The sequence below is a fragment of the Burkholderia sp. GW821-FHT14F03 genome, assembly GCF_058803765.1.
In genome coordinates, this window is sequence record NZ_JBXAPG010000025.1 from 1 (window position 1) to 40390 (window position 40390).

The 40390-nt window shown below is 68.3% G+C and carries 40 protein-coding genes, 1 tRNA gene and 1 riboswitch; of the genes, 16 read left to right on the plus strand and 25 right to left on the minus strand.

The window, feature by feature from the left end; genetic code table 11:
• Window positions 1-181 precede the first annotated feature (181 nt).
• Window positions 182-1831, minus strand: coding sequence for a DNA repair protein RecN (recN, locus tag AC1RQF_RS18100; RefSeq protein ID WP_492872641.1), 1650 nt, complete (start codon window positions 1829-1831; stop codon window positions 182-184).
• 23 nt (window positions 1832-1854) lie between these two features.
• On the minus strand, window positions 1855-2757 hold the full coding sequence (locus tag AC1RQF_RS18105; RefSeq protein ID WP_274001281.1) for an NAD kinase: 903 nt from the start codon (window positions 2755-2757) through the stop codon (window positions 1855-1857).
• A gap of 116 nt (window positions 2758-2873) precedes the next feature.
• Here AC1RQF_RS18105 and hrcA point away from each other — a divergent pair, with 116 nt between their 5' ends.
• The 3 genes from hrcA (at window position 2874) to AC1RQF_RS18120 (ending at window position 5434) form a co-directional block, all read left to right on the plus strand.
• Window positions 2874-3884, plus strand: coding sequence for a heat-inducible transcriptional repressor HrcA (gene hrcA / locus AC1RQF_RS18110; protein ID WP_274001284.1), 1011 nt, complete (start codon window positions 2874-2876; stop codon window positions 3882-3884).
• Between the two features lie 70 nt (window positions 3885-3954).
• Window positions 3955-5022, plus strand: coding sequence for a ferrochelatase (gene hemH, locus AC1RQF_RS18115; RefSeq protein ID WP_274001286.1), 1068 nt, complete (start codon window positions 3955-3957; stop codon window positions 5020-5022).
• A gap of 4 nt (window positions 5023-5026) precedes the next feature.
• A complete protein-coding gene (locus AC1RQF_RS18120) occupies window positions 5027-5434 on the plus strand; it encodes an RNA-binding S4 domain-containing protein (protein ID WP_274001288.1) in 408 nt (135 codons plus the stop codon).
• Here the strand turns inward: AC1RQF_RS18120 and AC1RQF_RS18125 are convergent.
• Window positions 5406-5567 carry a hypothetical protein gene (locus AC1RQF_RS18125; RefSeq protein WP_274001289.1) on the minus strand — a complete coding sequence of 54 codons (162 nt, stop codon included), beginning with the start codon at window positions 5565-5567 and terminating at the stop codon, window positions 5406-5408. The genes AC1RQF_RS18120 and AC1RQF_RS18125 overlap by 29 nt on opposite strands.
• 367 nt (window positions 5568-5934) lie before the next feature.
• Between AC1RQF_RS18125 and grpE the strand changes: the two genes are divergently transcribed.
• The 5 genes from grpE (at window position 5935) to pabB (ending at window position 12257) form a co-directional block, all read left to right on the plus strand.
• Complete coding sequence (gene grpE / locus AC1RQF_RS18130) at window positions 5935-6486, plus strand: nucleotide exchange factor GrpE (protein WP_274001291.1); 552 nt, start codon at window positions 5935-5937, stop codon at window positions 6484-6486.
• A gap of 11 nt (window positions 6487-6497) precedes the next feature.
• Window positions 6498-6890: a thioredoxin fold domain-containing protein gene (locus AC1RQF_RS18135; RefSeq protein ID WP_274001292.1), complete on the plus strand. Its 393-nt coding sequence runs from the start codon at window positions 6498-6500 to the stop codon at window positions 6888-6890.
• A gap of 143 nt (window positions 6891-7033) precedes the next feature.
• Entirely contained in the window at window positions 7034-8989 is a 1956-nt protein-coding gene (gene dnaK / locus AC1RQF_RS18140; RefSeq protein WP_274001295.1) for a molecular chaperone DnaK, read from the plus strand.
• A 243-nt stretch (window positions 8990-9232) separates the two neighbouring features.
• The gene (gene dnaJ / locus AC1RQF_RS18145; protein ID WP_274001298.1) at window positions 9233-10369 is read left to right on the plus strand and encodes a molecular chaperone DnaJ; all 1137 of its coding nucleotides are present in this window, start codon (window positions 9233-9235) and stop codon (window positions 10367-10369) included.
• Window positions 10370-10391: 22 nt separating this feature from the next.
• A complete protein-coding gene (gene pabB / locus AC1RQF_RS18150) occupies window positions 10392-12257 on the plus strand; it encodes an aminodeoxychorismate synthase component I (RefSeq protein ID WP_274001299.1) in 1866 nt (621 codons plus the stop codon).
• A 121-nt stretch (window positions 12258-12378) separates the two neighbouring features.
• On the opposite strand, the gene panB is transcribed toward pabB, so the two are convergent.
• The 6 genes from panB to hda are packed head-to-tail and all read right to left on the minus strand — an operon-like array spanning window position 12379 to window position 17435.
• Entirely contained in the window at window positions 12379-13197 is an 819-nt protein-coding gene (gene panB, locus AC1RQF_RS18155; RefSeq protein ID WP_274001302.1) for a 3-methyl-2-oxobutanoate hydroxymethyltransferase, read from the minus strand.
• Window positions 13198-13238: 41 nt separating this feature from the next.
• Complete coding sequence (locus AC1RQF_RS18160) at window positions 13239-13922, minus strand: deoxynucleoside kinase (protein WP_274001305.1); 684 nt, start codon at window positions 13920-13922, stop codon at window positions 13239-13241.
• On the minus strand, window positions 13919-14467 hold the full coding sequence (gene folK / locus AC1RQF_RS18165; protein WP_274001306.1) for a 2-amino-4-hydroxy-6-hydroxymethyldihydropteridine diphosphokinase: 549 nt from the start codon (window positions 14465-14467) through the stop codon (window positions 13919-13921). The genes AC1RQF_RS18160 and folK overlap by 4 nt, the downstream gene beginning before the upstream one ends.
• A gap of 35 nt (window positions 14468-14502) precedes the next feature.
• Window positions 14503-16005 (minus strand): polynucleotide adenylyltransferase PcnB, encoded by a 1503-nt coding sequence (gene pcnB, locus AC1RQF_RS18170; protein ID WP_274001308.1) that lies wholly within the window; start codon window positions 16003-16005, stop codon window positions 14503-14505.
• Window positions 16002-16688, minus strand: a complete 687-nt coding sequence (locus tag AC1RQF_RS18175; RefSeq protein ID WP_274001311.1) for a histidinol-phosphatase — start codon at window positions 16686-16688, stop codon at window positions 16002-16004. The genes pcnB and AC1RQF_RS18175 overlap by 4 nt, the downstream gene beginning before the upstream one ends.
• A 21-nt stretch (window positions 16689-16709) precedes the next feature.
• Window positions 16710-17435 (minus strand): DnaA regulatory inactivator Hda, encoded by a 726-nt coding sequence (hda, locus tag AC1RQF_RS18180; RefSeq protein WP_274001313.1) that lies wholly within the window; start codon window positions 17433-17435, stop codon window positions 16710-16712.
• 220 nt (window positions 17436-17655) lie between these two features.
• Between hda and purM the strand changes: the two genes are divergently transcribed.
• The gene (gene purM / locus AC1RQF_RS18185) at window positions 17656-18711 is read left to right on the plus strand and encodes a phosphoribosylformylglycinamidine cyclo-ligase (protein ID WP_274001314.1); all 1056 of its coding nucleotides are present in this window, start codon (window positions 17656-17658) and stop codon (window positions 18709-18711) included.
• 90 nt (window positions 18712-18801) lie between these two features.
• On the opposite strand, the gene miaA is transcribed toward purM, so the two are convergent.
• Together miaA and mutL are read right to left on the minus strand one after the other, a co-directional pair.
• Window positions 18802-19782, minus strand: a complete 981-nt coding sequence (gene miaA, locus AC1RQF_RS18190) for a tRNA (adenosine(37)-N6)-dimethylallyltransferase MiaA (RefSeq protein ID WP_274001317.1) — start codon at window positions 19780-19782, stop codon at window positions 18802-18804.
• Complete coding sequence (mutL, locus tag AC1RQF_RS18195) at window positions 19779-21779, minus strand: DNA mismatch repair endonuclease MutL (protein ID WP_274001319.1); 2001 nt, start codon at window positions 21777-21779, stop codon at window positions 19779-19781. Before mutL ends, miaA begins: the two co-directional genes overlap by 4 nt.
• 178 nt (window positions 21780-21957) lie before the next feature.
• Here mutL and AC1RQF_RS18200 point away from each other — a divergent pair, with 178 nt between their 5' ends.
• Entirely contained in the window at window positions 21958-22635 is a 678-nt protein-coding gene (locus tag AC1RQF_RS18200) for a DedA family protein (RefSeq protein ID WP_274001320.1), read from the plus strand.
• Between the two features lie 84 nt (window positions 22636-22719).
• Here AC1RQF_RS18200 and AC1RQF_RS18205 read toward each other — a convergent pair whose 3' ends face one another.
• Window positions 22720-23535, minus strand: a complete 816-nt coding sequence (locus AC1RQF_RS18205) for a mechanosensitive ion channel family protein (RefSeq protein ID WP_274004440.1) — start codon at window positions 23533-23535, stop codon at window positions 22720-22722.
• Window positions 23536-23661: 126 nt separating this feature from the next.
• Complete coding sequence (locus tag AC1RQF_RS18210) at window positions 23662-24498, minus strand: class II glutamine amidotransferase (RefSeq protein WP_492872642.1); 837 nt, start codon at window positions 24496-24498, stop codon at window positions 23662-23664.
• Window positions 24499-25166: 668 nt separating this feature from the next.
• Here AC1RQF_RS18210 and AC1RQF_RS18215 point away from each other — a divergent pair.
• Window positions 25167-25493 (plus strand): H-NS histone family protein, encoded by a 327-nt coding sequence (locus AC1RQF_RS18215; RefSeq protein WP_274001325.1) that lies wholly within the window; start codon window positions 25167-25169, stop codon window positions 25491-25493.
• A gap of 73 nt (window positions 25494-25566) precedes the next feature.
• Here the strand turns inward: AC1RQF_RS18215 and AC1RQF_RS18220 are convergent, their stop codons facing one another.
• The 12 genes from AC1RQF_RS18220 to AC1RQF_RS18275 form a co-directional block, all read right to left on the minus strand.
• Window positions 25567-25995: a hypothetical protein gene (locus AC1RQF_RS18220; RefSeq protein ID WP_274001326.1), complete on the minus strand. Its 429-nt coding sequence runs from the start codon at window positions 25993-25995 to the stop codon at window positions 25567-25569.
• A 513-nt stretch (window positions 25996-26508) separates the two neighbouring features.
• Complete coding sequence (locus AC1RQF_RS18225) at window positions 26509-27798, minus strand: MFS transporter (protein ID WP_274001329.1); 1290 nt, start codon at window positions 27796-27798, stop codon at window positions 26509-26511.
• Window positions 27799-27959: 161 nt separating this feature from the next.
• The gene (locus AC1RQF_RS18230; RefSeq protein WP_274001331.1) at window positions 27960-28850 is read right to left on the minus strand and encodes a LysR substrate-binding domain-containing protein; all 891 of its coding nucleotides are present in this window, start codon (window positions 28848-28850) and stop codon (window positions 27960-27962) included.
• Window positions 28851-29746: 896 nt separating this feature from the next.
• Window positions 29747-29822: transfer RNA gene (locus AC1RQF_RS18235), tRNA-Lys, on the minus strand.
• Between the two features lie 60 nt (window positions 29823-29882).
• A complete protein-coding gene (ybgF, locus tag AC1RQF_RS18240; RefSeq protein WP_274001333.1) occupies window positions 29883-30632 on the minus strand; it encodes a tol-pal system protein YbgF in 750 nt (249 codons plus the stop codon).
• 18 nt (window positions 30633-30650) lie between these two features.
• Window positions 30651-31163: a peptidoglycan-associated lipoprotein Pal gene (gene pal / locus AC1RQF_RS18245; RefSeq protein WP_252982950.1), complete on the minus strand. Its 513-nt coding sequence runs from the start codon at window positions 31161-31163 to the stop codon at window positions 30651-30653.
• Between the two features lie 17 nt (window positions 31164-31180).
• Window positions 31181-32476, minus strand: a complete 1296-nt coding sequence (gene tolB / locus AC1RQF_RS18250; RefSeq protein ID WP_274001336.1) for a Tol-Pal system beta propeller repeat protein TolB — start codon at window positions 32474-32476, stop codon at window positions 31181-31183.
• A 97-nt stretch (window positions 32477-32573) separates the two neighbouring features.
• Complete coding sequence (tolA, locus tag AC1RQF_RS18255) at window positions 32574-33587, minus strand: cell envelope integrity protein TolA (protein WP_274001338.1); 1014 nt, start codon at window positions 33585-33587, stop codon at window positions 32574-32576.
• Window positions 33584-34033 carry a protein TolR gene (gene tolR, locus AC1RQF_RS18260; protein WP_274001339.1) on the minus strand — a complete coding sequence of 150 codons (450 nt, stop codon included), beginning with the start codon at window positions 34031-34033 and terminating at the stop codon, window positions 33584-33586. Before tolR ends, tolA begins: the two co-directional genes overlap by 4 nt.
• Before the next feature lie 10 nt (window positions 34034-34043).
• Window positions 34044-34721, minus strand: coding sequence for a protein TolQ (gene tolQ, locus AC1RQF_RS18265; protein ID WP_274001342.1), 678 nt, complete (start codon window positions 34719-34721; stop codon window positions 34044-34046).
• A gap of 201 nt (window positions 34722-34922) precedes the next feature.
• The gene (ybgC, locus tag AC1RQF_RS18270; protein WP_492872643.1) at window positions 34923-35399 is read right to left on the minus strand and encodes a tol-pal system-associated acyl-CoA thioesterase; all 477 of its coding nucleotides are present in this window, start codon (window positions 35397-35399) and stop codon (window positions 34923-34925) included.
• Between the two features lie 78 nt (window positions 35400-35477).
• Window positions 35478-36224, minus strand: a complete 747-nt coding sequence (locus AC1RQF_RS18275; RefSeq protein ID WP_492872644.1) for an SDR family NAD(P)-dependent oxidoreductase — start codon at window positions 36222-36224, stop codon at window positions 35478-35480.
• A gap of 218 nt (window positions 36225-36442) precedes the next feature.
• Window positions 36443-36542, plus strand: a riboswitch (ZMP/ZTP riboswitch).
• 141 nt (window positions 36543-36683) lie between these two features.
• Here AC1RQF_RS18275 and glyA point away from each other — a divergent pair.
• From glyA to AC1RQF_RS18300, 5 genes are all read left to right on the plus strand, one after another.
• Window positions 36684-37931 carry a serine hydroxymethyltransferase gene (gene glyA / locus AC1RQF_RS18280; protein ID WP_274001346.1) on the plus strand — a complete coding sequence of 416 codons (1248 nt, stop codon included), beginning with the start codon at window positions 36684-36686 and terminating at the stop codon, window positions 37929-37931.
• Between the two features lie 12 nt (window positions 37932-37943).
• The gene (nrdR, locus tag AC1RQF_RS18285) at window positions 37944-38417 is read left to right on the plus strand and encodes a transcriptional regulator NrdR (RefSeq protein ID WP_274001349.1); all 474 of its coding nucleotides are present in this window, start codon (window positions 37944-37946) and stop codon (window positions 38415-38417) included.
• 167 nt (window positions 38418-38584) lie between these two features.
• The gene (locus AC1RQF_RS18290) at window positions 38585-39127 is read left to right on the plus strand and encodes a GspH/FimT family protein (RefSeq protein ID WP_274001351.1); all 543 of its coding nucleotides are present in this window, start codon (window positions 38585-38587) and stop codon (window positions 39125-39127) included.
• The gene (locus AC1RQF_RS18295) at window positions 39124-39495 is read left to right on the plus strand and encodes a type IV pilus modification PilV family protein (protein WP_274001353.1); all 372 of its coding nucleotides are present in this window, start codon (window positions 39124-39126) and stop codon (window positions 39493-39495) included. The genes AC1RQF_RS18290 and AC1RQF_RS18295 overlap by 4 nt, the downstream gene beginning before the upstream one ends.
• Window positions 39492-40268, plus strand: a complete 777-nt coding sequence (locus AC1RQF_RS18300; protein WP_492872645.1) for a PilW family protein — start codon at window positions 39492-39494, stop codon at window positions 40266-40268. Before AC1RQF_RS18295 ends, AC1RQF_RS18300 begins: the two co-directional genes overlap by 4 nt.
• The last annotated feature ends 122 nt before the right edge of the window (window positions 40269-40390 follow it).

Consider the following 40390-nt stretch of genomic DNA (forward strand, 5'->3'; position numbering starts at 1 on the left):
GGGCGGGGCGGGGCGGGGCGGGGCGGGGCGGGGCGGGGCGGGGCGGGGCGGCCGGGCGCGCCGGCCGCGTCGCAGCGGGGCGCCTGGATTGGGTATGGCCGGTCGGTTGCGCGGGTAGTGGCGGTGCGGCTGGTCACAGGCACGGCCGGTCGGAAACACGGCCCGTGTCGCGGGCCCGTCCTCAGGCGGCGAGCATTTCCTTCGCGTGCTTGCGCGTGGTCGCGGTGATCTCCAGGCCGCCCAGCATCCGCGCGATTTCCTCGATCCGGTTCGCCTTGTCGAGCGGCACGACGGTCGACACGGTGCCGCCGTTCGCGTCCGCACCCTTCGCGACCTGATGGTGCTGGTCGCCGCGCGCGGCCACTTGCGGCAGGTGGGTCACGCACAGCACCTGGCGGATCTGGCCGAGCTGGTGCAGCAGGCGGCCGACCACTTCGGCGACGCCGCCGCCGATGCCGGTGTCCACTTCGTCGAAGATCAGGGTCGGCGTCGGGCTGGCCGCGCTCGCGATCACCGCGAGCGCGAGGCTGATCCGCGCCAGCTCCCCGCCCGAGGCGACCTTCGCGAGCGGCCGCAGCGGCACGCCCGAGTGGCCGGCGACGCGGAACTCGACCTGTTCGAGCCCGTGCGCGCCGCCGTCCGCGAGCGGCACGAGCGCGACCTCGAAGCTGCCGCCCGCCATCGACAACTCCTGCATGCCGGTGGTGACGGCCGCGCCGAGCGCCTTCGCGGCCTGCGCGCGCGCCTTCGACAGCCGTTTCGCATCGACCAGGTAGGCGTCGTGCGCTTTCGCGGCGACGGCCTCGAGCGCGCCGAGGTCGGCGGCCGCGTCGAGCGCGGCGAGCTGCGCGCGGCGCGCGGCGTGCTCGGCGTGCAGCGTGTCGGGCGGCAGGCGGAACTTGCGCGCCGTCGAATGCAGCGCGTCGAGGCGGGTCTCGACCTGGGCGAGCCGGTCGGGATCGAGGTCGAGCCGCTGCGCGTAGTGCGACAGCGAATACGCGGCTTCCTGCAGCTGGATCTCCGCCGGTTCGAGCGAGGCGAGCGCGTCGTGCAGCGCGGCGTCGTATTCGGCGAGCCCGCGCAGCTTCGAGACGATCGCGCCGAGCTGGGTCAGCATCGCGTCGTCCGACTCGGACAGCGCGCCGAGCGCCGCCTGCACGCCGTCGATCAGGTTCGCCGAGTGCGACAGGCGGCGATGCTCGGCGCCGATCTCCTCCCATTCGCCGGGCTGCGGCGCGAGCTTGTCGAGCTCGGCGAGCTGCCATGCGAGCTTCTCGCGTTCGAGCTGGCGCTCGCGCTCGTGCGCGCGCGCGGCGTCGATCGCCTGGGTCGCGTCGCGCCACACGCGCCAGCCGCGCGCGACGGCGGCCGCATCGGCGACGAGGCCCGCGTGCGTGTCGAACAGCTCGCGCTGCGCGTCCGGCCGCATCAGCAACTGGTGCGCGTGCTGGCCGTGGATGTCGACCAGCATCTCGCCGACCTCGCGCAGTTGGGCGAGGGTCGCGCTGGTGCCGTTGATGAAGGCGCGCGAGCGGCCGTTCGCGTCGACCACGCGGCGCAGCATCACGACGTCGTCGGCGACGAACGCATGCTCGTCGAGCCAGCGCACGACCCGGTCGTGCGGGGTGAATTCGGCGCTGATGTCGGCGCGCGTGCAGCCCGTGCGCACGACGCTCGCGTCGGCGCGTTCGCCGAGCGCGAGCGCGAGCGCGTCGATCAGGATCGATTTGCCCGCGCCGGTCTCGCCGGAGAAGACGGTGAAACCGCGCTCGAATTCGAGGTCGAGCGCGGCGACGATGACGAAGTCGCGGATCGAGAGATGACGAAGCATGAGGGGCTGTGCGGGAGAAGGCGTCAGGACGCCGGGTCGTCGTCGAGCGACGGATGTTCGTTCCAGTGCAGCTTCTTGCGCAGCGTCGCGTAGTAGCTGTAGCCGACCGGATGCAGGAACGGCACGGTGTGCTTCGAGCGGCGCACCTCGATCGAGTCGTTCAGCTCGAGCGCGGTGAACGACTGCATGTCGAAGTTCACGTTCACGTCGCGCCCGCCGATGATCTGGATCCGCACCCGGGAGTCGTCGGGCAGCACGATCGGCCGGTTCGACAGCGCGTGGGGCGCGATCGGCACGAGCACGATGCCCTGCAGCTGCGGATGCAGGATCGGGCCGGACGAGGACAGCGCGTAGGCGGTCGAGCCGGTCGGCGTGGCGACGATCAGGCCGTCGGAGCGCTGGTTGTACATGAAGCGGCCGTCGACCGACACGCGCAGCTCCGCCATCCCGGAGAAGCCGCTGCGGTTGACGACCACGTCGTTGAAGGCGAGCGCGTGGTAGATCGGCTCGCCGTCGCGCATGATGCGGGCCTCCAGCAGCGTGCGCTCCTCGCGCTCGAAGCTGCCGGTCAGCATCATCGGCACCAGCTCCTGCATGTCCGACGCGGAAATGTCGGTGATGAAGCCCAGCCGGCCGTGGTTGATGCCGATCAACGGGGTCTTGTAGGGGGCGAGCTGGCGGCAGATGCCGAGCATCGTGCCGTCGCCGCCCAGCACCACCGCCACGTCGGCGCGCGCGCCGATCTCGGCCGGGGTGAGGGCCGGGTAGCCGGTGATACCGGTTCCGTGCGCGGTGTCGGCCTCGAACACGACCTCGAAGCCGCGCTTCGCGATGCAGGCGGCGAGCGCGGCGAGCGGCTCGACGATGCCGGGCGTGTTGCTGCGCCCCACGAGCGCGACGGTATGGAACTGATTGCCGGTTTTCATGCCGGCATTACACCATAGCTCGATGACGAAAAGAACCGCTCGGCGCGCCGGCGCGCCGTTCGGCCGGGTTGCGCCGCGCTCGCGGCCGAGGCCGGGTTGCGCTAGAATTTTTCCCCATGCTAGATCCCCGCGCACGAACTCTCCTCAAGACGCTGATCGAACGGTATATCGCCGACGGTCAGCCGGTCGGCTCGCGCACGCTGTCGCGGCATTCAGGGCTGGAACTGAGCCCGGCCACGATCCGCAACGTGATGTCGGACCTGGAGGAGCTGGGGCTGGTCTCGAGCCCGCATACGTCGGCCGGCCGCGTGCCGACGCCGCGCGGCTACCGGCTGTTCGTCGACACCATGCTGACGGTCGAGGCGCCGGACGCGGTCACCCGGCTCGTGCAGGCCACGCTGCAGGCGGGCGAGCCGCAGAAGGTGGTGGCGGCCGCGGCGGGCGTGCTGTCGAGCCTGTCGCAGTTCGCCGGGGTCGTGCTGACCCCGCGCCGCAGCCACGTGTTCAAGCAGGTCGAGTTCATGCGGCTGTCGGACAAGCGGATCCTGCTCATCATCGTCACGCCGGAAGGCGACGTGCAGAACCGCATGATGGCGACCCAGCGCGACTACTCGCCGGCCCAGCTGACCGAGGCGTCGAACTACATCAACGCGCATTTCGCGGGTTTGTCGTTCGACGAGGTGCGGCGCCGGCTGCGCGAGGAGATCGACCAGCTGCGCGGCGACATGACCGCGCTGATGCACGCGGCCGTCACCGCGAGCACCGAGGTGCCGGACGAAGAGGATACGGTGCTGATTTCCGGCGAGCGCAACCTGCTGGAAGTGGCCGACCTGTCGTCCGACATGGCGCGGCTGCGCAAGCTGTTCGACGTGTTCGACCAGAAGACGAGCCTCCTGCAACTGCTCGACGTGTCGAGCCACGCGCAGGGGGTGCAGATCTTCATCGGCGGCGAATCGACGCTGGTGCCGATCGAGGAGATGAGCGTCGTGACGGCGCCGTACGAGGTCAACGGCACGATCGTCGGCACGCTCGGCGTGATCGGGCCGACCCGGATGGCCTACAACCGGGTGATTCCGATCGTCGACATCACCGCGCGGCTCCTGTCGCTGACCCTGAGCCAGCAGTAGCCGGGCGCCCGCCCGAGCCGGCCCGCTATAATGTGTTTCGTTCGATTTGGTGCTCCGGCACGTCCTGCCCATGCGTTTTGATCTCGAACCGCCGTCGCACGCCGCGGCGGCCCATCGCGTCGCGGTGCTGCTGATCAACCTCGGTACGCCCGACGAGCCGACGCCCCGCGCGGTGCGCCGCTACCTCGCCCAGTTCCTGTCCGACCCGCGCGTGGTCGAGATTCCCCGGGCCGTCTGGCAGGTGATCCTGCGCACGCTGGTGCTGCCGCTGCGCGGCCGCGCGTCGGCGAAGAAATATGCGTCCGTCTGGCTGCCCGAGGGCTCGCCGCTGCGCGTCCATACCGAGCGCCAGGTCGAGGGCCTGCGGCCGCTGTTCGCCGCGAACGGCTATCAGGTGCTGGTCGACTACGCGATGCGCTACGGCACCCCCTCGATCGGCACGGTGCTGTCGCAGCTGCGCCGCGCGGGCGCCGAGCGCGTGCTGCTGCTGCCCCTGTACCCGCAGTATTCGGCCTCGACCACCGCCACCGCGTTCGACGACGCGTTCGTCGCGCTGCGCCGCATGCGCAACCAGCCCGAGGTGCGCACGGTGCGCCACTACGCGGACCATCCGGCCTATATCCACGCGCTGGCCGAGCAGGTGCGCCACTACTGGGACGCGCACGGCCGCCCCGATTTCGCCGCCGGCGACAAGCTCGTGCTGAGCTTCCACGGCGTGCCGAAGCGCACGCTCGACCTCGGCGATCCCTATCACGACCAGTGCCAGCAGACGGCCGCGCTGCTGATCACGGCGCTCGGGCTCACCACGCTCGAATGCCGGGTCACGTTCCAGTCGCGCTTCGGCAAGGCGGAATGGCTGCAGCCCTATACGGAGCCGACGCTGCGCGAGCTGGGCGAGGCCGGGGTGCGCCGCGCGGACGTGTTCTGCCCGGGCTTCACCGCCGATTGCCTGGAGACGATCGAGGAGATCGGCATGGAGGTGCGCGACGCGTTCCTCGGCGCGGGCGGCAAGGCGTTCCACCGGATCCCGTGCCTGAACGCGTCGCCCGCGTGGATCGCGGCGCTCGGCGAGATCGCGGCGGAAAACCTGCAAGGCTGGCCGGTGCGGCCGGTCGCGCACACCGAGGCGATGGCCTGACGCGATGAACTACCGGATCTCGACCGAACCCGGCGCGCGGCTGCGCATCGACAAGTGGCTGTGGGCCGCGCGTTTCTTCAAGACCCGCTCGCTCGCGGCCGACGCGGTCGACAAGGGGCGGGTGCGGATCGGCGGGGCGGCCGTCAAGCCGTCGAAGGAAGTGCGGGTCGGCGACCAGGTGGAGATCGCGATCGAAAGCGTGGTCTGGCAGGTCGACGTGCTCGGGGTGTGCGACACGCGCGGGCCGGCGAGCGTCGCCCAGCAGCTCTACGCGGAAACCGCGGCGGGCCGCGAGCGCAGGCTCGCCGAGCAGGAGCGCCGCCGGAACTTCCGGGAACCCGCGGCGGAACTGCACGGGCGGCCGACCAAGCGCGACCGGCGGATCATCGACAAACTTTCGGGTGAGCGCTGAACATCTGGTCGAAGGTGGCGCGCGCGCTGCCGTATTCGGTGGTGCGCTCGGTCACGGCGCCGGACAGGCAGATGGTCGTGGTGCCCGCAATGAGTACCAGGGCGACCATCGAGATGGCAAAGGTCAGTTTCACGGTACTCCCCTCGAGAAGACGGGTGAAAACGCGGCCACGGGATCGATGTCAGGCATTCGTCAGGGCAGGGCATCCCTGCTCTTCAGGCTGCCTGACTGGAGTGTAGTGCAGGGGCCCGCCCGGCTGCTAGAGGCGGCCGCGTAAGGGTTGTTACCGCGGGTTTCCGCCCGCCGCACGGGCGTTCGGTCGCGCACCGGCGCGGTGACGGGCTGCCGGGAAACGGTGCGTCGCGCGGACAAAGACCCTCTTGAAATTGTTGTCTTGGGCCCCATTTGCACTATCGTTGTGCGGCCTCCGGCCGGCGTGGCTCGAACCGCGCGGCGGGACGCCGTTTTGGCTTTAACCTCTAACACGACTTTTCAGCGACATGGAAAACACGCAAGAGAACCCGGCTGGCCAGACGGCCGACGAAACCGGCCGCGACCCGGCCGCCGCCGAGGCCGCCCAGGCCGCCGACGCCGCGCCCGCTGCCGAAGCCGCGCTCGCCGAGGCCCAAGCCAAGATCGTCGAGCTGCAGGAAGGCTTCCTGCGCGCGAAGGCCGAGACCGAGAACGTGCGCCGCCGTGCGCAGGACGACGTGTCGAAGGCGCACAAGTTCGCGATCGAGAGCTTCGCGGAGAACCTGTTGCCCGTGCTCGACAGCCTCGAAGCCGCGCTCGGCGACACCTCGGGCGACCTCACGAAGGTGCGCGAGGGCGTCGACCTGACGCTGCGCCAGCTCCAGAGCGCGCTCGAGAAGGGCCGCGTGACGGCGATCAACCCGGTCGGCGCGAAGTTCGATCCGCACCAGCACCAGGCGATCTCGATGGTGCCGGCCGAGCAGGAGCCGAATACCGTCGTCGCAGTGTTGCAAAAAGGCTACACGATTGCCGACCGCGTACTGCGTCCGGCACTCGTGACCGTCGCCCAGCCGAAGTAAGCGCGGACGCAATGGCGGGCGTGGACGTCGACGCGACGGCATTTGCGGTGTTCGGCATGGCGCCGCTCGACGCCGCGAACTTCGACGCCGGCCTCGCCGCCGCGGGCGATGCGCTCGCGGTCGTGTTTTTCTGGGGCGTCGACTGCTTCAACTGCGAGATCGCCAAGAAAGCGATGCTCGCGCAGCCCGACGCGATCCGCGCGCTCGACCTTAAATGGTTCCAGAGCAATGTCTACGAACACCGCGAGCTGGCGCGCCGCTTCGTGCTGCACGGCGTGCCGACCTGGTTCTTCTTCCATCGCGGCAAGCGGCTCGGGCGGGCCACCGGCTGGCACGGGCTCGCGCAGTTCGAGGCCGCGACGGCCGCGGCGCGGGCGAAGGTCGCGGCCGCGGGCGGCGATTGAAAAAATAAATAGCCGCATCGGTTTCAGGGTCTTGAAAACGGCGCGGCAGCACTTATTTCGAGTGCAGAGTTGAATTTGGCGTGGGGAATCGGGTAAAAAGGCCGGTTTTCCGCAGCGATCAAGATTTCTGGAGATTGAAGAAAATGGGAAAGATCATCGGTATTGACCTCGGCACCACGAATTCGTGCGTGGCCGTGATGGAAGGCAACCAAGTCAAGGTCATCGAGAACTCGGAAGGCGCGCGCACCACGCCGTCGATCATCGCCTACATGGACGACAACGAAGTCCTGGTCGGCGCGCCCGCCAAGCGTCAGTCGGTGACCAACCCGCGCAACACGCTGTTCGCGGTCAAGCGCCTGATCGGCCGCCGCTTCGAAGAGAAGGAAGTGCAGAAGGACATCGGCCTGATGCCCTACGCGATCATCAAGGCCGACAACGGCGACGCATGGGTCGAGGCGCACGGCGACAAGCTCGCGCCGCCGCAGGTGTCGGCCGAAGTGCTGCGCAAGATGAAGAAGACGGCCGAGGACTACCTCGGCGAGCCGGTCACGGAAGCCGTGATCACGGTGCCCGCGTACTTCAACGACAGCCAGCGCCAGGCGACCAAGGACGCCGGCCGCATCGCGGGCCTCGAAGTGAAGCGGATCATCAACGAGCCGACCGCGGCCGCGCTCGCGTTCGGCCTCGACAAGGCCGAGAAGGGCGACCGCAAGATCGCCGTGTATGACCTCGGCGGCGGCACCTTCGACGTGTCGATCATCGAGATCGCGGACGTCGACGGTGAAATGCAGTTCGAAGTGCTGTCGACCAACGGCGACACCTTCCTCGGCGGCGAAGACTTCGACCAGCGCATCATCGATTACATCATCGGCGAGTTCAAGAAGGAGCAGGGCGTCGACCTGTCGAAGGACGTGCTCGCGCTGCAACGCCTGAAGGAAGCGGCCGAGAAGGCGAAGATCGAGCTGTCGTCGGGCCAGCAGACCGAAATCAACCTGCCGTACATCACGGCCGACGCATCGGGTCCGAAGCACTTGAACCTGAAGATCACGCGCGCCAAGCTGGAAGCGCTGGTCGAGGAGCTGGTCGAGCGCACCATCGAGCCGTGCCGCATCGCGATCAAGGACGCGGGCGTCAAGGTCTCGGACATCGACGACGTGATCCTGGTCGGCGGCCAGACCCGCATGCCGAAGGTCCTGGAGAAGGTGAAGGAGTTCTTCGGCAAGGATCCGCGCCGTGACGTGAACCCGGACGAGGCCGTCGCCGTCGGCGCGGCGATCCAGGGCCAGGTGCTGTCGGGCGACCGCAAGGACGTGCTGCTGCTCGACGTGACCCCGCTGTCGCTCGGCATCGAGACGCTCGGCGGCGTGATGACGAAGATGATCAACAAGAACACCACGATCCCGACCAAGCACGCGCAGGTGTACTCGACCGCGGACGACAACCAGGGCGCGGTGACGATCAAGGTGTTCCAGGGCGAGCGCGAGATGGCGGCGGGCAACAAGCTGCTCGGCGAATTCAACCTGGAAGGCATCCCGCCGGCGCCGCGCGGCGTGCCGCAGATCGAAGTGACCTTCGACATCGACGCGAACGGCATCCTGCACGTCGGCGCGAAGGACAAGGCGACCGGCAAGGAAAACAAGATCACGATCAAGGCGAACTCGGGCCTGTCCGAAGCCGAGATCGACCAGATGATCAAGGACGCGGAAGCGAACGCGGCGGAAGACCACAAGCTGCGTGAGCTGGCCGATTCGCGCAACCAGGGCGACGCGCTCGTCCACAGCACGAAGAAGGCGGTCGCCGAGTACGGCGACAAGCTGGACGCGGGCGAGAAGGACAAGATCGAGGCCGCGCTGAAGGAGCTGGAGGACGTGCTGAAGAACACGTCGGCCGACAAGGCGGCGATCGATGCGAAGATCGAGGCGCTCTCGACGGCGTCGCAGAAGCTCGGCGAGAAGATGTACGCCGACATGCAGGCGCAGCAGGCCGGCGCGGCGGGTGCGGCCGGTGCGGCCGGCGCGGCGGAAGGCGCGGCGCACGGCGGCGCGCAGCAGGCCGACGACGTGGTCGACGCGGACTTCAAGGAAGTGAAGAAGGACTAAGCCGGGTTGCAGTTGAACCGCGAGCCGCGCGCGGCGACGCGCGCGGCGCGGCTGACTCGGATCCGTCTCCGTCGCCGGAAGCACGGATCACCCCTAGCCTGGCGGGCCTCGCGGCCCTCCGGGCGCATTTGTTTTATGGCGGGCGGCGCCGGCACGACGTGTCGGCGCCGCTCAACAAGTCGCAAGACTTTACTGGAAGCGAGAGGAGCCGCCGCGCGCGTTGAGCGGCGGTATTGAACCGATATGGCGAAACGGGATTACTACGAGGTTCTGGGCGTCGCGAAGAATGCGAGCGACGACGAAATCAAGAAGGCATATCGCAAGCTCGCGATGAAGTACCACCCCGACCGCAATCCGGACAGCAAGGATGCGGAAGAGCATTTCAAGGAAGTGAAGGAAGCCTATGAAATGCTGTCGGACGGCCAGAAGCGCGCGGCGTACGATCAGTACGGCCACGCCGGCGTCGATCCGAACGTGGGCGGCGCGGGCGCGCAGGGCTTCGGTGGTTTCGCCGATGCGTTCGGCGACATCTTCGGCGACATCTTCGGCCAGGCCGCGGGCGGCGCCGCGCGCGGCGGCCGCGGCGGCCCGCAGGTGTATCGCGGCGCGGACCTGCGCTACAGCATGGAAATCACGCTGGAGCAGGCGGCGCACGGCTACGACACGCAGATCCGCGTGCCGAGCTGGGCGTCGTGCGACATCTGCCACGGCTCCGGCGCGAAGCCGGGCACCAAGCCCGAAACCTGCCCGACCTGTCACGGCCAGGGCACGGTGCGGATGTCGCAGGGTTTCTTCAGCATCCAGCAGACCTGTCCGAAGTGCCACGGCACCGGCACCTACATCCCGGAACCGTGCGTGCATTGCCACGGCTCGGGCAAGGTGAAGGAAAACAAGACGCTCGAGGTGAAGATCCCGGCGGGCATCGACGACGGCATGCGGATCCGCTCGGCCGGCAACGGCGAGCCGGGGATCAACGGCGGGCCGTCGGGCGACCTGTATGTCGAGATCCACATCAAGCCGCACGCGGTGTTCGAGCGCGACGGCGACGACCTGCACTGCCAGATGCCGATTCCGTTCACGACGGCGGCGCTCGGCGGCGAGATCGAGGTGCCGACGCTGGCGGGCCGCGCGAGCTTCACGGTGTCGGAAGGCACGCAGTCGGGCAAGACGTTCCGGCTGCGCGGCAAGGGCATCAAGGGCCTGCGTTCGAGCATCGCCGGGGACCTCTACGTGCATGTGCAGGTGGAAACGCCCGTGAAGCTCACCGAGCAGCAGCGCGACCTGCTCAAGCAGTTCGAGAAGTCGCTGGCGGAAGGCGGCGGGCGCCACAGCCCGCAGAGCAAGAGCTGGTTCGATCGCGTGAAGAGCTTCTTCGAGTGACGGGCCGATAAGGTGAAGCGGGATGGCTGAGCTTGACGGGAGCGCGGTCTTCGCGCTCCTCGACGATTGCGACTCGACCGCGGCGACGCGGTCGAGTCGCTTGTATACCGGGTTCTCGCACGAACGCATGTGCACCGATCCGGCGACGCTCGATGCGGTCTGCGACGCGGTCGCGGCCGATGCGCGGCGCGGGCTGCACGCGATCGTGCTCGGCGACTACGGGTTCGGGCGGAATCTGCAACTGGCGCAGCCAGGCGATGCGCCGCTGCGTTTTCTGTTGTTCGACCGGGTCGAGCGCTTGTCGCGCGAGGAGGCCGACGGCTGGCTCGCGCAGCGCGACGGCGGCGCGGCGACGCCGTCGGTCGCGGGCGTCGCGCGGGTGCGCAAGAGCGTCACGCGCGCGGCATTCGACGCGGCGCTCGCGGCGGTGCAGCGCGCGCTGCGCGACGGCGATTCGTATCAGGTCAACTACACCTACCGGCTCGATTTCGATGCGTTCGGCGCGCCGCTCGCGCTGTATCGGCGGCTGCGCGCGCGTCAGCCGGTGCGCTACGGCGCGCTGATCGCGCTGCCGGACGACGGCTGGATCGTGTCCTGCTCGCCCGAGCTGTTCATCGAGAAGGCGGGCGCCCGGCTGCGCGCGCGGCCGATGAAGGGCACCGCGCCGCGCGCGGCCGAGCCCGCGGCCGATGCGGCCATGGCGCGGCTCCTCGCGAACGATCCGAAGAATCGCGCGGAAAACGTGATGATCGTCGATCTGCTGCGCAACGACGTGTCGCGCGTCGCGCGCACCGGCAGCGTCCGGGTGCCCGCGTTGTTCTCGGTGGAGCCGTATGCATCGGTATGGCAGATGACCTCGACGGTCGAGGCCGAGCTGCGCGACGGCGTGCGCTTCGCGGACGTGCTGCGCGCGCTGTTCCCGTGCGGCTCGATCACGGGCGCGCCGAAGCACGAGACCCTGAAGCTGATCGACGCGCTCGAGAGCACGCCGCGCGGGCTGTATACGGGCGCGCTCGGCTGGCTCGACGCCGCGTCGGACGACGGCGCGCATCCGTGCGGCGACTTCTGCCTGTCGGTCGCGATCCGCACGCTGACGCTTGCCCCGGCCGACGCCCAGGGGCGACGGCGCGGCGTGATGGGCGTGGGCGCGGGGATCGTGCTCGACAGCGTCGCGGCGGACGAATACGCGGAGTGCGAGCTGAAGGCGCGCTTCCTCACGGGCGCGGAGCCGGGCTTCGCGTTGTTCGAGACCATGCAGGCGACGCGCGCCGACGGCGTGCGCCATCTCGATCGCCACCTCGCGCGGCTGCGCGCGAGCGCGGACGCATTCGGTTTCGCGTACGACGAGGCCGCCTTGCGGGCGGCGCTCGCGGCGCGTTGCGCGGCGTTCGACGAACCGGGCGCGCATCGCGTGCGACTCGCGCTGGCCAAGGACGGCGCGCTCGAACTCACGGGCGCGCCGCTCAAGCCGCTCGCGGACGGGCCGGTGGGCGTGATGCTCGCGTCGGAGCACGGTTTCGCGGCGGTGCCGTCGGGCGATGCGCTGCTGCTGCACAAGACCACGCGGCGCGCGCACTACGATCGCGCGTGGCAGCAGGCGGAGCAGCAGGGCTGCTTCGACATGCTGTTCGTCAACGAGCGCGGCGAGCTGACGGAAGGCGGGCGCTCGACGGTGTTCGTCAAGTTGGATGGACGCTGGTATACGCCGCCGCTCGCATCGGGCGTGCTGCCGGGGGTGATGCGCGGAGTGCTGCTGGAGGATCCGCTGCTCGCCGCGAGCGAGCGGGTATTGACGCAGGACGACCTGCTGCGCGCGGAAGCGCTGATGCTGAGCAATGCGTTGCGCGGCGCGGTCGCGGCGCGGCTGGCGCGCGCGCCCGGGGGCTGAGCGGGCCGCGTCGTCGGCGGGGGCGTTCCGGTCGCAGTCGCCCGCCGCGCGGGCCGCGATCACGTTGCTCGTTTGCGGACGGCGCGTTCGCGCCCGCCCGCATCACCCGCCGTTCAGGCGTTCAGAACGAATGCTCGGGCCCCGGGAAGCTCCCGTCCTTCACCGCGTGCACATACGCCTCGACCGCGGCAAAGATGCCGCCCGGCTGGCCGTGCATGAAATCCTTCACGAAGCGCGGCCGCTTGCCGGGGAACACGCCCAGCATGTCGTGCAGCACCAGCACCTGTCCCGAGCAGTCGACGCCCGCGCCGATGCCGATCGTCGGCACCCGCAGCAGCTGCGTGACCTCGGCCGCGACCAGCGTCGGGATCGCCTCCAGCACGACGAGCTGCGCGCCCGCCGCTTCGATCGCGCGCGCGTCGCGCAGCAGCTGCGCCGCGCCCGCCTCGGTCTTGCCCTGCACCTTGAAGCCGCCGAACGCATGCACCGATTGCGGCGTGAGGCCGAGGTGCGCGCACACCGGCACCGAGCGCTCGACCAGGAAGCGCACCGTCTCCGCGAGCCATTCGCCGCCCTCCAGCTTGACCATCTGCGCGCCCGCGCGCATCAGCTTGACCGCGCTCGCGAACGCGTCGGCCGGCGTGCCGTAGGTGCCGAACGGCAGGTCGGCGACCACCAGCGCGCGCGGCTGCGCGCGCGCGACGCTGGCCGTGTGGTACGCGATCTCGTCGAGCGTGACGGGCAGCGTCGTGGTCTGCCCTTGCAGCACGTTGCCGAGCGAATCGCCGATCAGCAGCACGTCGACGCCCGCGCGGTCGAGCAGCGCGGAAAAGCTCGCGTCGTAGCAGGTGAGCATCGCGATCTTCTCGCCGGCGTCGCGCATGGCCTGCAGCTTGGGGACCGTCACGGCCGGCCGGCTCGATTCCTGGAGATAGGTCATGGGTGTTCCGATTCGATGGGTGAAGGAAAGGGCGCGCCGCCTCAACGGGCGGCGCCGCCCTTGACGAAGTATTCCTTGCGGCCGCGCATCGTCTCGATCCGGTCGACGAGCAGCGCAAGGTCTTCGGGGGATTCGAGCGGATTCAGGTGTTCCGCCGCCACGGTCAGCACGGGGGTGCGATCGTAGTGATAGAAGAATTCGTTGTACGCGTCGGAGAGCGCGCGCAGATAGCTGTCGCTGATCTGCTGCTCCATCGCCACGCCGCGCTTCTGGATCCGCGCGTACAGCACCTCGGGCGTCGCCTGCAGGTAGACCACGAGGTCGGGCGCGGGCGCGCTCGTATCGACCTGCGCGGCCAGCGCGCGATACAGCTGCCACTCGTCGTCGGGCAGCGTGAGCCGCGCGAAGATCTCGCTCTTCTGCAGCATGAAATCGGTGACGAGCGGCGTGCCGGCCGCGTAGGCGGCGGTGATCTCGCGCGCCTGCTGCGCGCGCTGCAGCGTGAACGACAGCTGCGCGGGCAGCGCGTAGCGCGCGGTGTCGCGATAGAAGCGTTCGAGGAACGGGTTGTCCTGCGGGCGTTCGAGCAGCGGCTGGGTCGACCAGCGCGCGGCGAGCCGCTTCGCGAGCGAGGTCTTGCCCACGCCGATCGGCCCCTCGATCACGAGGTGGCGGCACGGCGGCCGCGAGTCGGGCGGCGTGACGGTCAGGGGTGCGGCGTTCATTGGCAGGTGGGTTTGCCGGGCTGCGCGCCCGCTTCGTCGGCGAGCGTGCGCAGCAGTTGGCATTGGCAGGACTGGACCTTCTCGATGCGCTGCGACGCGACGGCGGCGAGGAAGGCGTCGGCGCGGCCGAGCGCGGGGATCTCGAGCGCCGGGTCGATCTCGACGAGCGGCACGAGCGCGAACGCGCGTTCGGTCAGGCGCGGGTGCGGCACCACCAGGTCGGGGCTGTCGATCCGGTGCGCGCCGTACAGCAGGAGGTCGATGTCGAGCGTGCGCGGGGCGTTGCGGTACGGGCGCTCGCGGCCGAAGTGATGCTCGATCTTCTGGCACAGCGCGAGCAGCTCGTGCGCGTCGAGCGGCGTGTCGATCTTGACGACGCAGTTGTAGTAGTCGTCGCCGCCGGCGTCGATGGGCGCGGTGCGGTACAGGCTCGACTTGCCGCACACGGTGACCGTGTGCTGCTGCGCGAGACAGACGACCGCGTCCTTCAGCGCCTGGCGCGCGTCGCCCAGATTGGCCCCCAGTCCGAGATAAGCAACCGTCATGGCATCACTTCCTGCATCGTTCGACCGCGTGCGCGTCAGTCGCCTTGCTGCGGCGTCTGTTCCGTGCCGTCGTCCGGCGTGCGATTGCGCGCGCCGCCTCGGCGGCGACGCTTGCGCGGTGATTTCTCCTTGGTGCCGCCCTGCGTGAGCAGCGCTTCACGCTGCGCGATGTCGCCGTCGATGAAATCCGTCCACCATTGGCCGACCTCGCCGTCCAGCTCGCCGGACTCGCAGCGCAACAGGAGGAAATCATACCCCGCTCTGAATCTTTGGTGTTCCAGCAGCCGCAGCGCGCCGCGGCCCGAGCGTTTCTCGAGGCGCAGCTGCAGCCCCCAGATCTCGCGCATGTCGGCCGAGAAGCGCTTGTGGATCGCGAGCTTCTCGGTCTGCATGTCGAGCACGTCGTCCATCGCGCGGTTGAGCGCCGGCACCGGGAATTCGCCCTCGGCCACGTATTGCTCGTAGCGCTGGCGCATGTCGTGCCACAGCAGCGTCGCGAACAGGAAGCCCGGCGACACCGGCTTGCCCGCGCGCACGCGCGCGTCGGTGTTGTTGAGCGCGAGGCGGATGAATTTTTCGCCCTGCGGCTGTTCGAGCACGACGTCGAGGAGCGGCAGCAGCCCGTGGTGCAGCCCTTCGGCGCGCAGCCGCGTGAGGCAGGCGAGCGCGTGGCCGGACAGCAGCAGCTTCAGCATCTCGTCGAACAGGCGCGCGGCCGGCACGTTGTTGATCAGGTCGGCCAGCTCCTGGATCGGCGCGCGCGTATGCGGCTCGATCTCGAAGCCGAGCTTCGCCGCGAAGCGCACCACGCGCAGCATCCGCACCGGATCCTCGCGGAACCGCGTGGCCGGATCGCCGATCATCCGCAGCAGGCGCGCGCGCATGTCGGCCATGCCGTCGTGGTAGTCGAGCACGGACTGCGTGGCCGGGTCGTAGTACATCGCGTTGATCGTGAAGTCGCGGCGCGTCGCGTCCTCGTGCTGCTCGCCCCAGACGTTGTCGCGCAGCACGCGGCCGCTCGCGTCGACCGCATGGGTGCGGCGGTCGAGCTCGTCGCGCTTGAGGCGCTTGGCGGGCGGCGGCGGCGCGTCGCCGGCGGCCTGCGGGTCGACCAGCGCGCGGAACGTCGACACCTCGATCAGTTCCTGGCCGAACTGCACGTGCACGATCTGGAACCGGCGGCCGATCAGGCGGGCGCGGCGGAACAGGCGCTGCACCTCGGTCGGCGTCGCGTCGGTGGCGACGTCGAAGTCCTTCGGCGCGATCCCGAGCAGCAGGTCGCGCACCGCGCCGCCGACGATGAACGCGCGGAAGCCCGCCTGTTGCAGCGTGTCGGTGACGCGCACGGCGTTCTTCGAGATCAGCGCGGGATTGATGCCGTGCACGCCGGCCGGCACGATGGTCGGCTCGGTCCGGCGGGCCGGGGCGGCGGCGCGCGCGGCTTGGGCGCCGCGCGGGGCACGGGCGGGGGTGTCGGTTGCCTGGGCCGCGTCGGCGGCCTCTTGTCCGAGCAGCTTGCGGATGAGTTTTTTGATCACGACGGTTGGAAAAGATCGAGGATGCGCCAGCCATGCGTTTGCGCATGCGCGCGCAGGGTGGCGTCGGGGTTGGTCGCGATCGGGTCGGTGACCTGTTCGAGAAGCGGGATGTCGTTGTGCGAGTCGCTGTAGAAGTAGCTGTGCTCGAAATCGCCCAGCTGCTTGCCGAGCGACGCGAGCCAGGCCTGCGTGCGGACGATCTTGCCTTCGCGATAGCTCGGCGTGCCCGTCGGGCGGCCGGTGAACGCGGAGTCGGGATGGCCGTCGACGGTCTCGACCTCGGGCGCGATCAGCGCATCGATGCCGAATGCGGCGGCGATCGGCCGCGTGATGAATTCGTTGGTCGCGGTGACCAGGCAGCACAGGTCGCCCGCGTCCTGGTGGCGGCGCACGAGTTCGAGCGCCGCCGGCAGCATCGCCGGCCGGATCACCTCGTGCATGTATTGCGCGTGCCATTGCGCGAGCTGCGCGCGCGAATGGCGCGCGAGCGGCGTCAGCATGGCGATCAGGTAAGCGTGGATATCGAGTTTGCCCGCCTTGTAGTCGGCGTAGAAACGATCGTTCTGCCGCGAGAAGCTGTCCGCGTCGACGATGCCGAGTTTCACCATGAAACGACCCCATTCGTGGTCGCTGTCGGTGGGGATCAGCGTGTGATCCAGGTCAAAGAGTGCCAGATTAGTCATGGAAGCGCATTTTACTTGAAGCTACTTGAGCCGGCCGGAAGCGCCGTCGTCGTGCTCGGGCGTGGCCAGCATCGTGCGCAGCAGCGGCAGCGTGACCGCGCGCTTTTGCGCGAGCGAGAACCGGTCGAGCGCGTCGAGCAGCGCCATCAGGCTTGGCATGTCGCGGCGGAAATGGGTGAGCAGGTAGGCGGGCACGTCGTCGGCGAGCGCGATGCCGCGTTCCTTCGCCGCCCGCTTGAGTACGGCCGCCTTGCCCTCGTCGGACAGCGGCGCGAGATGGAACACGAGCCCCCAGCCGAGCCGGGTGCGCAGGTCTTCGCGCACGTCGAGCGCGAGCGGCGCGGCAGGGCCCGTCGCGACCAGCGCGCTCGACGGATGCGCGCGCACCTCGTTGAACAGGTTGAACACCGCGATCTGCTGGGTGTCGCTGAGCGCGTCGCAGTCGTCGACCGCGTACAGCGACACGCGCGGCTCGAAGGTGAAATCGCCAAGCCCGCTTTGCGGGCCCAGGTAGCGCGCGCAACCGTACGAGGTGTCGTGCACGAGCGCCTGCAGCAGGTGGCTGCGGCCGCTGCCCGGTTCGCCCCAGACGTAGAACGTGCGGTCGGCCACCGGGCCGGCCGCGAGCGCGAGATCGAGCCGGCGCAGGCGCGTGACCAGTTCGTCGTTCGCGCCGATGTAGAAGTTGTCGAACGTGGAGGGCGGCGGGGTGCCGAGATCGAGCGTCAGTTGCCGGGTAACAGTCACGGTTCGAATCGGGTCGGGTGAAGCGGGCCGGGCATGCCGCGTCCGGCCGCCCGACGCGCGCGGCCGGACGCGGCGCGAAGCCGGGCCGGGCGCGGAGCGGGCGTCAAAATCGGGGACGAATTCGGCAAGATGCTTTCCCTGGTGGATCGGTGCGGGGAATTCCGGCCGGGCGTCCGGCTTCGGGTAAAATCGCATTTTACCGACCTTCTTGCCTTTCCCCATGAATCCTCCGAAATCCGCTCCTGGCGCCCAGGGTCTCTCCTATCGTGACGCGGGCGTCGACATCGACGCGGGCGACGCGCTCATCGACAAGATCAAGCCGTTTGCGAAGAAAACCCTGCGCGATGGCGTGCTGGGCGGCATTGGCGGATTCGGCGCGCTGTTCGAGGTACCGAAGAAGTATCGCGAGCCCGTGCTCGTGTCGGGCACCGACGGCGTCGGCACCAAGCTCAAGCTCGCGTTCCACCTGAACCGCCACGACACGGTCGGCCAGGATCTCGTCGCGATGAGCGTGAACGACATCCTCGTGCAGGGCGCCGAGCCGCTGTTTTTCCTCGACTATTTCGCGTGCGGCAAGCTCGACGTGGACACGGCGGCCACCGTCGTGCAAGGCATCGCGACCGGCTGCGAGCTCTCGGGTTGCGCGCTGATCGGCGGCGAGACGGCGGAAATGCCGGGCATGTATCCGGACGGCGAGTACGACCTCGCGGGCTTCGCGGTCGGCGCGGTCGAGAAGAGCAAGATCATCGACGGCAGCACGATCGTGCCGGGCGACGTGGTGCTGGGCCTCGCGTCGAGCGGCATTCATTCGAACGGCTTCTCGCTGGTGCGCAAGATCATCGAGCGCGCGAACCCCGACCTGTCGGCGGATTTCCACGGCCGTTCGCTGGCCGACGCGCTGCTCGCGCCGACCCGCATCTACGTCAAGCCGCTCCTCGCGCTGATGCAGAGCCTCGCGGTCAAGGGCATGGCGCACATCACGGGCGGCGGGCTCGTCGAGAACATCCCGCGCGTGCTGCGCGACGGCCTGACCGCCGAACTCGACCAGGCGGCCTGGCCGCTGCCGCCGCTGTTCAAGTGGCTGCAGGAGCACGGCGGCGTCGCCGACGCGGAAATGCACCGCGTGTTCAACTGCGGGATCGGCATGGCCGTGATCGTCTCGGCGGCGGATGCCGACGAGGCGGTGCGCCAGCTGAGCGCGGCAGGCGAGCAGGTGTGGAAGATCGGCGTCGTGCGCGAGAGCCGCGAAGGCGAGGCGCAGACCGTCGTGGTCTGACGCGCCGCGCGGGCCCGTGCGGTCCGCTTCCATATCAAAAAAGCCCGGCTGTATCAGCCGGGTTTTTTTGCGTGCGCAATTCGCGCTGATTCACGCGCGCCGGTCGGGCGGCGCGTCGAGCAGCCGTTCGAGCGCATCCACTGCGCGCGCGGTCGCATCGTCGGCGCAGCAGTCGACCACCACGCGCTCCGGCATCGAGCGCAGCCACGTGAGCTGGCGCTTGCACAGCTGGCGCGTGGCGAACACGCCCTTGTCGCGCATGGTCCGGTGGTCGGTGAGCCCGTCGAGGAATTCCCAGGCCTGCCGGTAGCCGACGCAGCGCATCGACGACAGCCCGAGATGCAGGTCGGGCCGCCGGCGCAGGTGTTCGACCTCGTCGATGAAGCCCGCCTCCAGCATCGCGTCGAAGCGCTCGGCGATGCGCGCATGCAGCACCGCGCGGTCGGACGGTTCGAGCGCCACCGGCATGAAACGGTAGCGGGCGGCGTCCGCATCCGCGCGCGGCGGGACGGCGAGCAGCGCCGACAGCGGCTGCCCCGTCAGCATCAGCACCTCCAGCGCGCGCTGGATCCGCTGCGCGTCGTTCGGCGCGAGCCGCGCGGCCGTGACCGGATCGGCGGCCGCGAGCCGCGCGTGCAGCGCCGGCCAGCCGTCGCGCGCCGCCTCGGCGTCGAGCGTGGCGCGCAGGTCGGGATCCGCGCCGGGCAGGTCGTTCAGGCCCTGGGTGAGGGCCTTGTAGTAGAGCATCGTGCCGCCCGCGAGCAGCGGCGTGCGGCCGCGCGCGATGATCGCGTCGACGAGCCGCAGCGTATCCGTGCGGAATTCGGCGGCCGAGTACGCGTCGGCCGGGTCGAGGATGTCGATCAGGTGGTGCGGGACCTGCGCGCGCTCGGCGCGGCTCGGCTTCGCGGTGCCGATGTCCATGTCGCGGTAGACGAGCGCCGAATCCACGCTGATGATCTCGACCGGCCGCCGCGCCGCGAACGCCAGCGCGGCGGCCGTCTTGCCCGATGCGGTCGGGCCGAGCAGGCAGGCGACCGTGCGCGGCGCGGCGAGAGGCGGCGCGCTCATTGGCCGCGCATGAAGAGACGATCGAGGTCGCCGAGCGTGAGCTGGTACCAGGTCGGCCGGCCGTGATTGCACTGGTCCGCGCGCTCCGTCGCCTCCATCTGGCGCAGCAGCGCGTTCATCTCGTCGAGCGTGAGGCGCCGGTTCGCGCGCACCGCGTGATGGCAGGCGAGCGTGCCGAGCAGTTCGTGCTGGCGCTCCGTCAGCACGCGCGAGCCGCCGAACTCATGCAGGTCGGCGAGCACCGCGCGGGCCAGCGCCGTCAGATCGGCGTCCTTGAGCAGCGCCGGCACCGCGCGGATCGCGAGCGTGGTCGGCGACAGCACGGCCAGATCGAAGCCGAGCGCATCGAGCGTGTCGCGTTCCTCCTCGACCGTGCCGATCTCGACCGCCGTCGCGTTCATCGACACCGGCAGCAGCAGCGCCTGCACCGCGATCGACCGGTCCGCGAGCGCGCGCTTGAATTGCTCGTAGAGGATCCGCTCGTGCGCGGCGTGCATGTCGACGATCACGAGGCCGTGGGCGTTTTGCGCGAGCACGTAGATGCCGTGGATCTGGCCGAGCGCGAAGCCGAGCGGCTGAGCGTCGTGGGCGTCCTGCGCGGCCGCGCCTTCGCCTTGCCAGGCCGGCGGCGCGGCGAACGGCGCGCGTTCGCCGGCATCGGGCGCCGCCTCCGCGCCCGTCGTGCCGGGCAGCGTGCCGGCGCCGCTGTCCTTGCGGCCGAACAACGCGTCGTACAGCGCGAGCGGCTGCGCGACCGGCAGCGTGCCCTGGGTCATTCGCGACTGGCGCTGCCAGAGGCTGCCGCCCGCGCCGCCGCCCGACAGCCCGCCGCCGCCCGTCGGTCGCGCGAAGCCGCCGGACTGGCCGAGCGGCGTGGCCTGGAACGAGGCCGGCGCGGCGCCGGGCGCGAGCTGCGCGGCGTGGCCGCCCGCCGTGGTGTCCGGCGAGGCGCCCGCGTGCCGCGCGAGCGAGCGCTGCACCGCGTGGAACACGTATTGATGGATCGAGCGGGAATCGCGGAAGCGCACCTCGATCTTCGACGGATGGACGTTCACGTCGACCGCCTCGGGCGGCAGGTCGAGAAACAGCACGTAGGACGGGTAGCGATCACCGTGCAGCACGTCCTCGTAGGCGGCGCGCACCGCGTGGGTGAGCAGCTTGTCGCGCACGAAACGGCCGTTCACGAAGAAATACTGCTGGTCCGCGCGGCCGCGGCTCGCGGTCGGCAGGCCCGCGCAGCCGTAGACCGCGAGCGGCCCGGCGCGTTCGTCGAGCGGCAGGTGGGCGGTCGCGAACGCGTCGCCGAGGATCTTCGCGACGCGCTGCGCGGGTTCGCTCGCGTTCCAGTGCTCGACGGCCTTGCCGTTGTGAAGCACCGAGATCGCGACGTCCGGCCGCGCGAGCGCCGCGCGGCGGATCATTTCGAGGCAATGGCCGAATTCGGTCTGCTCGCTTTTCAGGAACTTGCGGCGCGCGGGCGTGTTGAAGTACAGCTCGCGGACCTCGATCGTCGTGCCGCGCGTGCCGGCGGCGGGCGACAGCACGCCCGTCTGCGCGTCGATCCGGGTCGCGTGCGCGGCTTCCTCGGTGCGGCTCGTGATGAACAGCTCCGCGACCGAGGCGATCGACGCGATCGCCTCGCCGCGGAACCCCAGCGTCGCGACCGCCTCCAACTCCTCCAGCGAGCGGATCTTGCTGGTCGCGTGGCGCATCAGCGCGAGCGGCAGCTCGTTTTCCGGGATCCCGCAGCCGTCGTCGGTGATCGCGATGCGCTTCACGCCGCCTTCCTCGAGCACGATGCGCAGCGTGCGCGCGCCGGCGTCGAGCGCGTTCTCGAGCAGCTCCTTGACGACCGACGCGGGCCGTTCGACCACTTCGCCCGCGGCGATCTGGCTGATCAACTGGTCGGGCAGCGGCTCGATCGCGCGCAGCGGGCGCGGGGCGGAGGGCGGGTCGCCGGGCAGGTCGCCCGCGGCAGTTTCGGAGATATCGGACATGACGGAATTATAACGAGGCCGCGCGTCGGCCGCGGAGCGCGCGAACGTGGGCCGGCTCACGCCGCGCGCCAAAATTTCACGGCCGCGCAGAGTACTTTCTGTATGATTACGCGTGGTTTTTTGCCGTCGGGCGCGGTGCCCGGCGGGCGCACACATCCCCTGGAAAGAAGGAAACGCATTGGATACGCTGCTTCATTTCGTCAATCTTGTTCTGCATATCGATGCATTCCTCGGTGATTTCATCCGGCAATACGGCGCCTGGGTCTACGTGGTGCTGTTCCTGATCGTGTTCTGCGAAACCGGGCTCGTGATCTTCCCGTTCCTGCCCGGCGATTCGCTGCTGTTCATCGCGGGCGCGTTCGCCGCGACGGGGGAGATGGAACTGGCCGCCCTGATCCTGTTGCTGCTGGTCGCGGCGATCGGCGGCAACACGGTGAACTACCTGATCGGCCGGAAGATCGGGCCGAAGGTCTTCAATACGCATATTCCGGGGCTGGAACGCTTCCTGGATCGCGCCGCGCTGCAGAAAACCCACGATTTCTACGAAAAGCACGGCGGCAAGACCCTGGTGCTCGCGCGCTTCATCCCGGTGGTGCGGACCTTCGCGCCGTTCGTCGCGGGCGCGTCGTCGATGGAAGTCGGCAAGTTCCAGCTGTTCAACGTGGTGGGCGCGCTGATCTGGGTGCTGCTGCTCGTGTTCCTCGGCTACTTCTTCGGCAACATCCCGTTCATTCGTCACTACCTGAACGTGATCGTGCTGGTGGGGATCGGCGCGGCGATCATCCCGCTGCTGCTCGGCGGGCTGTGGAAGCTCGTGCGCGGCAAGGGCCAGAGCGGCAAGGTCGAACGCCGCTGAGCGATCGGCCTCGCCAGGCTGAATCCGGCGTGACCCGCGGGCCGCGCTTTTTACGTGCGCGGCCGACCGTGCGATCGAGGTCGGTTACGACGCCGTGCGATGTGCGACCGGCGTTTCCGGCGTCGGATAGTGCGCGTCGCGGAACGTGTCGAGGATCACGCGGTTGGTGTCGCAATACACCTGCCAGTAGTTGGCCGGTTGCGTCGACGGCCGCACGAACAGCAGCGGGCCTTCCGGCGTGAACTGCAGCACGCCGACGTCGGGCGCCGGTTCGGCGATGACGTTCGGGACCTGCGCGATCGCGGTTTTCAGGCGCGCGATCGCGTCGACCGCGTCCACCCCGTTGGCGATCTTCGCGGTCAGGTCGACACGCCGGTACGGCATGATGCTGTAGTTGGTGATGTTGTCGGAGAAGATCTTGTTGTTGCCGACCAGCGTGACCAGGTTGTCGGGCGTCAGGATCGTCGTGCCGAACAGGCCCAGCTCCTGCACCGTGCCCGTCACGCCGCCCGCCGAGATCACGTCGCCGACCTTGAACGGGCGCAGCACCTGCATGAACACGCCGGCTGCGAAATGCGCGAGCAGGCCGCCCCACGCGGTGCCGACCGCGAGGCCGAGGCCGGCGAGCAGCGCGGCGAACGAGGTGGTCTGCACACCGAACACCTGCAGGATCGCGAGGACCAGCAGCATGGTGAGCAGCACGCCGACCACCGAGGTCAGGTAGCGCGACAGCGTCGGATCGACCTTGCCGCTGCGGTTCACGATGCGGCCGAGCAGATGGGTGACGAGCTTGATCGCCCAGCGGCCGATGATCCACAGCGCGATCGCGGCGAGGACCTTGAGGCCGAAATCGAGGCCGCGGGTCAGCAGGAATTCATGAACGGAAGCCAGATCCAAGATGGGTTCTCCGAAGTGAGGGGAAAGAGGGCGATGCGGTTGCCCGCGGCGCAGGCGCTGCGCCGGATGCGGCCGGGGCGCGCTGCAAGGCTTCGGCCGGGCGCGGCCCGATTCGTTCCCGCGGGCACGCTACACGCGGTGCTGCGGGGCAAAGGCGTGCTGGGTGATGACGCCGCGATGCGCGATGATCGCCGTGCCTTCCGGCACTTCCTCCCACGCTTGCGGCAGGTCGACGAGCGGCTCGGACAGCACGAGGAACGCGTCGTCGCCGACGGCCGCGATGCGCGGATCGTGCGGGTAGAGTTCGTGCAGATGGCGGAACGACGTGCTGTGAAACAGCGTGCGGGATTGCCGCTCGCTCGAATAGCGGACCGCGACGATCCGCTCGCCGTCGGTCGCGCAGACCGTCATGTTGAGCGGTGCATCGACGCCGTGCTTCGCGGCGGTTTCCTCGATCGTCGCGACCATGCGTGCGAGCGCGCGCACCGGATCCTGGGTGAGCCCGAAGGTCAGCGCGAGATGGAACATCACCTCGGAATCGGTGGAGCCCTCGATCGACGCGAACAGCGCGGGATCGATGCGCATCATGAGGTCGCGCCGCAGCGTCTGATAGCGGCGGATCAGGCCGTTGTGCGCGAACAGCCAGCGGCCGTGGCGGAACGGATGGCAGTTGGTTTCCTGGACCGGCGTGTCGGTGGCCGAGCGGATGTGCGCGACGAACAGCGGCGCATGGATCGCGCGCGCGGCTTCATGCAGGTTGCGGTCGTTCCAGGCCGGGTTGACCGAGCGGTAGCGGAACGGCAGTTCGTCCGGACGGCCGTACCAGCCGATGCCGAAGCCGTCGCCGTTGGTGGTGGTCGCGCCCAGGCGCGCGTGAAGGCTTTGATCGATCAGCGAATGCTTCGCGCGGAACAGCACGGTTTCGAGCTGGATCGGGTTGCCGGTGTAGGCGAGCCAGCGACACATGGTGCGCCTCCGGAGGCGGTGAGGTCTGCCAAGGATAGCGGATTTCGGCACGGGCATACGAAAGCGGAAGTTGCCGCGCCGCGCACGCGGGGCGACCGCGATCGTCTGCGTCATGAACCCGCGACGCATCGTCGGCTGGCATGCGACGCGCATGGAACCGGTAAGCTGTGCGGATGCGCGTATTCGCCGAGCAAACATGGGTGGGGCAAACGCGGGCGGCGAATTCGTCGGGATACGCCGGCCCCATGGCAGCCGGTCCGCGTATGCGGCGCCCTCGTCTGCGTGCGTGCCGGCCGCGTCGACGGCCGGGCCGTGTATCGTGGGGAGATTGCGCCGGCAATGCATGCCCCGTGGATACGCTAATTGAGCCGCGCCGAAATCAACGGGTAGCCTTCATGCATCCGGGATACGGCGCAATGCGATCGGCAGGTCGGATATCGATATGATTATTCGCATGCGCGCGCATCCATAAAGCTGAAATGCCGGCGCGTTCGTTGAACCGCTTGAAATCGTGCCGGCCTGGAATTGCATATCGTGATAAAGGCTGGAAGAACAGGTTGCGCGACGCGATATAGGTGAATCGGCCTACCTGCGAATACGCGTCATTTTCGCGAGAAAACCTGTCAAGTCACTGTAAAATTCCCCCACTCTCTGTCCATCGAATCACTATGAGTACCAACAACATTCGCGACCTCCAGAAACAGCTTGGTGAGGTCAACCTGATGCTGGCCGAGGCCAAGAAGAAGGAACGGGTGACCGCGCTGGTCGCCATCAAGGAACTGGTTGCGGAACACGACATCACCGAACTGGAATTGCTGCGCGCCGGTGGTTTCCTGAAGGAAAAGAAGAAGCGTCTGCCCGCGAAGTATTACGATCCGTCGTCAGGCAAATCGTGGTCGGGTCAGGGCGCGTGCCCGAAGTGGCTCGCCGACAAGAATCGCGACGATTTCCTGATCCGCGACGAACCGAAGGCGTGGTGGCCCGGGGAGGATTGAGCGTCGTCCGGCCCGTGCGGCCGCGCGGGCGGGAAGGGCCGTGGGTTCGCCGCCGTGTGCAGCGTACGCGTGCTCAATGCTCCACGCAGGCGGGCCACGACAGCGCCGCGTCGCACAGCCCGACGCCGAGCGGGGCGGAAATGTCCGGCGGATAGGCGTACTGCGTCATCAGCATCCACGGCAGGCCATAGCGGCCGCCGTTGTCCCATTCGTAGATATCGAACAGCGAGCCCGTGAACGTACCGGTCACACGGTCGTCGTCGTCGGTTTCGCGGACCAGCTCGCGCGTCGTGCCGGGCAATTCGCCCCACAGGATGCGGTTGCCGTGCTCGTCGAACAGGGACAGCAGCACGAAGCCGTCGTCGAGCGTGCGCTGCTCGCAGCGCTGGATGCCTGAGCCTGCCGCGCGCCCGTCCTGGGTCGCGAGGTCCTGAATGTGGTGAGCCGCGAAAATCTCCGATTGTTCGCCGACCCAGAAAAAGCGTACGCGTTCGCTGTCCATCGATGCCTCTGAGGTAAAAAACACCGGCCCGTACTGGCACCGGCCAAAAATGCCGCGATCCGAGGTTAATGCCTTCGCGGCTTAGGCTGAACCGTGACGACGCTGCGCGCCGTCACGTCAATCCGTGATCCTGATCGCCGCCCGTACGGCGGCGAGGCGGATCGGGTCATACCCGTGCGTCTCGATGACGGCGGCGTCCGCCGCGCGCCGTCTCCGGCTCGCCCGTCGCGAAGCCGGCCGCGGGTCCGCGGCGCGGGCGAGAACCGCGAGCCCCCATGCATAAGGCACGGCGAGCGCGGCGGACATGGCGAGAAAACACGTGTACGACATGGTCCCCTCCACCTGGCTGACCCGCCCGCAAGCGGCGGCTCGATGACGAGCCCGGCCGTGGGCGCCGGGGTGGAACTGCATGCGCAGAGCCTCTTCTCGTGTCGCTTTGAATAGAGGACTGCGAATCAACTGCCGGGCTACCCCAGCGGGATAGCCGTGCTGCTTACTACGACTGACTGTCGGTCAACGATCTCCCGCCGGGCGCCATGCGAGCGACGCGATCAGGCTCAACGAAGCCGTGAAGATCACGTAGAACGCGGGTGCGAGGTTGTTCTGGGTCGTGGCGATCGCCCAGGTGATGATCGCCGCGGAAAAGCCGCCGAACGTGATGACCGCGAGGTTGTACGCGATCGAGATGCCGGTCGACAGCACGCGCGACGGGAACAGCTCGCTGACGGCCGCGAGGATCGGGCCTTCGTAGCAGGCGATCACGAGACCGAAGAACAGCTGGAACACGATCAGCGACGCGAGCCCCGGGTGCAGGTTGATGTACGCGAACAGCGGATAGGCGAAGGCGATCGCGGCGAGCACCGCACCGATCAGGAACGGGCGGCGGCCGTAACGATCCGACAGGTGGCCGATCACGGGCGTCACGACGAGCACGATCGTCGCGCCGACCAGCACCGCGATGAAGCCCGCGGACGACGCCAGCTTGAGCACCTTGACCGCATAGGTCGGAATGTAGAACAGCAGCACGTACGAACAGACCGTCCAGAACACCACGAGCCCGAAACCGACCAGCACTTGCGGCAACCGGTCGCGGAACACCTGCACGACGGGGGCCGATTCGCGCGTCGTGTGGCCGGCCGCGTCGGATTCGGTCAGGTTGCTGCGGATGTACATGCCGACCGGTCCGAGCAGCAGCCCGAGCAGGAACGGGATGCGCCAGCCCCATGCCTCGATCTGGTCCTGGCTCAGGTAGTTGACGATGAAGGTGCCGAGCGCGGCGCTCAGGATGATCGCGAAGCCGATGCTCGCCTGGATCCAGCTCGTGTAGTAGCCGCGCCGCTCGGCGGGCACCTTGTCCATCAGGTAGGCGGTCGCGCCGCCCATTTCGCCGCCCGCCGAGAAGCCTTGCAGCAGGCGCGCCAGCACGATGATCGCGGGCGCGAGTAGCCCGGCCTGCTCATAGGTGGGCGCGAAGCCGATCAGGGCGGTGCCGACCGTCATGAGCAGGATGGTGATCGCGAGCGCGAACTTGCGGCCCGCCTTGTCGGCCAGCCCGCCCAGCACGATGCCGCCGACCGGCCGCATGAAGAAGCCGACGCCGATCGTGGACACCGACAGCAGCAGCGAGATATTGCTGTCGCCCGCCGGGAAGAACAGCTTGGCGATGATGATCGAGAAAAAGCTGTAGGAAATGAAGTCGAACCACTCGAAGCCATTTCCGATAATCACCGCCAATACCGCGCGCCGGCGGGTGGCGTCGGTTGATTCCGAAAAATCATTGAACAATACGGACTCATTGTTCATAAAAATGTCCCGTTTCTCATAAACCGATATAGTGGAATACCCGTTCTCCCGGGTAATTTGAATTGGCAAGATGCTATGGCATTAACGGCATTCCTTTCCCGGAAATATTTTCGGCCTGCCCCGACCAAACGGAATGCCTGTGTCAGATGCGCGTCAGTGTTTCATTTTTCGTCGAGTATCCATTGCTTGAAGGCGAGGACCGCGGCGGTGTCGCGGCGCTCCGCGGGCCAGAGCAGGTGATAGGCGCCGCCGAACGTCGCGGTGGCGTGGGAGGCCTTGACGAGCCGTCCCGCCTCGACGAGCGGGGTAACCATCTTGTCCCAGCCGAGGATGATGCCCTGACCCTCCAGCGCCAGATTGAGCAGCAGCGGGTAGCTGTTGGCCGTGATTGTTTGCTTCGGGCGCAATGCTTCGGCGCCCGTGAGCTTCAGCCAGGTGTGCCAGTCCATCCATTGACGCTGTTGTTCATCCGCCACGAGCAAGGTCTGGTCGAGCAGTTCGTCGGGCGCGAGGATGCGTCCCTCCAGATAAGTGGGCGAGCAGTACGCGCCGACTTCCTCGTCGATCAGCTTGGTGCCCGTGATGCCGGGCGGCAGGACTTCGCGGATGTAGTAGATGCCGACGTCGAATTCGGCGGGATTCAGGTGCAGCACGCCGTCGCGTACCAGGATGCGCACGGTGACGTCCGGATACGCATTGCAGAACGAGGCGACGCGCCGCGCGAGGAACAGGTTCGCCGTGCCGGCCGCGCACGCGATCGTCAGTTCCCGGGGGCCGGGGTCTTTCATCAGGTCGGCGGTGAATTCGGCGCAATCGATGAGCAGTTCGTGCACCCGTTGCGCATATTGTTGGCCGGCCATCGTCAGGCGCAGCGAATGGCCGTCGCGGATGAACAGCGTGGCGCCGAGGAAGGTTTCCAGCTTGACGACCGATTTGCTGACGGCGCTTTGGGTGACGCTGAGTTCCTCGCCGGCTCGGGTGAAATTGCCGAGACGCGCGGCGGCGTCGAAGTAGACGAGGCATTGAAGCGGGGGGAGGGGGTGGATGCGCATGGCTGGGGATTGGGGCGGATGGGGGCTCGGGTTGATGCAGGGCGGTGATCGGACGCGGCGCGGAGAAGGATGCGATTCGCGCATGCGTCCTGGACCGTTGTCGGACATGGCTTTTTGTCGTTGCCGGTGGTCATGCCGAAATTCATATTCGATGGCGGGGTTGCGTTTTCGGGGCGGGACCGCTGTTTATATCATGTTCCAATTTCGCCGGATTCGTTCCGGGGCGACGGTGTGCGGTGTGCACGCGGCTGGAGAGCGGCTCGGTGGACCGTGTCGGAAATGACGGTCGTCGGGATTTGAAATGTGCGTGGCGGGCGACATAGGTGGATCCATCGCAGAGCGTCAATGGCATATCGACGGCGACATCAAGAATCCGATAACAAGGTCGAGATACGGGCGCGCAGGGTATGGACGCGACTTTCGAGGAGGAAGCAAGCGTGGTGGAGGCGGGGATGCCGCGAGCATCATTGCGAGACCTGGAGGGCGCCGCGATATGATGTTGAAAATGGCAATGCCATTATTGGATTGCGTATTCGTAAAAATGAGATTAGGCGACTTTCTTAAAAAGACATGCCTCTAATAAATTATTTTTACTCGTGAGTCGCCGGCTGGCATTGCTCTGTTTTGCCGACCGAGCTGTCGTACTGGATGCCAGGCGTGTCGTCGAAGCGGGCTGATGCACTGATCCGATATCACGGAAGGTACGCGAGGACGTTCGAGAGTCGGGCGATGTTTTATCGCCGCGGATCCCGATACGGTGACGCTTTATGCTGAAACGGAGTCCGGTTCGGATGTCGAAATCGTCGCTTATTCGTCGATTGTCTGAGGAGTTCAACCATGACGATCGCGCAAAGCAAAAAGCCCGGTCTTGCGACCGGGCTTTCTGTTTGATTCTTTGGTAGGCCGTACGGGATTCGAACCTGTGACCAACGGATTAAAAGTCCGCTGCTCTACCAGCTGAGCTAACGACCCAAAGAGGCGAAATTATAGCGGGCAGTTTTCATTCCTGTCAACAACCCGCCCAATCATCGCTTACTTGATGGCATCGAGCCTGTTCTGCGCGGTCTGCGCGGCGCTCGAGCCCGAGAACTGCGCGACCACCTGCTCGAAAGTCTTCTTCGCCGCGCCCTTCTGGCCTTGCTCGAGCTGGTTGGTGCCGATCGCGACCAGCGCGTCGCCGGCCCGCTGATGCTGCGGGAAGTTCTTCACGAGGGCCTGCCAGGTCGCCGTCGAACCCTTGTAGTCGCGCAGCGCGTACTGCGCGTTGCCGAGCCAGTATTGCGCGCTCGGCTGGTACGGGCTCTGCGGATACTTCGAGATGAACGAGCGGAACGACGCGGCGGCGCCCTTGAAGTTGCCGTCGCGAAACTGCTGCGAAGCCGTGTTGAACGCGTCCGTTTCCCCCGGCTGGACCGTGCCCTCGACGCCGTCCACCGTCTTCTGCTGCGGCTCGAACTTCTTGAGACGCGAATCGAGATCGGTGTAGTACTCCTTCTGCTGGCGTTCGAGCATCGTGAGCCGGTTCGTCAGGTCCTCGTTTTCGCCGCGCAGCGTCGCGACCTGTTGGTTCAACTGATCGAGACGGTTGGTTTGATCGAGGATCGTCCGCTGCGCGGCGGACAGCTGGTTCGACAGGCTGTCGCTCTTGCTGCGCAGGTCGAGCACGGCGCGGCGCGCTTCGTCGTCGTCAAACAAGCCCGCGTGGGCGGGCATGGACGACCATGCCGCCCCCGCGACACAGAGGGCGGCGGCCACGCGCAGCCAGGAAAAACGATGCGTCATTCAGCGGACCTTCCGTACTTACTGTTGATAGACGAGGTCGGCGCGACGGTTCTGCGCCCACGATGCTTCGTCGTGACCGTTCGCGAGCGGCTTTTCCTTGCCCAGGCTCACCGCTTCCATCTGGCCGTCCGAGACGCCCATCAGCGACAGCGCGCGACGCACGGCTTCAGCACGCTTCTGGCCCAGCGCCAGGTTGTACTCGCTCGTGCCGCGTTCGTCGGTGTTGCCCTGGATCAGGACGTGACGTTGCGGGTGGCTCTTCAGGTATTGCGCGTGCTGTTGCAGCAGCGACTGGTATTGATCCTGCACCGAGTAGCTGTCGAAATCGAAGTAGATGCTGCGCTTCGCGAGCGGGCTGTTCGGGTCGTTCAGCGGATCGACCGTCACTTGCGCGACATTGTCGGCGCTCGGCTGCGTCGGCACCGCGGCGCCCTGGTTGCCCTTGTCTTCGAGCTTGACGCCCGACGAGCAGGCGGCGAGGGCGCCGACCATCAGAACGGCAAAGGCCAGACGAATCTTCTGCGAAATCATGGTAACTCTCCTTTTGGTTATTGCATGAACGGTCCCCAGGAGGGCTCGCGGACCGAGCCGCCCTGAACGGACAGAATCTGCGGCGGCGTACTGCCGTCAGACGGTACGGCCGCGAGCACGTTGCGACCGTTGGCCTGGGTTGCGTACAGAAGGTACTGGCCGTTTGCCGCGAAGCTGGGCGATTCGTCACGCGTCGTATTGGTGATCGCGTTGGCGGCGCCCGTCTGCAGATCCTGAACGTACAGCTTGAAACCGCCACCCGTGCGCGAGATGTAGGCGAGCAGCTTGCCGTCCGGACTGACGCGCGGGCTCGTATTGTAGCTGCCGGTGAAGGTCACGCGCTGCGCCGTGCCCGCGCTTTCGCCCTGGGCCGGCATGCGATAGATCTGCGGCGCACCGCCGCGATCGCTCGTGAAATAAATCCACCGGCCGTCAGGAGAGTAGAACGGCTCGGTGTCGATCGAACTGCTTTGCGTCAGGCGCCGCAGCCCGGTGCCGTTCGCGCTGACGGAGAAAATCTGCGTATTGCCCGTCAGCGACAGCGCGACGGCCAGCGTCTGGCTGTCCGGCGACCACGCCGGCGCGCTGTTGTTGCCCTTCTGGTCGGACACCATGTAGCGGCGGCCGGTCGGCAGGTCGTGGATGTAGACGATCGGCTTCTTGCGCTCGAACGACACGTAGGCGACCTTGGTGCCGCTCGGCGACCAGGCGGGCGAGATGATCGGCTCGGTGCTCGACAGCGCGATGCGCGCGTTCTGGCCGTCCGAGTCGGAAATCTGCAGCTGGTAGCGGCCGCCCGTGCGGATCACGTACGACAGGCGCGTCGCGAACACGCCGCGCGTACCCATCAGCTTCTGGTAGATGTAGTCGGCGATCTTGTGGCCGGCCATCCGCAGCGTGCCGTCGTTGGCCGTCAGCGACAGCCCGCCGAGGCTCTGCTGCTTCACCGTGTCGTACAGGATGAAGTTGACCTTGTACTGGCCGCTCGCGTCGCGGTTCACGCTGCCCGCGACGAACGCGTTCGCGCCCTTGGCCTTCCATGCGCCGAGGTCGACCGAGGCCGTCTCGGGCACGGGCGTGCTGCCCGCGTCGATGTTGGTGAACTTGCCCGTGCGCGCCAGATCGGCGCGCACGACGGACGTGACCTGCTGAGGCAGGCTGCCCTCGTTGGCGAAGTTGGCGGTGGCGATCGGGAACTGGGTGGCGCCGACGCCGGTGATCAGCACGTCGACCTGTGCGTGGGCCGTACCGCCCGCGGCGATGAGACATGAGGCCACCAGTGCCCTGAAACCTAGCTTCGTCATCAAACTCATGCTTCCTGATTCCCTATGTAGCGCTGCGCAACCGCAGAGACTCGAAAATAACCGATTCGTTCCCGTTGCGACGGCGGGAGTGTAAGCGCAAACCCGCTCACTCCGCCGCCCTGAAGGTAATCGTAATTTTTTCCGGGGTGCTGCCGTTGGTGTCGCGCGGCAGCGGCACCGACGCCTGGATCGCGTTGATCACCGCCTGATCCCACCCCGAATTACCGCTCGAACGCTGGACCACCGCGCTCAATACGTCGCCCGACGGCGTGCAGCGGATCTGGACGACCGTGACGAGCCCTTCGCGCTCGCCGGCCCACACGATGTTGGGCTTCACGCGCCGCTTGACCTTGTCCGCGTAGCCCGGCGACGCGGCGTTGCCGCCCGAGCCGGTGCCGGTGCCGCTCTTCGCGAGACCTTCGCCGCCGCCCGTGCCGCCGCCCGCCATGCCTTGCAGCTGCGACAGGCGCGCCAGCCGCTCCTTGTCCAGTTTAGCCTTCGTGGCGGCGTCCGCCTTGGCTTTCGCGGCCGCCTTCGCGGCGTCCGCCTTCTTCTGCGCGTCGGCCTGGGCCTGCTCTTCCTTCTTCTGCTGGTCGAGTTTCTGCTGCTCCAGCTTCTTCTGCTGGTCGGCGAGCTGCTGCTGGCGGAGTTTTTCCTGCTTGTCCGCCTGCTTCTGCTTCTCGCGCTCGGCCGCCTTCTGCGCGGCGAGCTGGGCGGCCTGCTGGGCCGCGAGCTGCTGCGCGCGCTTCGCGTCGGCTTCCTGCTGCGCCTTCAGCTGCTGGCGGCGCTGCTCCTCGAGCTGCGCCTCGCGCGCGGCGGCTTCCGCCTGCTGGCGCTTCTTTTGCTGCAGGGCGATCTCGGCCTGGTCGTCCTTGACGGGCGGCGCGGGCGCGACCTTGATGGGCGGCGCGGGCACGGGCGGCGTCGGGGTGGCGACGTCGACCGCGGTCCACAGCTCGGCCTCCGCGCCGGCGGGCGTGCTGTTCTGCCATTGCACGCCGTGATACAGGAACAGCCCGAGCAGCACGTGCATCAGCGCGGCGAGCGCGAACGCGCGGCCCGTGCCGCGCTCGCGCGGCGGCTGAAGCGGGGAGGCGTTGCGCGGAGTGCGTTGGTTCATTGCGATTTGACGAGGAGACCGACGCGCTTCACGCCGCGCGCCTTCAGGTCGGACATCACGGTCATCACGACGTCATATTGCACCGTCTTGTCGGCGGCGATCACGACGGGCTGGTCCGGGTGGTCGGCCTGGCGCGACGCGATGAAGCCGTCGAGGTCGGCCTTCGTCATGGTGTCTTCCTGCGACGCGCCCGCGTCGTTCTTGTAGCGCACGCTGAGCTTGCCGTTCGCCTGGATGTTCACCACGACGGGGGGCGTCTGCTCCTGCGGCGCGGCATTGCCGACGGTCGGCAGGTTGACGATCGACGGCGCGACGAGCGGCGCCGTCACCATGAAGATGACGAGCAGCACGAGCATCACGTCGATATACGGCACGACGTTGATGTCGGCCATCGAGCGGCGCGAACGGCCGCCGCGCATGCTGGATCGGATAGGGGTGCCGGCCATCGCGTGCTCCTTATTGCGCCTGGCGTTGCAGGATGTTCGAGAATTCTTCGATGAAGGTCTCGAAGCGGATCGCGAGGCGATCGATGTCGTGCGCGTAGCGGTTGTACGCGACCACGGCCGGGATCGCGGCGAACAGGCCGATCGCGGTCGCGACGAGCGCCTCGGCGATGCCGGGCGCGACGTTCGCGAGCGTCGCCTGCTGCACGTTCGCGAGGCCGCGGAACGAGTTCATGATCCCCCAGACCGTGCCGAACAGGCCGATGTACGGGCTCACCGAGCCCACCGACGCGAGGAACGACAGGTTGGCCTCGAGCACGTCCATTTCACGCTGGAACGAAGCGCGCATCGCCCGGCGCGCGCCGTCGAGGATCAGGCCGGGATCGTTCAGGCGCTTCTCCTTCGCCTTCAGGAATTCGCGCATGCCCGATTCGAAGATGCGTTCGAGCGCGCCGATCGTGTGGCGGTTGTTCGCCGCGCTCTGGTAGAGCGCCTGCAGATCGCCGCCCGACCAGAAGTCCCGCTCGAAACGCTCGGTCTGCGCGCGCGCGCGGCGGATCGCGAACCACTTGCGGAAGATGAACGTCCACGACATCAGCGACAGCGCGAGGAGCAGCCCCATCACGGCCTGCGCCAGCACGCTCGCGTTGAGGATGAGGGAAATGATCGACAGGTCTTGAGAAGTGTTCATAGAGGTTTGAGTTACGTCCCTTCGGGGGAGACCGGCCGCAGGCGCCCGGTCAGGAGCGCCCGGCCGGCGCGGACCGGCGCGCGCTTCGCATGGGGCGAGGCGCGCGGCAGGCCGTCGGGCGGGGCGCCGCCTGGCGTCCCGCCGAACCTTGTTTAGTAGCGATTTGGGCAGGCGAGTTCATCGGCCTTGTCTAAACGGCGCTCAGGCGGACGCCGTTGACACGGCGCACCGCGCGGCGGGCCCGCGCCGCAGCGCGTCGAGCACGGGCGGCGGCACCGCGGCGGGCCGGATCGTCGTGCGCGCGACGCAGCCGATGCGCACGTGGGCGCTGGCGAGCAGCGTGTCGCCGAGCCAGGCCTGCTGTTCGAAGTCCAGCGACGCGCGGCCCAGCCGTTCGACCCGGCAGGTGATCGCGAGCAGGTCGTCGAGCCGCGCGGGCGCATGGTAGTCGAGCGTCGCGCCGCGCACGATGAAGATCACGCCCGTCTCGTCGCCCAGGCGCGCCTGATCGACGCCGCGCGCGCGCAGCCATTCGGTGCGCGCGCGCTCGAAGAACTTCAGGTAGTTCGCGTAGAAGACGATGCCGCCTGCGTCGGTATCCTCGTAGTACACGCGAACCGGCCAGGCGAAGTCGGCTGCTGCTTCGGACGGTCGGTTGGGCGGATTCATGGCGCGCATTCTACCGGAACGGGCCGGCCCGGTTCGTAACCGAATGTTGCCCGCGAAACCGGTTCTGCGGGCCGCCGCCCGCGGGCGTCAGCCGCGGTGGACGGTCAGCCCGGCGGGCGCCTGCGCGACCGGCATCATCTCGATCGTGTTGATGTTCACGTGCGCGGGGCGGGTGGCGATCCAGTAGATCGTGTCGGCGATGTCCTCGGCGGTCAGCGGCGCGACGTTCGCGTAGACGTTCGCGGCCTTCGAGTCGTCGCCGCGATAGCGCACGTTCGAGAACTCGGTGCCGCCGCACAGGCCCGGCTCGATGTCGGTCACGCGCAGCGGCGTGCCGACGAGGTCGGCGCGCAGGTTCAGGCTGAACTGCCGGACGAAGGCCTTGGTCGCGCCGTAGACGTTGCCGCCCGGGTACGCATAGCTGCCCGCGACCGAGCCGAGGTTGAAGACGTGGCCGCGGCCGCGCGCGACCATGCCCGGCAGCAGCGTGCGGGTGACCGTGACGAGCCCCGAGCAGTTGGTGTCGATCATGGTCTGCCATTCGTCGAGGTTCGCCTGGTGCGCGGGCTCGACGCCGAGCGCGAGGCCGGCGTTGTTGACGAGCACGTCGAGCGCCGCGAACTCCGCCGGCAGCGCGGCCGGGACGGCCTCGACGGCCGCGCGGTCGCGCACGTCGAGCTCGATCGGCAGCAGCGCGTCGCCGAGCTCGGCGGCGAGCGCGGCGAGACGGTCCTTGCGGCGCGCGGTGGCGACCACGCGATGGCCGCCCTTGACGAAGACACGGGCGATGGCGGCGCCGAATCCTGCGGACGCGCCGGTGACGAACACGATCATTGCTGCTGCTCCTGGTCGGTAACGGGAAACTCGGGAAGGCACGCGTCAGCCTACCGGCATTGCCGCGCTGCGGCAAGCCGGGCGACCGGCGTGGGCGACCGGCGTGGGCGACCGCGCGGTGCCCGCCGGATGGCGTCCGTAGACCTGACCCTGATTAAAGAGCGGGGCGGACGGGCGGTTGCCTATTCAGGACGCATCCAATAAACTAACGCGCTCATCACCCCCTGCGTGACTGGCGATAGAACCTCCGGGTTCAAGGTGGAGCGTCCCACCGTGAAGCGCAGGGTGCCGTTTTTGCCGTTCGCCTGGGCAGCCGTTGCGCGCGATCGCGTGCATCGCCGGTGGCTGTCCTGTCTCGCGTCTCCCGGAATCCTCCGCTACGTCGAGCTGGCCATTCGCCGGCGCCGCGATGCACCCGGTCGCCCCCGGTCAAACCTGTACACACTTAACGGAACCCGTATGTTTGACAGAGCCCAAAGCACCATCGCGAACGTCGATCCTGAAATCTGGCAGGCGATCCAGCAGGAGAACGGCCGCCAGGAAGAACACATCGAGCTGATCGCTTCCGAGAACTACACGTCGCCGGCCGTGATGGCCGCGCAGGGGTCGCAGCTGACCAACAAGTACGCCGAAGGCTACCCGGGCAAGCGCTACTACGGCGGCTGCGAGTATGTCGACGTGGTCGAGCAGCTCGCGATCGACCGCATCAAGCAGCTGTTCGGCGCGGAAGCGGCGAACGTGCAGCCGAATTCGGGCTCGCAGGCGAACCAGGGCGTGTTCTTCGCCATGCTGAAGCCGGGCGACACGATCATGGGGATGAGCCTCGCGCACGGCGGCCACCTCACGCACGGCTCGCCCGTCAACATGTCGGGCAAGTGGTTCAACGTGGTCAGCTACGGCCTGAACGAAGGCGAGGACATCGACTACGCCGCGGCCGAGCAGCTCGCGCAGGAACACAAGCCGAAGCTGATCGTCGCGGGCGCGTCCGCGTTCGCGCTGAAGATCGATTTCGAGCGCCTCGCGAAGATCGCGAAATCGGTCGGCGCGTACTTCATGGTCGACATGGCGCACTACGCGGGCCTGATCGCCGCGGGCGTCTATCCGAACCCGGTGCCGCACGCCGATTTCGTCACGACCACCACCCACAAGAGCCTGCGCGGCCCGCGCGGCGGCGTGATCCTGATGAAGGCCGAGTACGAGAAGCCGATCAACTCGGCGATCTTCCCGGGCATCCAGGGCGGTCCGCTGATGCACGTGATCGCGGCCAAGGCGGTGGCGTTCAAGGAAGCCGCTTCGCCGGAATTCAAGGCCTACCAGCAGCGGGTGGTCGAGAACGCGCGCGTGCTGGCGGAGACGCTCGTCAAGCGCGGCCTGCGCATCGTGTCGGGCCGCACCGAGAGCCATGTGATGCTGGTCGACCTGCGCGCCAAGAACATCACGGGCAAGGCGGCGGAAGCGGCGCTCGGCGCGGCGCACATCACGGTCAACAAGAACGCGATCCCGAACGATCCGGAAAAGCCGTTCGTGACCTCGGGCATCCGCCTCGGTTCGCCGGCGATGACCACGCGCGGCTTCGGCCCGGCGGAAGCCGAGACGGTCGGCAACCTGATCGCCGACGTGCTGGACAACCCGGAAGACGCGGCCACGCTCGAACGCGTGCGGACGCAGGTCGCCGAGCTGACCCGCCGTTTCCCGGTCTATCGCTGATCCCGGCCGGCCATGCGCTGCCCGTTCTGCCGGCATGACGACACGCAAGTGGTGGATTCGCGCGTGTCCGAAGACGGCGCCGCGATCCGCCGGCGCCGTCGCTGCTCGGCATGCGACAAGCGTTTCACGACGTACGAGCGGGTCGAGCTGGCCCTGCCGTCCGTCGTGAAGAAGGACGGCAGCCGCACCGAATTCGACCGCCGCAAGCTCGTCGCGAGCATGCAGCTGGCGCTGCGCAAGCGGCCGGTTGCGGCCGACGCGATCGACGCGGCGGTCGCCCGCATCGAATACCAGCTGCTCGCCACGGGCGAACGCGAAGTTCGCAGCGACAAGCTCGGCGAACTGGTGATGAACGAGCTGCGCGGGCTCGATACGATCGCCTACGTGCGCTTCGCCTCCGTGTATCGCCGCTTCGAGGATGTGTCCGAATTCGCGGACGTCATCGAGGAATTCCGGCCGCCTTCCAAGCCGCCGCGCAAGCGCTGACGCGCGTTTTCTTCCGCAGTCTCTTCCGCAGTTCCCTCCCTGTATCGATCCGTTCGAGCACGTCGTCGTCATGACGGCCGCGTTGTCGCGCCAGTCGGCCGTTCGGCCGATGGTGCGCATGCCTGCGCCTCGCTAGAGTCGATGCATCGAAGCGCGGGAGGCGGGCGATGCGAAACGGCGGCGGTGTACGGCGGGCGACGGGTTTCCTGATGATCGAGTGGTGGGTCGTGCTGGCGCTCGCGGCGGCCGCGGCCGCGTTCGCCGTGCCCTCGCTCGTCGCATGGCGGATGCGGGACCGGGTCGACGTGCAGGCGCGGCTGATGCTCGCGTCGCTCGCGCAGGCGCGCGGCGAGGCGATCCGGCTCGGCCTGCGCGTCGTGCTGTGCCGCGGCGGGACGGGCGTTGGCTGCGAGGCGGGCGGGCGCTGTGCGGCGGGCGAGACCGATTGGTCGTGTGGCTGGACCGTGGCCGCGCTTGGTCCGGACGGGCAGCCGCGGGTGCTCAGACGGAGCGTGGGCGATGCGCGGGTGGCCGTGAGCGGTGCGGCGCGCGCGCTGGTCTTCACGCCGCCGGCCGGGCAGCTGATCGGCGACTTTCGCCGCTTCGAATTCGCATCGCGGGGGCGGTCGGACGAGGATCCGGATGCGCGCTGGTGCCTGCGCATTGCCGCGGGCGGGCGTGCCCGGCTCGCGCGGGGACGGTGCGAATGATGCGCGCGACGGCGCAGTGGGGCATGGCCCTGCTCGAAGTCATGATCGCGATGGGGGTGCTCGCGGTGTCCGCGCTCGGGGTTGCTGCCGCGCAGTTGTCGGTCGCGCGCGGCGCGCAGCAGGCGGCGTGGCGTGCGCATGCGCTGCTGGCCGCCGACAGTTACGCGGAGATGGCGCGCGGGCGTATTGCGGAAGGCATGCACGATGCGCCGGCCGCGTGGCTGGAGGCGCGGGTCGGCTTCGCCGACGCGGGGCCCGGCGTGCGGATCGTCACGCTGCGGCGCGCGCGCGGCGCGGCGGGCGCTTGTGACGGCGGCGCGCGCGAATGCGTGGCGCTGGCGTTCGCTGCTGGCGGAGCGGAACGATGAAAGCGCCGGGAAGTACGCGCAATACCGGGCATGCGCTGCTCGAATGGCTGATCGCGATGACGCTCGCGGCCGTGATCAGCGGCGCGGCTTTCGCGCTGTACCGTGCCCATAAGCTGTCCTATGCGGCGGCGGCCGACGCCGCGCGATTGCGCGATGCCGCCCAGTCCGCGCTGGAGATCGTGAGCGCACAGCTCCAGATGGCGGGGTTTGCGCCTCCGGATACCGCCTTGGCCGGTGTTCCCGGTCTGTTCGGCTGTGCGCGGGGGCGGCCGGTGGGCGCGGACGCCGATCCCGCGTGCGCGCCGCTCGCGGGCGGGTCGGATGGGGTGCTGGTTCGCTATGTCGGCGATGCGCTGAGCACCTGGCCGACCGCGGCGGGGCAGGCGTCCGATTGCCTCGGACAGGGCGTGGGCGCGACGGCGCTCGTCGTCAACCGGTACTACGCGCGCGTCAGCGCGTCCACTGGCGAGCCCGAACTGTATTGCGACGGCAGTGGCCGGCCCGGCGTCGGGCAGCCGCTCGTCGAGGGCGTCGAGCAGTTGCATCTGCGCTACCGGCTGCGCGGCGTGGACGGCTGGCGCGATGCGGCTTCGATCGCGGGGCGGTGGCGCGAGGTGATGGCGGTCGAGGTGTGCGTGCAGGTGCGCGGGGCGCTCGGTGGGCGGTCGATGCGTTACACGGATTGCGACGGACGCGTGCAGGCGGCCCGCGACACGCGGGCGCGGCTCGTGTTGCGTCATCGCGTTGCGATCCGCAACCAGGAGGCGGCATGAGGCGGGTCGATGTCAGTAAGCGCGTTGCGCGGTCGGTCCGTTGGATGCGCTACATCGATTGCGCAACGGGCGCGTGCAGGCGGCCCGCGATACGCGGGCGCGGCTCGTGTTGTGTCATCGCG

Excerpts from the sequence above, each read along its gene's own strand:
- recN (WP_492872641.1), bottom strand. The coding sequence starts at position 1,831 with ATGCTTCGTCATCTCTCGATCCGCGACTTCGTCATCGTCGCCGCGCTC.
- AC1RQF_RS18105 (WP_274001281.1), bottom strand. The coding sequence starts at position 2,757 with ATGAAAACCGGCAATCAGTTCCATACCGTCGCGCTCGTGGGGCGCAGC.
- hrcA (WP_274001284.1), top strand. The coding sequence starts at position 2,874 with ATGCTAGATCCCCGCGCACGAACTCTCCTCAAGACGCTGATCGAACGG.
- hemH (WP_274001286.1), top strand. The coding sequence starts at position 3,955 with ATGCGTTTTGATCTCGAACCGCCGTCGCACGCCGCGGCGGCCCATCGC.
- AC1RQF_RS18120 (WP_274001288.1), top strand. The coding sequence starts at position 5,027 with ATGAACTACCGGATCTCGACCGAACCCGGCGCGCGGCTGCGCATCGAC.
- grpE (WP_274001291.1), top strand. The coding sequence starts at position 5,935 with ATGGAAAACACGCAAGAGAACCCGGCTGGCCAGACGGCCGACGAAACC.
- AC1RQF_RS18135 (WP_274001292.1), top strand. The coding sequence starts at position 6,498 with ATGGCGGGCGTGGACGTCGACGCGACGGCATTTGCGGTGTTCGGCATG.
- dnaK (WP_274001295.1), top strand. The coding sequence starts at position 7,034 with ATGGGAAAGATCATCGGTATTGACCTCGGCACCACGAATTCGTGCGTG.
- dnaJ (WP_274001298.1), top strand. The coding sequence starts at position 9,233 with ATGGCGAAACGGGATTACTACGAGGTTCTGGGCGTCGCGAAGAATGCG.
- pabB (WP_274001299.1), top strand. The coding sequence starts at position 10,392 with ATGGCTGAGCTTGACGGGAGCGCGGTCTTCGCGCTCCTCGACGATTGC.
- panB (WP_274001302.1), bottom strand. The coding sequence starts at position 13,197 with ATGACCTATCTCCAGGAATCGAGCCGGCCGGCCGTGACGGTCCCCAAG.
- AC1RQF_RS18160 (WP_274001305.1), bottom strand. The coding sequence starts at position 13,922 with ATGAACGCCGCACCCCTGACCGTCACGCCGCCCGACTCGCGGCCGCCG.
- folK (WP_274001306.1), bottom strand. The coding sequence starts at position 14,467 with ATGACGGTTGCTTATCTCGGACTGGGGGCCAATCTGGGCGACGCGCGC.
- AC1RQF_RS18175 (WP_274001311.1), bottom strand. The coding sequence starts at position 16,688 with ATGACTAATCTGGCACTCTTTGACCTGGATCACACGCTGATCCCCACC.
- purM (WP_274001314.1), top strand. The coding sequence starts at position 17,656 with ATGAATCCTCCGAAATCCGCTCCTGGCGCCCAGGGTCTCTCCTATCGT.
- miaA (WP_274001317.1), bottom strand. The coding sequence starts at position 19,782 with ATGAGCGCGCCGCCTCTCGCCGCGCCGCGCACGGTCGCCTGCCTGCTC.
- mutL (WP_274001319.1), bottom strand. The coding sequence starts at position 21,779 with ATGTCCGATATCTCCGAAACTGCCGCGGGCGACCTGCCCGGCGACCCG.
- AC1RQF_RS18210 (WP_492872642.1), bottom strand. The coding sequence starts at position 24,498 with ATGTGTCGCTGGCTCGCCTACACCGGCAACCCGATCCAGCTCGAAACC.
- AC1RQF_RS18215 (WP_274001325.1), top strand. The coding sequence starts at position 25,167 with ATGAGTACCAACAACATTCGCGACCTCCAGAAACAGCTTGGTGAGGTC.
- AC1RQF_RS18220 (WP_274001326.1), bottom strand. The coding sequence starts at position 25,995 with ATGGACAGCGAACGCGTACGCTTTTTCTGGGTCGGCGAACAATCGGAG.
- AC1RQF_RS18225 (WP_274001329.1), bottom strand. The coding sequence starts at position 27,798 with ATGAACAATGAGTCCGTATTGTTCAATGATTTTTCGGAATCAACCGAC.
- AC1RQF_RS18230 (WP_274001331.1), bottom strand. The coding sequence starts at position 28,850 with ATGCGCATCCACCCCCTCCCCCCGCTTCAATGCCTCGTCTACTTCGAC.
- ybgF (WP_274001333.1), bottom strand. The coding sequence starts at position 30,632 with ATGACGCATCGTTTTTCCTGGCTGCGCGTGGCCGCCGCCCTCTGTGTC.
- pal (WP_252982950.1), bottom strand. The coding sequence starts at position 31,163 with ATGATTTCGCAGAAGATTCGTCTGGCCTTTGCCGTTCTGATGGTCGGC.
- tolB (WP_274001336.1), bottom strand. The coding sequence starts at position 32,476 with ATGAGTTTGATGACGAAGCTAGGTTTCAGGGCACTGGTGGCCTCATGT.
- tolA (WP_274001338.1), bottom strand. The coding sequence starts at position 33,587 with ATGAACCAACGCACTCCGCGCAACGCCTCCCCGCTTCAGCCGCCGCGC.
- tolR (WP_274001339.1), bottom strand. The coding sequence starts at position 34,033 with ATGGCCGGCACCCCTATCCGATCCAGCATGCGCGGCGGCCGTTCGCGC.
- tolQ (WP_274001342.1), bottom strand. The coding sequence starts at position 34,721 with ATGAACACTTCTCAAGACCTGTCGATCATTTCCCTCATCCTCAACGCG.
- ybgC (WP_492872643.1), bottom strand. The coding sequence starts at position 35,399 with ATGCGCGCCATGAATCCGCCCAACCGACCGTCCGAAGCAGCAGCCGAC.
- AC1RQF_RS18275 (WP_492872644.1), bottom strand. The coding sequence starts at position 36,224 with ATGATCGTGTTCGTCACCGGCGCGTCCGCAGGATTCGGCGCCGCCATC.
- glyA (WP_274001346.1), top strand. The coding sequence starts at position 36,684 with ATGTTTGACAGAGCCCAAAGCACCATCGCGAACGTCGATCCTGAAATC.
- nrdR (WP_274001349.1), top strand. The coding sequence starts at position 37,944 with ATGCGCTGCCCGTTCTGCCGGCATGACGACACGCAAGTGGTGGATTCG.
- AC1RQF_RS18290 (WP_274001351.1), top strand. The coding sequence starts at position 38,585 with ATGCGAAACGGCGGCGGTGTACGGCGGGCGACGGGTTTCCTGATGATC.
- AC1RQF_RS18295 (WP_274001353.1), top strand. The coding sequence starts at position 39,124 with ATGATGCGCGCGACGGCGCAGTGGGGCATGGCCCTGCTCGAAGTCATG.
- AC1RQF_RS18300 (WP_492872645.1), top strand. The coding sequence starts at position 39,492 with ATGAAAGCGCCGGGAAGTACGCGCAATACCGGGCATGCGCTGCTCGAA.